This is a genomic window from Janthinobacterium sp. 344 (assembly GCF_900112025.1).
Taxonomy (GTDB): domain Bacteria; phylum Pseudomonadota; class Gammaproteobacteria; order Burkholderiales; family Burkholderiaceae_D; genus Janthinobacterium.
Genome location: NZ_FOKL01000002.1, coordinates 662471 through 718274, shown reverse-complemented (window position 1 = coordinate 718274; position 55804 = coordinate 662471). Strand labels below are relative to the sequence as shown.

56 protein-coding genes, 1 tRNA gene and 1 pseudogene (2 of these 58 cut by a window edge) are annotated in these 55804 nt (G+C 63.4%); 31 read left to right on the top strand and 27 right to left on the bottom strand.

Annotation, left to right across the window (positions count from 1 at the left end; translation table 11 throughout):
• From BM193_RS09410 to BM193_RS09350, 13 genes are all read left to right on the top strand, one after another.
• A protein-coding gene (locus tag BM193_RS09410) for a urate hydroxylase PuuD (protein WP_092798124.1) crosses the window boundary here: on the top strand, nucleotides 1-196 show its 3' portion. 1037 nt of this gene lie to the left of the window's left edge; 196 of the gene's 1233 nt are visible here — the last part of the coding sequence; its start codon lies beyond the left edge, outside the window; the stop codon is at nucleotides 194-196.
• A complete protein-coding gene (locus BM193_RS09405) occupies nucleotides 193-1428 on the top strand; it encodes a M20/M25/M40 family metallo-hydrolase (RefSeq protein ID WP_092798125.1) in 1236 nt (411 codons plus the stop codon). The genes BM193_RS09410 and BM193_RS09405 overlap by 4 nt, the downstream gene beginning before the upstream one ends.
• 74 nt (nucleotides 1429-1502) lie before the next feature.
• Nucleotides 1503-2420 (top strand): LysR family transcriptional regulator, encoded by a 918-nt coding sequence (locus BM193_RS09400; protein ID WP_092798126.1) that lies wholly within the window; start codon nucleotides 1503-1505, stop codon nucleotides 2418-2420.
• Between the two features lie 178 nt (nucleotides 2421-2598).
• Nucleotides 2599-3273 (top strand): DUF4286 family protein, encoded by a 675-nt coding sequence (locus BM193_RS09395; RefSeq protein ID WP_092798127.1) that lies wholly within the window; start codon nucleotides 2599-2601, stop codon nucleotides 3271-3273.
• Nucleotides 3274-3382: 109 nt separating this feature from the next.
• Nucleotides 3383-4729, top strand: coding sequence for an MFS transporter (locus tag BM193_RS09390; protein WP_092798128.1), 1347 nt, complete (start codon nucleotides 3383-3385; stop codon nucleotides 4727-4729).
• 8 nt (nucleotides 4730-4737) lie between these two features.
• Nucleotides 4738-5415: a DUF2848 domain-containing protein gene (locus tag BM193_RS09385; protein ID WP_092798129.1), complete on the top strand. Its 678-nt coding sequence runs from the start codon at nucleotides 4738-4740 to the stop codon at nucleotides 5413-5415.
• A 5-nt stretch (nucleotides 5416-5420) separates the two neighbouring features.
• Complete coding sequence (locus tag BM193_RS09380) at nucleotides 5421-6770, top strand: amidase (protein ID WP_092798130.1); 1350 nt, start codon at nucleotides 5421-5423, stop codon at nucleotides 6768-6770.
• 90 nt (nucleotides 6771-6860) lie between these two features.
• Nucleotides 6861-8192 (top strand): paraquat-inducible protein A, encoded by a 1332-nt coding sequence (locus BM193_RS09375; protein ID WP_254785988.1) that lies wholly within the window; start codon nucleotides 6861-6863, stop codon nucleotides 8190-8192.
• Entirely contained in the window at nucleotides 8185-9813 is a 1629-nt protein-coding gene (locus BM193_RS09370; RefSeq protein ID WP_092798131.1) for a PqiB family protein, read from the top strand. The genes BM193_RS09375 and BM193_RS09370 overlap by 8 nt, the downstream gene beginning before the upstream one ends.
• Nucleotides 9810-10406, top strand: a complete 597-nt coding sequence (locus BM193_RS09365) for a PqiC family protein (protein WP_254785986.1) — start codon at nucleotides 9810-9812, stop codon at nucleotides 10404-10406. Before BM193_RS09370 ends, BM193_RS09365 begins: the two co-directional genes overlap by 4 nt.
• Before the next feature lie 47 nt (nucleotides 10407-10453).
• Complete coding sequence (locus BM193_RS09360) at nucleotides 10454-10861, top strand: DUF2946 domain-containing protein (RefSeq protein WP_254785984.1); 408 nt, start codon at nucleotides 10454-10456, stop codon at nucleotides 10859-10861.
• A gap of 75 nt (nucleotides 10862-10936) precedes the next feature.
• Complete coding sequence (locus BM193_RS09355) at nucleotides 10937-13048, top strand: TonB-dependent receptor family protein (RefSeq protein WP_254785982.1); 2112 nt, start codon at nucleotides 10937-10939, stop codon at nucleotides 13046-13048.
• 8 nt (nucleotides 13049-13056) lie between these two features.
• Nucleotides 13057-14388, top strand: a complete 1332-nt coding sequence (locus BM193_RS09350) for a PepSY-associated TM helix domain-containing protein (RefSeq protein WP_092798133.1) — start codon at nucleotides 13057-13059, stop codon at nucleotides 14386-14388.
• Here BM193_RS09350 and BM193_RS09345 read toward each other — a convergent pair.
• Nucleotides 14372-15772: a hypothetical protein gene (locus tag BM193_RS09345; protein ID WP_092798134.1), complete on the bottom strand. Its 1401-nt coding sequence runs from the start codon at nucleotides 15770-15772 to the stop codon at nucleotides 14372-14374. The two genes, BM193_RS09350 and BM193_RS09345, sit on opposite strands and share 17 nt — an antisense overlap.
• Entirely contained in the window at nucleotides 15769-16197 is a 429-nt protein-coding gene (locus tag BM193_RS09340) for a cupredoxin domain-containing protein (protein WP_092798135.1), read from the bottom strand. The genes BM193_RS09345 and BM193_RS09340 overlap by 4 nt, the downstream gene beginning before the upstream one ends.
• A 150-nt stretch (nucleotides 16198-16347) precedes the next feature.
• Here BM193_RS09340 and BM193_RS09335 point away from each other — a divergent pair, with 150 nt between their 5' ends.
• On the top strand, nucleotides 16348-17526 hold the full coding sequence (locus tag BM193_RS09335) for a YncE family protein (protein WP_092798136.1): 1179 nt from the start codon (nucleotides 16348-16350) through the stop codon (nucleotides 17524-17526).
• Nucleotides 17527-17601: 75 nt separating this feature from the next.
• Nucleotides 17602-17988: a hypothetical protein gene (locus BM193_RS09330; protein ID WP_092798137.1), complete on the top strand. Its 387-nt coding sequence runs from the start codon at nucleotides 17602-17604 to the stop codon at nucleotides 17986-17988.
• A 15-nt stretch (nucleotides 17989-18003) separates the two neighbouring features.
• Here BM193_RS09330 and BM193_RS09325 read toward each other — a convergent pair whose 3' ends face one another.
• Nucleotides 18004-18918 (bottom strand): LysR family transcriptional regulator, encoded by a 915-nt coding sequence (locus tag BM193_RS09325; protein WP_092798537.1) that lies wholly within the window; start codon nucleotides 18916-18918, stop codon nucleotides 18004-18006.
• A 102-nt stretch (nucleotides 18919-19020) separates the two neighbouring features.
• On the opposite strand from BM193_RS09325, the gene BM193_RS09320 reads away from it, so the two are divergent.
• The 4 genes from BM193_RS09320 to BM193_RS09305 all read left to right on the top strand — a co-directional run bounded on the left by BM193_RS09320 (nucleotide 19021) and on the right by BM193_RS09305 (nucleotide 22791).
• Entirely contained in the window at nucleotides 19021-20130 is a 1110-nt protein-coding gene (locus BM193_RS09320) for a muconate/chloromuconate family cycloisomerase (RefSeq protein WP_092798138.1), read from the top strand.
• A gap of 10 nt (nucleotides 20131-20140) precedes the next feature.
• On the top strand, nucleotides 20141-20431 hold the full coding sequence (gene catC, locus BM193_RS09315; RefSeq protein ID WP_092798139.1) for a muconolactone Delta-isomerase: 291 nt from the start codon (nucleotides 20141-20143) through the stop codon (nucleotides 20429-20431).
• Nucleotides 20432-20464: 33 nt separating this feature from the next.
• The gene (gene pcaD / locus BM193_RS09310; RefSeq protein WP_254785980.1) at nucleotides 20465-21256 is read left to right on the top strand and encodes a 3-oxoadipate enol-lactonase; all 792 of its coding nucleotides are present in this window, start codon (nucleotides 20465-20467) and stop codon (nucleotides 21254-21256) included.
• A gap of 131 nt (nucleotides 21257-21387) precedes the next feature.
• A complete protein-coding gene (locus BM193_RS09305) occupies nucleotides 21388-22791 on the top strand; it encodes a sodium:solute symporter family protein (RefSeq protein WP_092798141.1) in 1404 nt (467 codons plus the stop codon).
• 13 nt (nucleotides 22792-22804) lie between these two features.
• On the opposite strand, the gene BM193_RS09300 is transcribed toward BM193_RS09305, so the two are convergent.
• From BM193_RS09300 to BM193_RS09270, 8 genes are all read right to left on the bottom strand, one after another.
• Nucleotides 22805-24199 carry a GntP family permease gene (locus tag BM193_RS09300; RefSeq protein ID WP_092798142.1) on the bottom strand — a complete coding sequence of 465 codons (1395 nt, stop codon included), beginning with the start codon at nucleotides 24197-24199 and terminating at the stop codon, nucleotides 22805-22807.
• Nucleotides 24200-24435: 236 nt separating this feature from the next.
• A complete protein-coding gene (locus BM193_RS28285) occupies nucleotides 24436-24906 on the bottom strand; it encodes a hypothetical protein (RefSeq protein WP_139176133.1) in 471 nt (156 codons plus the stop codon).
• A 91-nt stretch (nucleotides 24907-24997) separates the two neighbouring features.
• A complete protein-coding gene (locus BM193_RS09295) occupies nucleotides 24998-25357 on the bottom strand; it encodes a hypothetical protein (protein WP_092798143.1) in 360 nt (119 codons plus the stop codon).
• 51 nt (nucleotides 25358-25408) lie between these two features.
• Nucleotides 25409-26329, bottom strand: a complete 921-nt coding sequence (locus tag BM193_RS09290; RefSeq protein WP_092798538.1) for a fatty acid desaturase family protein — start codon at nucleotides 26327-26329, stop codon at nucleotides 25409-25411.
• A 10-nt stretch (nucleotides 26330-26339) separates the two neighbouring features.
• Nucleotides 26340-27458 carry a glycosyltransferase family protein gene (locus tag BM193_RS09285; protein WP_092798144.1) on the bottom strand — a complete coding sequence of 373 codons (1119 nt, stop codon included), beginning with the start codon at nucleotides 27456-27458 and terminating at the stop codon, nucleotides 26340-26342.
• Complete coding sequence (locus BM193_RS09280) at nucleotides 27455-28186, bottom strand: hypothetical protein (protein ID WP_092798145.1); 732 nt, start codon at nucleotides 28184-28186, stop codon at nucleotides 27455-27457. The genes BM193_RS09285 and BM193_RS09280 overlap by 4 nt, the downstream gene beginning before the upstream one ends.
• On the bottom strand, nucleotides 28170-29162 hold the full coding sequence (locus tag BM193_RS09275) for a hypothetical protein (RefSeq protein ID WP_092798146.1): 993 nt from the start codon (nucleotides 29160-29162) through the stop codon (nucleotides 28170-28172). Before BM193_RS09275 ends, BM193_RS09280 begins: the two co-directional genes overlap by 17 nt.
• A 17-nt stretch (nucleotides 29163-29179) precedes the next feature.
• A complete protein-coding gene (locus tag BM193_RS09270) occupies nucleotides 29180-30202 on the bottom strand; it encodes a glycosyltransferase family 2 protein (protein ID WP_254785978.1) in 1023 nt (340 codons plus the stop codon).
• Nucleotides 30203-30831: 629 nt separating this feature from the next.
• On the opposite strand from BM193_RS09270, the gene BM193_RS28280 reads away from it, so the two are divergent.
• Nucleotides 30832-31080, top strand: a complete 249-nt coding sequence (locus BM193_RS28280; RefSeq protein WP_139176134.1) for a hypothetical protein — start codon at nucleotides 30832-30834, stop codon at nucleotides 31078-31080.
• 61 nt (nucleotides 31081-31141) lie between these two features.
• Here the strand turns inward: BM193_RS28280 and BM193_RS09265 are convergent.
• Nucleotides 31142-31218: transfer RNA gene (locus BM193_RS09265), tRNA-Pro, on the bottom strand.
• Between the two features lie 62 nt (nucleotides 31219-31280).
• Complete coding sequence (locus BM193_RS09260; RefSeq protein ID WP_092798148.1) at nucleotides 31281-33386, bottom strand: AsmA family protein; 2106 nt, start codon at nucleotides 33384-33386, stop codon at nucleotides 31281-31283.
• 182 nt (nucleotides 33387-33568) lie between these two features.
• On the opposite strand from BM193_RS09260, the gene BM193_RS09255 reads away from it, so the two are divergent.
• The 3 genes from BM193_RS09255 to arsH are packed head-to-tail and all read left to right on the top strand — an operon-like array spanning nucleotide 33569 to nucleotide 35049.
• Nucleotides 33569-33901 (top strand): ArsR/SmtB family transcription factor, encoded by a 333-nt coding sequence (locus BM193_RS09255; RefSeq protein WP_092798539.1) that lies wholly within the window; start codon nucleotides 33569-33571, stop codon nucleotides 33899-33901.
• The gene (gene arsC / locus BM193_RS09250) at nucleotides 33898-34320 is read left to right on the top strand and encodes an arsenate reductase (glutaredoxin) (RefSeq protein WP_092798149.1); all 423 of its coding nucleotides are present in this window, start codon (nucleotides 33898-33900) and stop codon (nucleotides 34318-34320) included. The genes BM193_RS09255 and arsC overlap by 4 nt, the downstream gene beginning before the upstream one ends.
• Entirely contained in the window at nucleotides 34321-35049 is a 729-nt protein-coding gene (arsH, locus tag BM193_RS09245) for an arsenical resistance protein ArsH (protein ID WP_092798150.1), read from the top strand. It abuts the gene before it with no gap.
• Between the two features lie 48 nt (nucleotides 35050-35097).
• Here arsH and ispB read toward each other — a convergent pair whose 3' ends face one another.
• Nucleotides 35098-36087 carry an octaprenyl diphosphate synthase gene (gene ispB / locus BM193_RS09240; protein ID WP_092798151.1) on the bottom strand — a complete coding sequence of 330 codons (990 nt, stop codon included), beginning with the start codon at nucleotides 36085-36087 and terminating at the stop codon, nucleotides 35098-35100.
• A 303-nt stretch (nucleotides 36088-36390) separates the two neighbouring features.
• Here ispB and rplU point away from each other — a divergent pair, with 303 nt between their 5' ends.
• The 5 genes from rplU (at nucleotide 36391) to proB (ending at nucleotide 39811) form a co-directional block, all read left to right on the top strand.
• Nucleotides 36391-36702, top strand: coding sequence for a 50S ribosomal protein L21 (gene rplU / locus BM193_RS09235; protein ID WP_034754730.1), 312 nt, complete (start codon nucleotides 36391-36393; stop codon nucleotides 36700-36702).
• Between the two features lie 40 nt (nucleotides 36703-36742).
• Entirely contained in the window at nucleotides 36743-37015 is a 273-nt protein-coding gene (gene rpmA, locus BM193_RS09230; protein WP_070219281.1) for a 50S ribosomal protein L27, read from the top strand.
• A 114-nt stretch (nucleotides 37016-37129) separates the two neighbouring features.
• On the top strand, nucleotides 37130-38239 hold the full coding sequence (gene obgE, locus BM193_RS09225) for a GTPase ObgE (protein WP_071325171.1): 1110 nt from the start codon (nucleotides 37130-37132) through the stop codon (nucleotides 38237-38239).
• Nucleotides 38211-38663 (top strand): hypothetical protein, encoded by a 453-nt coding sequence (locus BM193_RS09220; protein ID WP_254785974.1) that lies wholly within the window; start codon nucleotides 38211-38213, stop codon nucleotides 38661-38663. Before obgE ends, BM193_RS09220 begins: the two co-directional genes overlap by 29 nt.
• A 29-nt stretch (nucleotides 38664-38692) precedes the next feature.
• Complete coding sequence (gene proB, locus BM193_RS09215; RefSeq protein WP_092798153.1) at nucleotides 38693-39811, top strand: glutamate 5-kinase; 1119 nt, start codon at nucleotides 38693-38695, stop codon at nucleotides 39809-39811.
• Between the two features lie 35 nt (nucleotides 39812-39846).
• Here proB and BM193_RS28730 read toward each other — a convergent pair whose 3' ends face one another.
• From BM193_RS28730 to BM193_RS29060, 9 genes and pseudogenes are all read right to left on the bottom strand, one after another.
• Nucleotides 39847-39987 (bottom strand): hypothetical protein, encoded by a 141-nt coding sequence (locus tag BM193_RS28730; protein ID WP_175533213.1) that lies wholly within the window; start codon nucleotides 39985-39987, stop codon nucleotides 39847-39849.
• 1 nt (nucleotide 39988) lies between these two features.
• Nucleotides 39989-41116: an MBOAT family O-acyltransferase gene (locus BM193_RS09210; protein WP_092798154.1), complete on the bottom strand. Its 1128-nt coding sequence runs from the start codon at nucleotides 41114-41116 to the stop codon at nucleotides 39989-39991.
• A 1-nt stretch (nucleotide 41117) separates the two neighbouring features.
• Entirely contained in the window at nucleotides 41118-42008 is an 891-nt protein-coding gene (locus tag BM193_RS09205) for a hypothetical protein (protein WP_092832285.1), read from the bottom strand.
• A 1-nt stretch (nucleotide 42009) separates the two neighbouring features.
• Nucleotides 42010-43803 (bottom strand): AMP-binding protein, encoded by a 1794-nt coding sequence (locus BM193_RS09200; RefSeq protein WP_092798156.1) that lies wholly within the window; start codon nucleotides 43801-43803, stop codon nucleotides 42010-42012.
• A gap of 14 nt (nucleotides 43804-43817) precedes the next feature.
• A complete protein-coding gene (locus BM193_RS09195) occupies nucleotides 43818-46538 on the bottom strand; it encodes a class I adenylate-forming enzyme family protein (protein ID WP_139176135.1) in 2721 nt (906 codons plus the stop codon).
• A gap of 27 nt (nucleotides 46539-46565) precedes the next feature.
• Nucleotides 46566-46676: pseudogene (locus BM193_RS29345) on the bottom strand (Trm112 family protein); the annotation flags it as partial.
• 27 nt (nucleotides 46677-46703) lie between these two features.
• Nucleotides 46704-47351: an endonuclease III gene (gene nth, locus BM193_RS09190; RefSeq protein ID WP_092798158.1), complete on the bottom strand. Its 648-nt coding sequence runs from the start codon at nucleotides 47349-47351 to the stop codon at nucleotides 46704-46706.
• Nucleotides 47348-48082 carry an electron transport complex subunit RsxB gene (rsxB, locus tag BM193_RS09185; RefSeq protein ID WP_092798159.1) on the bottom strand — a complete coding sequence of 245 codons (735 nt, stop codon included), beginning with the start codon at nucleotides 48080-48082 and terminating at the stop codon, nucleotides 47348-47350. The genes nth and rsxB overlap by 4 nt, the downstream gene beginning before the upstream one ends.
• 114 nt (nucleotides 48083-48196) lie before the next feature.
• Nucleotides 48197-48544 (bottom strand): hypothetical protein, encoded by a 348-nt coding sequence (locus BM193_RS29060; RefSeq protein WP_254785973.1) that lies wholly within the window; start codon nucleotides 48542-48544, stop codon nucleotides 48197-48199.
• Between BM193_RS29060 and BM193_RS09180 the strand changes: the two genes are divergently transcribed.
• From BM193_RS09180 to BM193_RS09170, 3 genes are all read left to right on the top strand, one after another.
• Entirely contained in the window at nucleotides 48543-49178 is a 636-nt protein-coding gene (locus BM193_RS09180; RefSeq protein WP_254785972.1) for a substrate-binding periplasmic protein, read from the top strand. The two genes, BM193_RS29060 and BM193_RS09180, sit on opposite strands and share 2 nt — an antisense overlap.
• A 126-nt stretch (nucleotides 49179-49304) precedes the next feature.
• Nucleotides 49305-51869, top strand: a complete 2565-nt coding sequence (locus BM193_RS09175; protein ID WP_092798161.1) for a TonB-dependent receptor plug domain-containing protein — start codon at nucleotides 49305-49307, stop codon at nucleotides 51867-51869.
• A 42-nt stretch (nucleotides 51870-51911) separates the two neighbouring features.
• A complete protein-coding gene (locus BM193_RS09170; RefSeq protein ID WP_092798162.1) occupies nucleotides 51912-52589 on the top strand; it encodes a DOPA 4,5-dioxygenase family protein in 678 nt (225 codons plus the stop codon).
• A gap of 66 nt (nucleotides 52590-52655) precedes the next feature.
• On the opposite strand, the gene BM193_RS09165 is transcribed toward BM193_RS09170, so the two are convergent.
• The 4 genes from BM193_RS09165 to BM193_RS09150 form a co-directional block, all read right to left on the bottom strand.
• The gene (locus tag BM193_RS09165) at nucleotides 52656-53876 is read right to left on the bottom strand and encodes a polyhydroxyalkanoate depolymerase (RefSeq protein WP_092798163.1); all 1221 of its coding nucleotides are present in this window, start codon (nucleotides 53874-53876) and stop codon (nucleotides 52656-52658) included.
• A gap of 226 nt (nucleotides 53877-54102) precedes the next feature.
• Nucleotides 54103-54426, bottom strand: coding sequence for a ferredoxin FdxA (gene fdxA, locus BM193_RS09160; RefSeq protein WP_010395176.1), 324 nt, complete (start codon nucleotides 54424-54426; stop codon nucleotides 54103-54105).
• Between the two features lie 319 nt (nucleotides 54427-54745).
• Complete coding sequence (locus BM193_RS09155; protein ID WP_092798164.1) at nucleotides 54746-55033, bottom strand: protealysin inhibitor emfourin; 288 nt, start codon at nucleotides 55031-55033, stop codon at nucleotides 54746-54748.
• A 102-nt stretch (nucleotides 55034-55135) separates the two neighbouring features.
• Nucleotides 55136-55804 carry the final stretch of a gluzincin family metallopeptidase gene (locus BM193_RS09150; RefSeq protein ID WP_092798540.1) on the bottom strand. It continues 729 nt past the right edge of the window, so the window shows 669 of its 1398 coding nt (coding positions 730-1398); the start codon falls outside the window, past its right edge — the gene reads right to left on this strand; its stop codon occupies nucleotides 55136-55138.

Here is a 55804-nt window from a genome sequence, read left to right as displayed (position 1 = left end):
GCAAGCGGGCTTCGCCACGGCGCCGGCCGGCATGATGCTGGATAATGAAGCGGAAATCCGCCAGCACGTGGCGCAAATCTACAAGCAGGCCATCGAGCTGAAGGCCATGCCGATCGGGAACCTGACCAACATGACGGAGGCCGAGCGCAGTGAGCTGGGCGTCTGGCTGCAACAGACCATGCAAGGAAAAAAATGACAACGCACGCAGAGCAGATCACGGACTGGATCGACAGCCATTTCGACGAGGAAGTCGCCTTTTTACAGAAGGTGGTGCAGCAGCCGACGGATACGCCGCCCGGCAATAACGCGCCGCACGCGGAACTGGTGGCGCAGCTGCTGCAGGCGTATGGCTGGCACGCGGAAAAACACGCGGTGCCGGCCGACCAGGTGGAAGCCTACGGCATGCAAAGCATCACCAACCTGATCGTGCGGCGCCCATATGCGGCGGGCGGCCCGACGCTGGCGCTGAACGCGCATGGCGACGTGGTGCCGCCCGGCGACAACTGGACCTATCCGCCGTATGGCGGGCAGATCGACGGCGGCTATATCTACGGCCGCGCGACGGCCGTCTCGAAGGGCGACTTCGCCACCTATGTGTTTGCCGCGCGCGCGTTGGAGGCACTGGGCATTCCCTTGAAAGGCCAGCTGGAACTGCATTTCACCTACGACGAGGAATTCGGCGGCTTGCTGGGGCCAGGCTGGCTGCTGGAGCAGCAGTTGACGAAGCCCGATTTCGTCATCGCCGCCGGCTTCAGCTACGGCATCGTCACGGCGCACAACGCCTGCCTGCAGCTGGAAATCACCGTGCATGGCAAGTCGGGCCACGGCTCCATGCCGGAGACGGGCCATGACGCGCTGCAGGCGGCCAACAAGATCCTCAACGCCATCTATGGCCAGCTGCCGGAACTGAAAAAGATCAAATCGAAAGTAGCCGGCATCGACTCGCCTACCATGCTGGTGGGGCGCATCGACGGTGGCACGAATACCAATGTGGTGCCGGGAAAAGTCGTCATGAAGATGGACCGCCGCATGATCCCGGAAGAAGATCCGGTGGCGGTGGAAGCGCAGGTGCGCGCGCTGATCGAGGACGCCGTGCGGGGCGAGCCGGGCATCCGCATCGAGATCCGCCGCCTGCTGCTGTCGCATGCGCTGCGCCCCTTGCCTGGCTCCGAGCAGCTGGTCGGCAGCCTGCAAAAGAATGCGCAAGCGATCCTCGGCGAAAGCATCCCCGCCGTCGGCACGCCGCTGTATGCGGACGCGCGCCTGTATGGCGAGCGGGGCATCCCGGCCGTGCTGTATGGCGCCGGCCCGCGCACGGTGCCCGAGTCGAATGCGAAGAAGGCCGACGAGCGCCTGGCGCTGGACGACTTGCGCAAGGCCAGCAAGATCGTCGCGCTGACCTTGCTGGACTTCCTGGTGCAGAAATAGGCCAGGGCGCTTTGGCTTACAATGGGTTGAGCACACATTCTGTGAAGAAGAGTCCCATTGATTGAAGAGCCAAATTGAATACCCGTTTTCTCGAAGCGTTTGTCTGGGCCGCGCGGCTGGGCAGTTTCCGCACGGCCGCCGACAAGCTGCACATCACGCAGGCGGCCATCTCGAACCGCATCGCCTCGCTGGAGCAGGACTTCGGCACGCGCCTGTTCGACCGCGACGCGCGTGAAATCCGCCTGACCTTCGCCGGGCGCAACCTGCTCGTGTACGCCGAGCGCATGCTGGAGTTATGCCGCGACATGTACGCGGCCAATTCCTCGCCCGCGCACATCACGGGTGAGGTACGCATCGGCGTCATCGAAACCATCGTGCATACCTGGCTGATCCCCTTCCTGCAGCGGGTACAGGAACGCTATCCGGGCATTGAAATCCAGCTGACCTCCGAATCGACGCGCCGCCTGCATGAACAGCTGCAGCAGGGCGAACTCGATATCGCGCTGCAGACGGACATGCTGACGGGCGACCATATCCGCAGCACGGGCAGTGGCGCCATCGCCATGGGCTGGGCTGGCAGGGCCGCCGACTGGCCCGACACGGGCACGCCATACACCGTGGCGCAACTGGCGCAGCACCCGATCATCACCATGAACCGCGGCTCGCAGCCGCATTCCGCGCTGAAAGCGCTGTGCCAGGACGAGGGCGTGCAGCTGGGCAGGGTGCATTGCGTCAGCTCGATTTCTGCCATCGTGCGCCTGGTGAAGGCGGGCTTCGGCATCGCCGTGCTGCCGCTGGCGCCCCTGCGCGAGGAAATCGAGCAGGGCAGCATCGCCCTGATTCCGTGCGCCAGCCGCCTGGCGCCGCAGCGCATCGTCATCAGCTACAGCGAAGACCTCACCACGGAAGCGATTCAATTGGTGGCCATGCTGGCCTGCGAGGAGGCGGCCAGGTTCACGCTGGCACTGGGCGAGGAATATGGCGCCGGGTGAGGTCGCGGCGCAGGTCGGATGAGCGCCCAGGCGCGTCATCCGACAACATTCTTGGCGCCAGCGTTCCCGACCCACAAGAAAAACTTATCAGTCGCGTTCAGAATAACCCGTTTGCCAAGTGATGGCGTGCCACCTATTCTGGGTTGGCACACCACTTATAACGCAGAACGGAACCATCATGACGACGTCCACCACCACCTTGCCCGGCATCCTGTTCGTCTGGACCAGCGCCGACCCGGATCACGAGCTTGATTTCAACCGCTGGTACGACCGCGAGCACGTGGAAGAGCGCGTGCGCATTCCCGGCTTCGTCAGCGGCACGCGCTACCAGAGCGTGCGCGGCCCCCGCAAATACCTGGGCCTGTATCGCACCGTGTCGCTCGACGCGTTCCAGACGCCCGATTATTTCAAGGCCTTCGGCCAGCAGACGCCATGGTCGCTGACGAATCTGCAGCGCATGGTGGACCCGATGCGCCGCGTTTGCGCCATCGAGGCGGAAACGGGCAGGGGCACGGGCGCCTGGCTGGCCGTGCTGCGCCTGGGCGCCTCCGCCATGGGCCAGGATGCCGAAGCGGTGGCCGGCATGGCGGCGCTGGGCGAAAAACTGCTGCGTATCGATGGCGTGATTGCCACGCGCCTGCTGACGCCCGATGCGAAGCTGTCCGGCCCCCTGCCGGTGGAGCAGCAGGAAGGCCGCGTGCTCGACCCGATCTTCCTGATCGATGCCTCGTCGGAAGGCGCCGCCGTGACGGCCGCCAACGAAGCCAGCGCGGCGCTGGGCCTCGATGGCGCCGAAGCGGCCATCCTGCAGCTGTCCTGGCAATTGCGCGAGGCCGATCTGCAGGCTGCCTGACGCGGCAGCGCGCATCTTGCCGGCACGGATAACACGAGACACGGGCGACGGCGCAGGGCCATGCATCCTGCGCCGCGCCTGCAATAAAAACTGACGAGAGAGGTAGGCCATGACCACACACACCACCGCGCACACCAGCGCGCAAGCACGCACTGCCCCCAGCGCGCATGCGGCCGCGCCGGGCGCCAAGCCCAATACAGGCCGCCTGGCCACGGCCAGCATGGTCGGCACGACCCTGGAATGGTATGACTTCACCGTCTACAACACCATGGCCGCGCTGATCTTCAACCATCTGTTCTTCCCTTCCTTCGATCCGCTGACAGGTACCATCCTGGCCTTTTCCACGTATGCGGTGGGGTATATCTCGCGTCCGATCGGCGGCGTGATCTTCGGCCATCTGGGCGACAAGCTGGGTCGCCGCTGGGTGCTGGTGGTGACCCTGATGCTGATGGGCGTGACGACGGGCCTGATGGGCCTCTTGCCCACCTACGCCACGGCCGGCATCTGGAGCCCGATCCTGCTGGTGGCGCTGCGCTTCGTGCAGGGCATCGCGCTCGGCGGCGAATGGGCGGGCGCCGTGCTGATCTCCGTCGAGCACGGGGCAGCGGACAAGCGTGGCCGCAACGCTTCGTGGACCCAGGTGGGGCCGTCGTTCGGCACCTTGCTGGCGACGGGCTGCATCGCCCTGATCACCTATCTGCTGCCGCATGAAGCGTTCATGGACTGGGGCTGGCGCATGCCGTTCATCGCCAGCCTGCTGCTGGTGGCGTTTGGCATGTGGATACGCAGCGGCATCGATGAAACCCCGCTGTTCAAGGAACTCGACAAGAAAGACGCGAAGGCGGAAGCGCCCATCGGCGACGTGCTGCGCCTCTACTGGCGCCGCTTGCTGATCGCCGGCGGCGTGCGCATCGGTTCGGACGTGCTGTATGCGCTGGTGGTGGTGTTTACCCTGACGTACGTGACGACGGTGCTGCACCTGTCGTCGACCCTGGCCCTGACCGCCATCATGATCGGCACGGCCTGCAATGCGCTGGCGGTGCCCGTCTTTGGCGCGCTGTCGGATAGAATCGGCCGCCGTCCCGTGTATGCGCTGGGCGCCGTGCTGGGCCTCGTGTGGGCGTTTGCCTTCTTCACCCTGCTCGACACGGCCAGCCCGGCCGCCATCGTCATCGCCGTCGTCGTGGGCCTGGTCATCCACGCCATCATGTATGGCCCGCAGGCGGCGTTCGTCATCGAGCAGTTCCCCACCAAGGTGCGCTATGCGGGTTCCTCGCTGGCCTACACCCTGGCCGGCGTCATCGGCGGCGGTTTCGCGCCGCTCGTCATCGCCAGCCTGTACCGCTCGTACAACAGCACCATGGCCGTCTCGCTGTACGTGGCGGCGGCCCTCTTGATCACCGCCGCCGCCGTTTTCGCGGCCAGAGAAACGGGCCGCGGCCCATTGGAAGAGTAAGAAAAATCATGACGACCCATACCTTCAACCTGGCCGGCCACGGCCCCGTCACCTTCGACATCGACAAGCTGATCATCGCCGGCTGGACGGGCCGCGACATGGCGATGGTCGAGCACCATATCGCCGAGCTGGAAGCCATCGGCGTGGCGCGCCCGAAGAGCGTGCCGACCTTTTACCGCGTGGCGGCGGCCTTGCTGTCGAGCGATGCGGCCATCGAAGTACCGGGCGGCGATTCGTCCGGCGAGGCGGAATTCGTGCTGTTCTCCACCGAATACGGCCTGCTGGTGGGCATCGGCTCCGACCATACGGACCGCAAGGTGGAAAGCTATGGCGTGACGGTGTCGAAGCAGATGTGCGGCAAGCCCGTGGGCGATACGCTATGGCGCCATGCCGACGTGGCCGGCCACTGGGACCAGCTGCAGATGCGCTCCTGGCGTGAACGGGCCGGCGTGCCTGCCTTGTACCAGGAGGGCCCCGTGACGCGCATGCTGTCGCCGGAAGACCTGATCCTGCGCTACACGGGGCAGGCGACCCTGCCGGTGGGCAGCGCCATGTTCTGCGGCACGCAGCCCATCATCGGCGAGATGGGGCATGGCGACGCGTTTGAGCTGGAGCTGTATGATCCAGCCTTGCAGCGTCGCCTGCAGCACCGCTATGCCGTGCAAACCCTGCCCGTGGAAGGATAAAGAGAATGACCCAACTGACCAAGACCATCCGCGAACTGGCGTCCGACCTGGCCGCCGGCCGCATCACCAGCGTGGCACTGACGCAGCAGATGCTGGCGCGCGCCGAGGCGCATCGGTCGCAGGGCGGCCATGCGTACGTCAGCCTCGATGGCGAACAGGCGCTGGCCGAGGCGCGCGCCAGCGATGCGGCGCGCGCCGCCGGTATCGTTGCCTCGCCGCTGGCGGGCATCCCCGTGTCCATCAAGGACCTGTTTGACGTCAAGGGACAAACCAGTAGCGCCGCCTCGCTGGCGCTGGCCGATGCGCCGCCCGCCGAGACGGATGCGCCGGCCGTGGCGCGCCTGCGCGCGGCTGGCGCCGTCCTGCTGGGACGCACCAACATGAGCGAATTCGCCTTTTCCGGCCTGGGCCTGAATCCCCATTACGGCACGCCGCGCAATCCGCTGGACCGCGAACGGGTGGCGGGCGGCTCCACCTCGGGCGGCGCCGTGACGGTGGCGCTGGACATGGCGGCCGGCGCGCTGGGCACGGACACGGGCGGCTCGATCCGCATCCCGTCCGCCTTTTGCGGCTTGACGGGTTTCAAGCCGACGGCGGCCAGCGTCTCGCTGCATGGCACCGTGCCGCTGTCGCGCTCCCTCGATTCGGCCGGGCCCATCGCCCGTAGCGTCGATTGCTGCGCGGTGCTGTACGCGGCGCTGTCGGACCAGGAAATCGCCGGCGACGCGCCCGCATTAAAGGGCCTGCGCTTCGGTTTTACCGCGGATTACGTGGGCGCGAACGTCGATGCGCAGGTGCGGCAGGCGTTCGACCGCGCGCTGGACCAGCTGCGCGCCGCCGGCGCATTGGTGGAGCAGTTCGACTTCCCCGAGTTGCTGGAGCTGCCGACGATCAATGGCGGCGGCGGCCTGGTGGCGGCCGAAGCGTGGCACTGGCACCGCGCACTGCTGGAAGAGAAGGGCGCGCAGTACGACCAGCGCGTGGCGGCGCGCATCCGCCGCGGCCAGCAGCAGGGCGCAGCCGACTACATCGACCTGCTCGATGCGCGCGCGCGCCTGATCGCCATCGCGCAGCAGCGCCTGGCGCCGTTCGACGCGTGGCTGATGCCCAGCGTGGCGATCCTGGCGCCGCAGGTCGCCGCGCTTGAAGCGGACGACGCCACCTTCTTCGCCACGAATGGCCTGGTGCTGCGCAACGCCAGCGTGATCAATTTCCTCGACGGTTGCGCCTTGTCGCTGCCTTGCCACGCCGACGGCGAACTGCCCGTGGGACTGGGCATTTGCGCGCTGGCGGGCGAGGATGCGCGGGTGCTGCGGATAGGCCGCGCGGTGGAGGCCTTATTGGGCGCACAATAGTGTTGCAGTGCAGGAAAATGCCAACTCTGTCATGATGGCTGGCATTGACACGAGATCGGCGCGCTTTGCCGCGCCGGCAAACTTCATACTGTGCACCGATACGACCTGATTAGCTGTCATGACTGCGGCGTGCTGTACCGCAAACGTCCGCTGCGTCCACGCGAAAAGGCGCGCTGCATCCGTTGCCGCTCGGTGCTGTATCGCGCCGCGTCAGGACGGGGGGCGCCGGCCGGCCTGGACAAGGTGGTGGCCCTGACCCTGGGCGCCGCCCTGGTTTTCCTGATCGCCCAGTTTTTCCCCATCGTCGAACTCGACGTCAACGGCCTGACGTCCAGCGCCACCCTGCTTGGCTCCATCCGCGTGCTGTGGTCCGAACAGATGCAGGTGGTGGCGACGATGGTCTTCCTGTTTACCATCCTCTTTCCCGCCATCGAACTGGGCTCCCTGCTGTACGTGGCGCTGGGCCTGCGCGGCGGCGTCAAGGTGCCCGGCTTTCACCGCGTGCTGCGCGCCGTGCAGACCTCGCGCGAGTGGGGCATGACGGAGGTGCTGATGATCGGCATCCTGATCACCGTCGTCAAGATGACCAGCCTGGCCACGGTGGTGCCGCAACCGGGGCTGTTCGCGTTTGGCGCCTTGACGCTATTGCTGGCGATCGTCGTCTCGTTCGATCCGAAGGCGCTGTGGAACCTGGGCGACGACCTGACCAGTCAAGCGCTGCCGGGCATGCGCTACAAGGCGTTTGCGCCTGGCGAGAAGGTCGTGCCCTGCCACGCCTGCGGCCTGGTGGCGCCGCCGCTGGGCAAGGGCAAGCACCTGGCGTGCGTGCGCTGCGGCTCGACCCTGCACGTGCGTAAACCGAACAGCATCAGCCGCACCTGGGCCTTGCTGATCGCCGCCATGATCCTCTACATTCCCGCCAACCTGCTGCCCGTGATGGTCACGTACACCTTGTTTGGCGCGCAGAACGACACCATCATGAGCGGCGTGGTGCTGTTCTGGACCAGCGGCTCGAAGGGCCTGGCCATCATCATCTTCATCGCCAGCGTGGTCGTGCCCATGCTGAAGCTGGGCGTGCTGGCGCTGCTGGCCTGGACGGCGCAGCGGCGTTCGCGCTGGCGGCCGCGCCAGCGCACCATCCTGTACCGCATGGTCGAATTCATCGGCCGCTGGTCCATGCTCGATATCTTTGTCGTCACCCTGACGGTGGCGCTGGTGCGCTTCAAGTCGCTGGCGGTGATCACGGCAGGCCCCGGCGCGCTGGCCTTTGGCGCCGTGGTGGTGCTGACCATGCTGGCGGCGATGCAGTTCGACCCGCGCCTGATCTGGGACCCCGTCGACGAACAGGCGCCCGGCGAGGAAGAACCCGTGGTGGTGGCAAATACCGGAAACAATACAGTGATTGGAGAACAGCATGTCTGACAAAGAAGCGGGCGATCTTGCAGAAACGGGCGGACGGCTATTGCCGGAGCCCGAGGTGGAACAGGGCAGCCGCTGGCTGCCATCGCTGGTGTGGCTCATTCCGCTGCTGGCCGCGCTGATCGGCGCCGGCCTGGCCGCCAAGTCCATCCTCGACCAGGGTCCCACCTTGACCGTCAGCTTCAAGAGCGCCGAGGGCCTGGAGCCAGGCAAGACCAAGGTCAAGTACAAGGATGTCGATATCGGCCAGGTGCGCGCGATTTCCCTCGATGACGACCTGACCAGGGTGCTGGTGACGATCGACATGAGCAAGGATGCGCGCCGCTTCGCCACCAAGGATACCCGCTTCTGGGTGGTGCGCCCGCAGATCGGCGCCAGCGGCGTGACGGGCCTGGGCACCTTGCTGTCGGGCGCGTATATCGGCGTCGACACGGGCAAGTCGGAAGAAAAGAAGGAGAGCTTCGTCGGCATGGAGGAGCCGCCCGCCGTGGCCGGTGACCAGAAGGGCAAGCTGTACACCCTGCATGCGGAAAGCCTCGGGTCCGTCGACGTCGGCTCGCCGCTGTTCTTCCACCGCCTGCGCGTGGGCAAGGTGGTCAGTTTCGCGCTGGACAAGGATGGCCACGGCATCACCATGTCGGTCTTCGTGAACGCGCCGTATGACCAGTTCGTCGGCAAGAACGCGCGCTGGTGGCATGCCAGCGGCGTCGACGTGCGCCTCGATTCCAACGGCTTCAAGCTCAATACCCAATCCCTGGCCGCCATGCTGGTGGGCGGCATCGCCTTCGAGGCGGAAAACGGCCGCAAGCCGGAGGAGCCGGCGCCGGCCGGCACCGTCTACCGCCTGGCCGCCGATGAGGCGAGCGCCATGCGCGAGCCCGATGGCGAAGCCATCACCACCGTGTTCTATTTCGACCAGTCGCTGCGCGGCCTGCAGCCCGGCGCCACGGTGGATTTCCGCGGCATCGTGCTGGGCGAGGTGCGCTCGGTGGGCATCGAGTTCGACCCCGTGAAAAAGAATTTCCGCATGCCCGTCACCGTCAACCTGTATCCGGCGCGCCTGGGCATGCGCTTCAAGACGGCCGTCGACGATGCGGAAGGCTCGGTAGGCCACCAGCTGCTCGAACGCATGGTCAGCCGCGGCTTGCGCGCGCAGCTGCGCACGGGCAACCTGCTGACCAGCCAGCTGTATATCGCGCTGGACTTCTTCCCGAAAGCGCCGAAGGTGACGCTGGAACTGAACAAGTATCCGCTGGAAGTGCCGACCGTGCCGAACACGCTGGATGAATTGCAGACGCAGATCGCCAGCATCGCCAGGAAGCTCGACCAGGTGCCGTACGCGGAGATCGGCAACAACCTGAACGCCACCATCAAGCAGGCCAATACCCTGTTCAAGCAGCTCGATGGCCAGGTGGTGCCGGAAATGCGCGACACCCTGACGGCGGCGAAGCAGACCTTCGGCACGGCCGAACAAGTGCTGCAAAAGGATTCGCCGCTGCAGTCGGACGTGCGCCAGGCCTTGCAGCAGCTGACGCAAACCCTGCAATCGCTGAACGCCTTGTCGGACTACCTGGAACGCCACCCCGAGTCCCTGATCCGCGGCAAAAAAGGAGATGAAAAATGATGAAGTCCATCCTCGCGGCATGCACGGCGGCCGTCCTGCTGGGCGCCTGTTCCACGCCGCAGCCCGAGCATTTTTATACGCTCAGCGGCGGCGCCGACGTGCAGCCGGCCAAGCCCGTCAAATACTATGTCGAGATGCTGGCCGTCAGCGTGCCGCAGCAGGTGAGCCGCAACCAGTTCGTGGTGACGGCGCCGTCGGGCCGCATCGAGCTGCTGGAGCAGCAGCGCTGGGCGGGACCGCTGGCCGGCGAGATCGGCCAGGCCCTGTCCACGGCCGTGACGAACGACCTGGGCGCCATCGATGTGTTCCGCACGCCGCATCCCGACAACCTGCCCGTGTACCGCATCAGCACCAATGTGCAGCGCTTCGAATCCGTGATGGGCCAGTACGCGCTGATCGACGCCGTCTGGAGCGTGCGCCAGCTGTCCAGCAGCAAGGTGGTGACGTGCCGCACGGTGGCCAATGAAAAGGTGGGCGCCGGCTACGATGAACTGGTGACGGGCCACCGCCGCGCCGTGGCCCGCATCGCCACCGACATGGCCGCTGTCGTGCGTGGTTTTGACAACGGCGGCGCCGCCTGTCCGGCCGCCTGAGGCGCCTTCCGCTACCCACTCCCCGCGGCCGCTGGTAAAATGCGGCCATGGGAATGACCTTGTTCACGCGCCGCTTCGCCGCCTGGATCGCCTGCTTCGCGATCCTGCTGGCGGCGCTCGCGCCATCGATTTCCCAGGCCGTCGCCAACGCCAAGCAGCAATCCGGCTCCGGCTGGGCGGAAATCTGCTCGGTGGCCGGCATCCGTTTTGTGCAGCTTGATCCAGCCGATGACGGCGCCGCCGATGGCAAGTCCGCCGGCAAGGCCATGCAGATGGAGCATTGCGCCTTCTGCTCCACGCATGCGGGTTCCGTCGGCTTGCCGCCCGCCAGCCCCGTGCTGCCGCTGCCCGTCGCCATGGGCACGGCCATTTTCCCCGCGCTGTACTACCAGTCTCCCGCACCGCTGTTCATCTGGAACACCGCGCAGTCGCGCGCGCCGCCTGTTTTCGTCTGAGTTTTGCATTGTCCAGTCCGACCTGTCCGCCCACCGGCGTGACGGGTCGCATCCGCATACTTCAACGAGAATCACATGAACAAAAAACTGTTGGTGTCGGCCGTGGCCATCACCGTGGCCTATTCCTGCGCGCAGGCGCAGTCCGATCACGCCATCGACACCGTCGTCGTTTCCGGCTCGCGCGCGCAAGCGTGGCTGTCCGAGACGCCGCAGGCGATCGGCGTCGTCAATGCGCAGACGCTGGAACGCGACAAGCCCAAGACCATGGGCGATATCCTCAACCGCATCGCCGGCGTGTACTGGAACGACCTGGGCAACGAGCAGCACAGCATGAGCATCCGCCAGCCGATCGGCACGAATGCCGTCTACCAGTACCTGGAAGACGGCATTCCCATCCGCCCGCTGGGCGTCTTCAACCACAATTCGCTCAACGAGATGAACATGGCGGGCGCCGGCGGCGTGGAAGTGGTGAAGGGCGCCGCCTCCTCGCTGTATGGCAGCAATGCCGTGGGCGGCGCCGTCAATTTCCTCACGGCCGGCGCCAGCGCGACACCCACGGCCAGCGTCGGCGTGCGGCGCGATAATGTGGGCGGCTTCACCCGCTACGACACGTCCGCCAGCGATACCTGGGGTCCGCTGGGACTGCGCTTTTCCCACTACAGTTCGCGCCGTTCGCGCGACAACTGGCAAGAGTACAGCTATGGCGACAAGGATTCGTTTTCGCTGCGCGCCGACTATGCGCTCAGCCCCACCTCGCAGCTGCGCGCCACCCTCGTCCACACGGATCTCGACGCCGCGATGACGGGCAGCCTGTTCGAGAACGACTACCGCGCCAATCCGGGCAAGAGCCTGAACACGTTTACCTATCGCAAGGACAAGACCACGCGCATGAACCTGGCGTGGGAGGGCGCGACGACGGCCAATGGCACGAGCACCGTCACCGTTTTTACGCGCAAGAACGACCATGGACAGCTACCCGCGTATTCCATCGGCAGCTGCGCCGGCATGCTGTGCAAGGGCGTCATCAACAACAATCATGTCGATTCGCTGGGGCTGGACGTGAAGCACCAGCAGGAATTCGCGTGGCTGCGTTCGCGCCTGGTCGCCGGCGTGTACGTGGACAAGAGCGACAATCCCTTTGTCAGCGACAACCTGTCCATCGTGCGCGATGCGGCCACGGGCCGCTATCTGCGCTATGCCCTGGCCAATGCGTCCAATCCGCAGGGCGTGCGCGACTACCGGACGGACATTCTCAACACGGCCGTCTTCGCGCAGTGGGAATGGTCCCCGCTGGCCGGCACGCGCGTGGTGCTGGGCGGCCGTTCGGACGCCATCCGCTACGACTACCATAACCACTTGGCGCCCGGCGGCAGTGCCGATTACGGCGCGCCGGACGAGTCGCGCAGCTTTTCGCACTTCAGCCCGAAGCTGGGCGCCACCTACGCCATCGGCCATGCGGGCAGCGCGTATGCGAACGTCAGCCAGGGTTTTACGCCGCCCGAGGTGAGCCAGCTGTATGGCAAGACGGGCATCGCCGACCTGCGGCCGTCGGTCTACAACAACTATGAGCTGGGCCTGCGCTGGGCCTTCCTGCAAGGCCGCCTGAAACTCGACACGGCGCTGTACCGGCTCGACGGGCGCGACACCATCGTCAGCTATACGCTCTCGCCGGGGAACAGCGAAAACCGCAATGCGGGACGCACGCGCAGCGAAGGGTTGGAGCTGGGCCTGCACTACGCCAGCGGCCCGTTCGACGCGCGCTTCGCCACGGCGATCGCGCGCCACCGCTACCTGCGCTACCAGCTCTCCAGCACCCTCGATTACAGCGGGCGCAGCATGCCGCAGGCGCCGCGCGACATCACCTCGTTCGAGATCGGCTACCAGCCCGTGACGGGCGCGCGTATCGCCCTCGAAGCCGTGCATCAGGGCCGCTACTGGATGAACAACGCCAACACGGTGGAGTATGGCGGCCACGCGCTGCTGAACCTGCGCGCCAGCTACCGGCTCGCGCGCGGACTGGAGGCGTGGGCGCAGGTGCGCAATCTGATGGACAAGCGCTATGCCGATTCGGCCAGCAGCAGCTACTCGGGCGTGGGCAGCTACGTGGCCAATACGCAGAACCAGTACACGCCTGGCGCGCCGCGCAGCGTGATGCTGGGCCTGTCCTATACCTACGGCGCACTGTGAGACTCAGCATGGACGATCACACCTTTCTCATCGCGCGCCGTAAAAGCCTGTACTGGCGCATCCACTTCTGGGCCGCGCTGATCGCCTCGCCGTTTGCCCTGATTGCCACCCTGACGGGCATTTTGTATGTGTTTACGCCGCAGATCGAGGCCAGGCTGTACCAGCATCTCGACCATGTGGCGCCGCAGGCATCCATGCTGCCGCTGGACGCCGCCGTGGCGGCGGCGGAACGGGCGGCACCGCGTGGCTGGCAAGTGCAGCACGTGGTGCCGCCGTTTCAGCACGATGACGCGGTGCAGGTGGCGTTCGCGCCGCCCGGCGGCGGCGTGGACGAGCATGCTGGCCATGGCGGACATGCTGTCGCCGTCAAGCCGGTCTTTGGCCTGCCCGCGCAAGCCATCATCGTGTACGTGAATCCGCATGACGCGCGCGTGCTGGGCACGCTGGCCAGCGGCGAACGCTTCGGCAACTGGGCGAAAAAGCTGCATTCGCGCCTGCTGCAAAGCGATGGCTGGCGCTGGATGATCGAACTGGCGGCCAGCTGGCTGATGGTGATGCTGGTGACGGGCGTGCTCCTGTGGTGGCCGCGCGGCGCGCAAGCGGGCGTGCCGAAGCGCGGCGCGCGGGGCCGCAATGGCTGGCGCCAGTGGCATGCGTTCCTGGGCGTGGCGCTGGGACTGGTGAGTTTTGTGATCCTGGCCACGGGGCTGACGTGGAGCCAGCAGGCGGGCGGGCGCATCCGCGCGCTGCGCGACGTCAGCGGCCAGGCGCCGCCGCCCGCGCCGCGCGGCCTGCATTCGCGCGAGGAGGGCGCTCCGCTCGACTGGCAGGATGCGTGGCAGGTGGCGCGCAGCCATGCGCCCGCCATCGCCGTGCAGCTGACGGCGCCGGCCAGCCAGGACGATGTGTGGCGCGCCACCATGGCCGACCGCAGCCGGCCCACCCTGCGCTTCGACCTGCAGTTCGACGCCTACAGCGGCAAGCCCCTGTACTACGCGGGGTGGGAGGCGCAGACGGCGTTCGGCAAGGCCACGGCCATCGGCATCCCGTTCCACCGGGGTGAATTCGGCTGGTGGAACCAGGCCTTGCTGCTGCTGTTCGGCGCCAGCGTGCTGTTCTCGCTGGTGTCGGGCTGGGTGATGTTCTTCAAGCGGCGCCTGCCAGGCTCGCTGGGCCTGCCCAAGCTGCTGCCCGGCGCCTGGACTTCACCCTCCGCGCCGGCCTGGCTGCTGGCGGCGGGCATGTGCGCGCTGATGCCGCTGCTGCTTGTTTCCGGCAGCTTGCTGATGCTGCTGGAACTGGCCCTGGCGCGGCGACAGCGGCTTAGCCGCCGACGATAGGCTGGGCGATGATCCACAGGCTGAGCAAGGTGTAGGCGATCATCAGGGCCAGCATCGGATACTGGCTGCGCAGGGCGGCGCGGCGGCTGGCGTACAGGCGCAGCGCGCAGACGTGGGCCAGCCAGACTGCCGCCACGTGGCCGGCGATGATGGCGAACAGCGACACATACCACACCACCTTGGCGTCGACGATGCCCAGGCGGATAAAGTACAGCTGCGTGCCGAACAAGTCCCAGCCCAGGCCCAGCGGGTCCGACGCCAGCGGAATCAGGTACTGGCCCGCCATCGCCAGGAAAGAGAGGTAATGGGCGAAATGGTAGGCGATGGCGATCGGCACCAGGGTCAGCACGAAGTGCCCGGCCACGCGCGGCAGGGGCAGGGCAGGCTGGCCATCGCTGGCGCCGCAACGGGCGATCAGCGCGCAAAACAGCAGGAACACCAGCAGAAACAGGGCCGGCATCAATAGCAGGGCGGCCGTGGTGATCCAGCCAAGTGTGCCCGGCGCCACGGCAAGGACGGCGTCGACGACGTCGTACCACGTCTGCGTTTCCATCATGCCGTCGAAGCTGACGGAAGCGAGCATCAGGATCACCAGCACCAGGCAGGCGGGGCGCACGGGCTGCGTCGTCAGCAATCCCGCCGCATAGGGGCGCACGTACAAGGCGCCGTCGCGGACGGTGAAGGGGGCGAAGCGCGCCAGCAAGCCGAAGACGACGTGGAACACCTCCGCGTGGCGCAGCCAGGCGGCGCGGCCGAACAGCGCCATGCCTGCCCACGTGCAGGCGGAATACAGCAGCATGCTCCAGGCCAGGCTGGCCGGCTGTTCGCTGCCTTCCCAGTTCAGCTCCATCCAGATAAAGCAGAAAAACAGCATGGTGGCCGGCCAGCCGTCGAGCCAGGAGGGCCAGGCCAGCGGCGCGCGCCAGCGGGGCGCCAGATGCGCCGCCGCGCGCGCCACGCTGTCGAGCGGATTGACCAGCGCCCACAGGTCGCCCAGCAGCGCCGACACGTACGCCATGCCCACCCACCAGATGGCCCAGACCATGGCGGGCGCGATATTCTTTACGGGATTCTGCACGCCCACGAGGCCCGCCACGATCACCAGCAGATACAGCGCCAGCACCAGCAGGCGCAGCGCGAAGGCGATGGCGCGCGCGCCAGGAATATGGCGCAGGAGCGGGCGCGCGTAGTCGCCTCGGTCAGGCGGACCGGCATCGTCGCGGCGCCACAGGGCCAGGAAGGCGAATGACAGCGCCACCGTCAGTCCCGCGCCCAGCAAGTACAGCCAGAGCGGCAGGGGCAGGTCGTAGCGCTGGCCAAAACCGTGGGCGTGCCCAAGACATGGCGCGGCCAGCAGGCCGAGAGCGGCGGCGCGCCGCGTCATCGCGGCAGCACTTCCAGGTAGATCAGCGGCGCCTCGCGGTGGTGCTTGTGCTGCTTGCCCGCGTGCGCCGTCTGCGCGCCATAGCCATGCGCGGAGACGGGGAAGCGTCCTGGCACGCTGGCGTCGATGCGCATGGCTGTCTTCTCGCCCGGCTTGAGCGTCAGCAGCTGGTCGTAGCCGTGCAAGTGGATACTGACTATTTCGTCGGTAGTCCAATCCAGCGTGATTGTGTCGTGCTGTTGGACGCGTAGCGTCGGCGGTTTGGGCGCGATTTTGCGCTGCGCGATGGCCAGCGCCACATGCTGTTCCGCTTGCTGCTGCCTGGCCGCCGGGCCGCTCTGCGACTGGCTTTGCGCCGATGCGCACAGCAGGAAAATGGCCAGCCCCAGGCTGGAAACGGATGGAAGGTGTGATGGTTTTTTCATCCTTAAATTCTAGGAAAGATTTTCAGCATTGGCCATCCGAAAAAAAACGCCAGTTTGAAAAAGTGCCGCCGTAGAATGAGCGGCGTGGGCCGGCGCCGGGCGCCGTCCGTCTGACAATTCCAATGACACTCGAATGGGGCAGGGGAGACGATGAAGAATAAAAAGATACTGTTTGCACTGGCAGCGGCGTGCCTGGCCGCGCTGCCCGCGTCGGCTGAAATCCTGGCCATGGTCAATTACGAAAGCAAGTCGCCCGAATCATTGAAGTCGCTGAAAAGCCCTGTCGCGCCACCGTCGCGCAAGGAAGGCATCGCCATCATCGACGTCGATCCCGAATCGACCAACTTCGGCAAGATCGTGCGCGACATTCCCCTGCCGCCGGACCTGGTGGCGCACCATATTTTTTACAACCACGACATGAGCAAGGCCTACATCACGGCGCTGGGCAAGACGCAACTGCGCGTGATGGACATGCGCCACAAGGACTTGCCCATCAAGGTCATCGAGGTGCCCACTTGCCAGGTGGGCGAGGACATCGTTTTTTCCGATGACCACAAGCGCTGGTACCTGAGCTGCATGGGATCGCAGGCCATGCTGGAAGGCGACGCCGTGCACGACAAGCCGGGGCGCACCGTCAAGCTGCCGGCGCCGTATCCGCACGGACTGGCCGTCCACGACGGCATCGACCGCACCCTGCTGACGAGCACCATCCGTCCCACAGACCTGGGCGATGCGGGGGAAGTGATCAGCGTGGTGGAAACGAGCACGGGCAAGGTGCTGGGCACGCACAAACTGTCGAAGAAGCCGTCGCCGTCGGGCGAGGCGCCCGTGGAAGTGCTGTTTGTCCCCGGCAGCAATCCGCCCGTGGCGTATGTCGCCAATATGTACGGCGGCACCGTATGGACGGCCACGTGGAATCCGGCCACCAAGGATTTCGACACGGCGCAGGTGCATGACTTTGCCGCGCAAAAGGCGGGCGTGCCGCTGGAGTTGTATTTCAACAAGGGCGCCACGCGCATGTACCTGACGACGGCCAAGCCGGGGCATCTGCATCTCTTTGATTTGACGGGCGGCATCGGCAAGCCGCGGCTGGTGAAATCCATACCGGCCGCCGAAGGCGCGCACCACGTGGCGTTCACCAGGGACGGCCGCTATGCCTTCGTGCAGAATGCGCTGCTCAATTTGCCGGGCATGAGCGATGGCAGCATCACCGTCATCGACCTGAAAAAGGAGGCGGTGGTGCGCAGCGTCGATACCTTGAAAAACATGGGGTTCAACCCGAACAGCATCGTGCTGCTGCCGAAGTGGAATGACTTCATGGGTCATTGACAGACGCATTCCGCTAGAATGCAAAGGCGCGGCCAGGCTCGTTGCCAAAGGCCGCACCTTTGCAATGGCTGAACCATGGTATTCATCGATTTTCCCGCCTTGTCCACGCTGGCCGCCGCGTCGGCGCTGGTGACCAGGAAATGCAGCTGCTGCGCCGTCCCGCTCGATGCCTGGCAGCGTCTTCCCACCTCGCTGGCGCTGGACCGGTTTGAGGAAGTCGGCACCCTGCGCGAAGACCCGTACGAGGAACCGACCTTCGCCGAATACCACCCGCAGGGGACGCGCTACGACAGCGTGGACGCGCCCATCGCGCCGCGCTTTTATCCCGCCAACCTGAGCCAGGTGGTCCGCTGCCTGGACTGCGGCCGTCACTACCTGCGCTACAACGAGGCGGGCGGCTACTTCACGGAATTGCGCATCCGCGCGCTGCGCCCCGAACTGCTGGCCGACGCGCAGTCGTAGCGGTGCGCAGCACGGTTACAGGCTCTCCTTGGCGTGCGCGATGCCGTGTTCATCGTAGATCGAATACACGGCGGCGAGGATGTTTTCCAGCTCGGGCGAGCGGTCCATGTGCCGCACGCTGAAGAAGATGGGGGAAAACGCGTGCTGGTCGTCGAGCTTGCGGTAGATGACGTTACGGTGGTGCATGGCTTGCACGCTTTCGGGCACGATGGAAATCCCCTGGCCGGCCGCCACCAGGCCCATGGAAATCTGCAGCTCGCGCACCTCGGTGACGAGGCCGGGCGTGACATTGCCGTCGCTGAACATGGCCAGCACCTGGTCGGCAAAGCTGGGCCGGGGCGCCTTCGGGTACACCAGCAGGGTTTCATGCGTCAGGTCCGTCAGGCGCAGGCCGCCTTCGCCATGCGCCAGCCGGTGCCCGGGCGGCAGGGCCACCACCAGGCGCTCTTCGCGCAGCAGGATGCGGCGGATGCTGGGGGCCTCGCTTTTCAGGCGCCCGAAACCCACGTCGATGCGGCCTTCCTTGAGCGCCTTGATCTGCTCCACCGTCGTCATCTCGTGCAAGGTCACGTCCACCTCGGGGTGGCGTTCGCAATAGCGGTGCACGACATCGGGCAATTCCCCATACAGGGTCGAGGCGACGAAGCCGATCGACAGGGTGCGATCGAGCTTGCCGATGCGCTGCGTCATGGCCTTCAGGTCGCGTACCTGGTCGAGCAGCGGGCGCGCGTGGGCGAGGAAAAACTCGCCCGCCTCCGTCAGCCGCAAGGGCCGCGTCCCCTTTTCGATCAGCGCCACGCCCAGCGTTTCCTCCAGCTGCTGCATCTGCCGGCTGAGCGGCGGCTGCGCGATGTGCAGCCGCTCGGCGGCCCGCGTGAAGTTCCTTTCCTCGGCGACCGCGACGAAGTAGCGCAGGTGGCGTAATTCCATCTTCATACCTTTCAGGTATAGATTCGATACCAACTCGGTGTTGGACGTGGGGACTTTGGGGGCATATCGTGTCACCACTCTACAGAATTATACGGAATAAATATGATTCAACATATCGAGACCTTCCTGGTCGATGTGCCGACCATTCGTCCGCACAAGCTCTCCGTCGCCACCATGAATACGCAAACCCTGGTGCTGGTGCGCCTGCGCTGCGCCGACGGCATCGTTGGCTGGGGCGAGGCCACCACCATCGGCGGCTTGAGCTACGGCGGCGAAAGCCCGGAAAGCATCAAGACGAATATCGATACCTATATCGCGCCCCTGCTGCTCGGCATGCAGGCGAGCGAAGTCGCCAAGGCCATGGCGCGGGTGCGCAAGGTCATCCAGGGCAACCGCTTCGCCAAGTGCGCGATTGAAACGGCGCTGCTCGATGCGCAGGCGCGCCGCCTGGGCGTGCCGCTGTCGGAGCTGCTGGGCGGGCGCGTGCGCGACGCGCTGCCCGTGGCCTGGGTACTGGCCAGCGGCGACACCGTGCGCGATATCGCCGAGGGCGAAAAAATGCTGGAACTGCGCCGCCACCGCATCTTCAAGCTGAAGATCGGCTTGCGCGAGGTGATGGACGATGTGGCCCACGTGCTGGAAATCAAGCGGGCGCTGGGCGACCGGGCCAGCGTGCGCGTCGACGTCAACCAGGCCTGGAGCGAGACGGACGCCGTGCGCGGCATCGCCGCGCTGGAAGCGGGCGGCATCGACCTGATCGAACAGCCCGTCAAGGCGGGCAACCGCGCCGCGCTGGCCCGCCTGAAGCAGCGCTTCGACGTGGCCATCATGGCCGACGAAGCCTTGCACGGCCCCGCAGATGCGCTGGCGCTGGCCCAGGCCGACGCGGCCGACGTGTTCGCGGTGAAGATCACCCAGTCGGGCGGCTTGCTGCCCGCGCTGGAAGTGGCCACCGTGGCGCGCCTGGCCGGCGTGGGCCTGTACGGCGGCACCATGCTCGAAGGCGGCGTCGGCACGGCCGCCACGGCCCATGTCTGTTCCACGTTCGCGGAGCTGGCCTGGGGCACGGAACTGTTCGGGCCACTGCTGCTGACGCAGGAAGTCCTGCGCGAGCCGCTCGTGTACCGCGACTTCATGCTGCAGGTGCCGACGGGCCCCGGCCTGGGCGTCGAGATCGATATGGACAAGCTGCATGCGTTGCAGCGTCAATAAGGGAGACACCATGTTATTCCATGTACGCATGAACGTGAACCTGCCTGTCAGCATGCCGGCCGAACAGGCGGCGCAGCTGAAGCAGACGGAAAAGGAACTGGCGCAGCGCCTGCAGCAGGAGGGCAAGTGGCGCCACCTGTGGCGCATCGCGGGGCAATACGCCAACATCAGCGTCTTCGATGTCGGCAGCATCGACGAGCTGCACAATGTGCTGACCTCCTTGCCGCTGTTTCCCTACATGCAAATCGAGGTGATGCCGCTGTGCCGCCATCCATCCTCGGTCCGCGACGACGATTCCTGACATGGACCTCGGCAAGATCAAAGGAGGCATTCTATGAAACACACTGTCGCGCACATGTTCAGCGTGGACGATACCGAGCTGCATTACCGCACCGATGGGGCGCGCGGCAAACCGTGCCTGGTGCTGTCGAATTCCCTGGGCACGGACCTGTCCATGTGGGATGCCCAGGCGGCTGCGCTGGCCGGCGATTATTTTGTCGTGCGCTGCGATACGCGCGGCCATGGCCAGTCCGCCGGCGGCGGCGCGCCGTTCGGCATCGACCGGCTGGGCCTGGACGTGGTGGCGCTGCTGGACCACCTGGATGTGGCACAAGCGGCGTTCTGCGGCATCTCCATGGGCGGCTTGACGGGCCAGTGGCTGGGCATCCACCAGCCGCAGCGCCTGACGCGCCTGGTGCTGGCCAACACGGCGGCGCGCATCGGCGCGGCCGACGCGTGGCTGGCGCGGGCCGACCAGGTGCGCCGTGCAGGCATGGACGGCGTGGCCGATGGCGCCGCCGCGCGCTGGTTCACGCCAGCCTTCATCGCGCGCGAAGCGGCCACGGTGGCGCGCATGATCGCCACCTTGCGCGGGCAGGATGCCGAAGGCTATGCGGCTTGCTGCGCAGCGCTGGCGCAGGCGGACATGCGCGCCGCCGTGGGCAGCATCAGCGTACCCACCTTGATTATTGCTGGCGAGTACGATCCCGTGACCACCGTGGAAGACGGTCGCTGGCTGCAGCAGCGGATCGCGGGCGCCCGCCTGGCGAGCCTGCCCGCATCGCACCTGTCGAACGTCGAGGCGGGTGCGCTGTTTTCGGCACAGCTGCGGACATTTTTATCGTAAGGCTTGCCGTACCTGGAGGGTATGGCAATATTTTGCTTTGCCCCTGAGCACCGCCACCGGCTGAGCCGGCATGCGGCAGGGGAAGCTTTCTTGAAAAATAATAATAAGAAAAGCAGACTTGGAGTAGACGCATGGAAAACAGATTGATCATCATTGCGGCAGTCACGGTGGGTTATTTCGCCCTCATGTCGTACATTACGTACAGCGTGCGCAAGCATGCCAACAGCAGCGAAGGCATGACGGCGGGCGGGCGCAATTATCCCGCCTTCTTGATCGGCGCCTTGCTGCTGTCCGAATTCATCGGCAGTTCCGTCAGCATCGGCACGGCGCAAAAAGGTTATGAGCTGGGCATTTCCGCCGCCTGGAACCTGGTGGCGCTGTCGCTGGGCTTTTTGCTGCTGGCCATCGTGCTGGTAAAAAAATACAAGGAAAGCGGGCAGTCGACAATTTCCGGCATCCTGGCGCAGACGTATGGCGAACCCGTGCGTTATGCGGCGTCCATCCTCACCATCGTCGCGCTGGGCATCGTCGCCGTCGCCCTGTACGCGAGCGGCGGCGCCGTGCTGGCCGCCGTGCTGCACATCAACAAGACGGTGGCCATCCTGCTGGTGGGCGCCATCACCGTGATCTATGTCAGCCTGGGCGGCATGCGCTCGGTGGTGTACACCAACTTCGCCCACTCCATCGTCAAATACCTGGGCGTGATCCTGGCGCTGGCGTATGCGCTGGAAGCGACGGGCGGCATCGGCGCGCTGCAGGCGCAGCTGCCGGCCAAGATGTTCAACTGGATCGAAATCGGCTGGGGCCAGATCATCGCCTGGATGATCGGCGGCATCGGCTCCATCTTCGCCACGCAGTATGTGATCCAGGCACTGGTCAGCACGGACAACCCGGCTGTCGCCAAGCGCGCCTGTTATTACGTGTCGTCGCTGATGATTCCGTTTGGCCTGATGGCGGCCCTGATCGGCATGTGCAGCGCCGTGTTGTATCCGGGCATGAAGTCGATCGACGCATTTCCCACCCTGATCGCCCACATGCCCGCGTTTTCCGCCAGCATCATGATCGTCGGCCTGGCCGGCGCCCTGTTCGGCGGCATTTCCGCCACCACGCTGGCATCGGCCACCCTGGCGATGAAGGATTTCTATGACCCGTGGTACAACAAGGCGAAAAACGATGCGAAGTCGATGGTCTTCCTGCGCATCGCCATCGTCGTGGCGGGCCTGCTGCCGCTGGTGCTGGCGCTGTATGCGGAAAAACTGCTAATGATCGCCTTCCTCGGCAAGGCCCTGCGCGCCACCCTGGCCGTGCTGGTGCTGATGGCTTTCTATGCGCCGAAATTCGGCACGCCGCGCGGCGCCTTTGTCGGCGTGATCGTCTCCGTGATCGCCACCATCGGCTGGTTCCTGGCTGGCAATCCATATGGCGTGGACAGCTCCTACCTGGCGCTGGCCGGTCCGCTGCTGACCATGGGCATCAGCCACCTGTTCAAGCCGGCCCAGGCCGCGGTGAAGCCGGCGGCGTCGTCGCGGCCATAGCGCATACCAACCCTTACACCAGCCCCGTCAGGTAGTAAATGCCGATCACGAAAAACACCACCACGGTCTTGATGATGGTGATGCCGAAGATGTCGCGGTAGGACTGGCGGTGCGTCAGGCCCGTGACGGCCAGCAGGGTGATCACGGCGCCATTGTGCGGCAGGGTATCCATGCCGCCGCTGGCCATGGCTACCACGCGGTGCATGACTTCCAGCGGAATGTGCGTCTGCTGCGCGGCTTGAATAAAACTGTCGGACATGGCGGCCAGCGCGATGCTCATGCCGCCCGAGGCGGAACCGGTGATGCCGGCCAGCGTCGTCACGGACACGGCCGCGTTGACGAGCGGATCGGGCACGCTGCGCAAGGTATTGCTGACGGCCAGGAAGCCGGGCAGTGCCGCGATGACGCCGCCAAAGCCGTATTCGGACGCCGTGTTCATGGCCGCCAGCAGGGCGCCGCCCACGGCCGCCTTGGTGCCTTCGGCAAAGGCGGCGCGGATGCGCCCGAACGCCGTCAGGCAGACGAGCAAAATGCCCAGCAGCAAGGCGCCTTCCACGGCCCAGATGCCGGTGACGGAAGCGATCGATGTCGATACGGGCGCATGCAGGCCCGGCAGGGCGTCGGCGGACAGCACATAGCTGTCGCCGTACCAGTGGGGAATCAGCCTGGTCAGCGCAAAGTTGGCCACGCCCACCAGCACCAGGGGCGCCACCGACAGCAGCGGATGGGGCAGGTCGCCGCCGCCCGCCGTGGCCTTTTCGGCCTCGGCCCCGTAGCCTTCGCCCGTGGCCATGACGGCACGGCGGCGCCATTCCAGGAAGGCCAGTCCCATCACGACCGTCAGCACGGCACCGATGGTGCCCAGCCACGGCGCGGCCCAGCCGGTGGTATTGAAGAAGGTGGTGGGGATGATGTTCTGGATCTGCGGCGTGCCTGGCAAGGTATCCATGGTGAACGAGAACGCGCCCAGGGCGATGGCGCCCGGCATCAGGCGCTTGGGGATATTACTCTGGCGATACAGCTCGGCCGCGAATGGATACACGGCGAACACCACGACGAAGAGCGACACGCCGCCGTAGGTCAGCGCGCCGCACACGGCGACGATCACGGCATTCGCGCGCGCGCTGCCGATGTAGCGGATGGCCGCCACGACGATGGACTGTGAAAACCCGGATAGTTCAATCAGCTTGCCGAACACGGCGCCGAGCAGGAAGACGGGGAAATACAGCTTGATGAAGCCGACCATCTTTTCCATGAAGATGCCGCTGAAGACGGCCGGCACGGCCGACGGATCGGTCAGCAGCACGGCGCCCAGCGCGGCAACGGGCGCAAACAGGATCACGCTGTAGCCGCGGTAGGCGGCCAGCATGAGGAAGGCCAGAGCGGCCAGCACTATGAGGAAAGACATCGGTCTGGCCCTTGCGTGATGAAAGTGTTTAATTAATCAATTGTTCAATTAATATCACATTTACCGGGTACGCGCCAACACGCAAGGTCAAGGATTGCGCGTAGATATAGATTCCAACGGTCAACTATTCCACTGTCGCGTTGACTTTGCCGATCACCGACCATCCGCACGCCGTCTTGCAGCCATGGACGGCCACGGGAATACCTCCGGCGCTCAATCAGCGGGGCGATTGCTTCCTATTTGGACCAAACTGGGTGTCTATCTTCCGGGATATCCGGTTGAAAGAATGATTCAAGCATACGCAAGGTATCGATGTCATATAAGGATTGGGTTCCTGCAAAATGTCGACCACCACAATCGATGGCGACCTGTTTGCCTTGCATCCAAAACCAATAATCTCGTATGAATGGCTCACACTTTATATGTCGAAGCTGACCGTCTCGATAAATTGCAAGCTGGCTGGTTCCTGGTTCGGTATCTCCTTCCGCAATCCATGCATTTAGTACTCGCCAGGCAGCGCTACGCTTATCGGGTGACAAGGTTGCGTCTGCCGCATCGCCGCTCTTGCTTATTTTTTCATCTCGGCCTTCTGCAGAGATGATATGAACATTTTTTTCGTTATCAATATAAACGTTTTTTAAGTAACTATGGATTGCATGACAGTTTGTTGTTGATAGCATTAGAAATATGGATATGATTTTCTTCATCTGTCATTTCCCAAATACATCGTCTCGATTTTATCCATGCCTTGCCGCTGTGTCTGGGGTAACTTTGACCGGTTCAGCTCCTTCGCAGTTATTACCACCCGAGGCCTCTCAATTCTTGCCCCAGTTCATGCAGGAAAATCAAGAACCGCACCACGACAATGAGTGTTGCAATAAAAACTAATCCATACTGCTCGCCCATTGTGATTTGGCCTGATTTTTGCAGCTTGAACGATGCCCAAAGAAACAGGCACAGTGCGATGCCCGCAAGCGGGATTTTCAGTGGCCTGTCGTTGAAATCAGGCACGCTGATGCCTGTGAATATCCCAATCAACTCAGTCGGGTGATCGATCAGGAGCAGGAAAAAGGCGAGAATCGGGAGAAATCCGATGAGCAGCCCAAGCAGATATGCTTTCTTCTTATTTGCTGCTTGCTCTGGCAAATGATTCATCATGGCATTGACGCTTTCTCCGCAATTGATCGTGTACGAACGCAAAGCATGCGGTCAGTGTTCAGCAGTTTGCTTGAGTTGGCTGACGTCTCTCAGCACCTGTCCATACGATCGATACAAGTTGGCCGCCGGCAGGCGGCCTTGTTGCGCCATTAGCGCATGCACTTGTTGCAGGTGATAGAAGGGGACGCGTGGATATTCATGATGCTCGATATGGTAATGGATTCGATGTGGTCCGACGAAAAAAGTTTGCCAGCTGCGCCGTACGACGGTACGCGCACTGAATCGCTGGTCTTCCGACGCCCGGTAGCCGGCATGCTCGGTGATCGCGCGTATGCGCCCGAACAGCGGTAGCAAGGTCAGCGCTGGCAAGATCCAAAGCCCGAAATACAGCGCTGCATGTCCTGCTGCCGCGAGCAGGCCGATCATCACGCCCTGCACCGCAACGATGCTGGCGATTGCGTAGAACCCCTTGCTGTGGCCGGCAGCCTTGTGCGGATTGCGGCCACGCTGCCTGGTGCGTACCAGGTTGCGCGCGCTGAGGAAGTAACCGATACCGGTGGCATCTTTGAACAAACGCCACACCAATTCTCTACGCGTCACGGGGTAGTCGTTGATGCCGAATATGGTGGCGACCGGATCGTCGGCCACCATCGGCGCGCGGTGATGCTGCAAGTGCCCGCTGCGATAGAAATCCATCACCAGCAGCAGTGGCGCTGCCGCGAACAGCTGGCCTGCGATGTCGTTCAGGCGCCGATACGACAGCAGGGTCCCGTGAGCGCTTTCATGCATCAGCACGGCTAGTGCGAGCTGAGTGCGGGCGATCAGGATCGCGCTCAGCAGGAACACCAGCGGATGGGGAAATCGGATAGCTACGATGAAGCAGGCAGCAATCAGCGCCCAGTCAAGTGCTATGGCGAGTAATGCGCGCGGATTGCTGATCGTTGTGAGATGCGCCGGTAATGGAGGCCTCATGATGTACATCTCATCGGTGGACAGACCGCGCGGCCAGCTCGTACAGCACCGCTACCCAGCTCTGCAGGCGTGCGCCGGCTACCGCGCGGCCGTCTGGCGCAGGCAAGGTAGGGGCGCTTTGTAGCAGATCGGCGCACGCGCTGCACAGATCTTGGGCGAACGTTGCCGCGTCGCCGCGCCAGACGACGATGCGATGTGCCAGTCCCAGCGCCGCCGCGCGCGCTGCGTTGATTTTCTGCTCCGGCTGCTCGGTTAGCAACAGTACGATGGGTCGACCGTAGACCAGCGCCACCGACAACGCCGCCATGCCGGGTGCCGAGACGATCAGGTTGCTGGCGGCAGCTTCCCGCACCCAGCCGGTGTCCTGCGCCTCCCATCGCGCGCGGCCGGCATAACCCTCGCCGACCAGCGTTGCGTGCATGCCGGCGATACCCAAGCCGGTTTCGACACCATCGGCCAGGCAGGGGTCGCGAAAATGTGGATTGAGGTAGACAGCTGCGCGCGCCTGCGCACGCGGCATTGCGGTGTCAAACAACGCGGCCACAACGACCGGAGTCGGCAGGCGGAATGTGGCGCCGTCACAAGTTGCCTCGTAGCTGAAGTCGTGCTCAATGCGCGCTAAGCTGGCGTTGATCTGCCATCCGACGATGCGATGGAACAGGCGTGACAGGATAGCTGGTATTCGCCCGGAAAAATTGTTTTGGACCGCCTGCCGCAAGCTGGCGCCGTAGACGTGTACCACCTTGCCCCGCCATGCCGGCATGCAGCCCATGAACAGCAATGCCGGGTGAAAGGAGTCGTTGATGATTAAGTCCGCGCTGCGCAGAGCGACGCGTAGTTGCATAATGTCGCGGCACATCCGCGACGGTCGGAACAGATAGTTGGCGATATTTGCGTCCGTTTCTGCGGGCAGCATATTTTGCCGGGTGTCGAACTGAACTGCGTAGTGGTGCGACAGCACGTGCGCAGTGATGCCAAAGCCGGCCAGGAAAGCGACCCCTTCGTCCGATGTGGTCAGTACATCGACATCGGCGCCGTATTCGCGCAACGCATGCGTGAGTAGTTGCGCGCGCATCAGGTGGCCGCGGGCGTCGGCTGTTGCCAGATAGGTCACCTTGATGGTGTTCATTGGCGTGCGGGCCACAGCCGCAACGCGACGCCGGCCAGATACATGATGAGCGCGCTGGAGACGCCCCAGGCACGGTCGATGGCGCGAATCTCATCGAGCAGCGATGCGAGGTTCCCGTGTTCGGACGGCTGCACCAGACGCGCCAACGTATGCTGGCACAAGCGAACGTGGCGGTCTTCATCGTTCAGCACGCCAACCAACAGGGGATATAGCGGATGAACTGTGCCAATCAGCGCGCAATGGCGCCGCAGAACGCGGGTGAACGTCTGTTCGGCGCACAAGCCGATAGCGAACGCCGGGATGAGGTGGCCTGCTGAAAAGCTGGTGCCGTAGCGATGCGCGAGTGTGCGCCATTGCGCGATCTTGCGCAGGGTGAGCGCATCGGGCCGCGCGGATAAAGGCATCGGCGCTATCCCTCCCCGCGCCGTTAGTGCAGCCGCAAACAGTGAAGCATGACGCCGTTCGTCCGCCAGGTGCTTTTCCATTTGTCGCACCAGCCAGGCCGGCGGCTGGCCCAGCAGGTCAGACTGCAGCGCGATTTCGCTGGACTCCTCGCCGATCAGGTAGATACGCAACAGCAGCCGTTCACCGGCCACGCTGGCATGCAGTTGGCGCAGGGCGGCACGCTTGATGCCATCGACCCAGCGCGCCTGCATGGCCGGCAAGCCGCGTAGTGGCGGCGCTGTCAAGCGGGCCGGCAGCGGCCATCCATCAGCGTGCAAGCGCATCGCCCGCCGCCAGCTGATTGCCCAGCACGAGCCCGATAAAGCTTTGCTGCAGGAAAGCCGCTGCCGCATCGCCAGCCCCGGCAAAGGCCTGACGCTGGTCGCCGTAACGCAGGTAGCCCTGGCCGTGCACGGCGCCGATGGTCAGCTTGTCGTGCGCGGCGAAGCCACGCTTCATCAGCGGCTTGAGCAGCGGCTGGTCGCTCAGGCCGTACAGGAACAGTTCGCGCTGGACCACGTGGTCGGGGATTTTGCCGGTCAGCGCTTCCAGTTCGAATGACCAAGTGCCGTGCGCTAGCAGGCTGCCGGCGTTGCCGGCGCTAGGCGGATCACTGTGCAGCCGTGCGCGCATCACCGGCTTGGCTACCTTACCTGCACCGAGCGAGATGGTAATGTCGGGATCGCCCGTGTTCGCGCCGCGGTTGTCACGTACCTGCACCAGGTGGCTGGACAGGCGCGCTGCCAGGGCAGGATCGGACACCAGTTTTGTGGCTTGCTCGAACGACATCAGCACACGTCGGCCACTTGCTGCCGGCACGTCCACCAGATATGGGTCGATGCGTACCGCGCTGAACGCCCCCTTGACCGGTGCATGCGCATGGCCGCTGACTGACCAGCCGTCTCCGGATTTGCTCAGTATCAGGTGGACGCTGACCGGTACGCGGCGGCCCGTTCCGTCCAGTGCCGATCCTTGCAACAGAACGTCGCCGACGATGGTCTTTTTGTCATAGCTGCGGGCGTTGTTGAAGTGGATCTGGTGTGAATTGGTGTCGATTGCTGCCGTCGTGTCCTGGTCGTCGAGGCCGATGCGGTTGCACATCTCGGCGCGCATGTTCACCTCGGGAAACGGGCAGCCGCTGGTTGATGCAAAATAGTGAACGCCACGCCCCTCCAGGTCAGTGGCGCGGGCGCTACCGGACAGTGCCAGCGCGCTCAGGGCTGCCCATTGCAAAGTGGTGTAGGAACGGTGCAAGTTCATGGTAGGGTTTCCCGTGGTTAGCGTTCATGGTAGGACAGCGATTGTGCGTCGGCGCCCTCGGCGGCAGCGCTGCGGATACCCAGCCCCCGGCACAGTGCGCCGAGCATGTCCAGCCCGGAAAAAATCCCGATCAGGGCGACGGCCGACACCCAGCGCAGGCCGCGCACCGGCGCGGCATCCTGATGGTTGAGTGCGCGCAGGCTGTACCACAGCCGCGCCGTGAGCACGCAGAGCGGTCCGACAGGGCCGCTATGACCCAGCCATTGCATGGATCTTGGCAGATAGGTGCGCACCAGGTGGGGCGTCAGGCCGACCGTGTCCTGTCCGCGTAGCCAGCGTAATGTGAGGAGCTCGAAGCGGGTATCTGGCAGCTTGTGCTCGGTGTGCGCCTGCGCCGCGTAGTGCAGAGCCACACCTGCGGCTTGGAGGCGCAGGCCCAGCACCTGACAGTGCGCGCGGTACACGCCGTCGAGTGGCTGATAGCGGTACTTCGCGAACACCTCGCGCAAGAACACCACGTTGTTGGCGTAGAAGTTGCGCGTCGCGCGAGCTTGCAGCCGGCTGGGGAAGTACATGAAGTCAATCGTGGTTAGGGCGGTGCCTGCCACAGTGGCAGCGTAGCTGGTGCGGCCGGCCACCACTGCCGGTGGCGCTGCCTCCGTCAGCGGCGCGATCAGCTGTTCAAGCCAGTCTTGTTCGGGCTTGCAGTCGGCGTCCGCGAAGCAGACGTAGTCGCAGCGGTCTGCATGGACGGCGTCGAAACCGTCGTTCTTGGCCTGGTAGTAACCGGTGCTGGCATTGATCCGCACGAAATCGATGCCGCAGCCTGCCAGGCGCTCCGCGCTTGTGCGAATGTGCTCGCACAAGCCGTCGTGCGTGACGACCACTTGCGCGAGTGCGCTCAGTGCTACGCTCTGTTGCGCCAGCAGGCCGATCACATGCAGCAGACTGGCGCCGGCCGCCTCCAGACCGGCGCCGCCGCGCAGGTTATTCGTCTCCAATACCAGAGCGGTACGCGCGGCGATGTGTTCATGCGACATATTGCTTTCCATTGCCCAAACGAGACGAGGGCTGTTAATTGGTCAAATGGCGCACGGTTGCACGGCCAGCCCGTCCACTCTATCCGAATGAGGGCGCTAACCAAGCCAAGCTGCAGGCGTACGGATTGTCTATTCCGAGATGCCATTTTGCTTTGTTAGTTTCGAACCCATCTTGTTTTTGGACAATATCATCATGAGTTTTCCCCGTGGTATTTATGGGATCTGCTTACTTCCATCATGCTGGCGAACCGCAGGCCACGCACGGTGAGCCATGGAACACCTGTCCTCACAACCGTATTCTGGTTAGAGCAGGCTGATGCAGTGCTGTTGACTTGGCATATTTGCTTCTATGCTATCAGCCGAAGCCGGCCGATTGGTGCTGGGGGCGATTCCGGCCACCCGCAAGCCAGAGAAGTTCAGTTGAGATTGTTTCTGCGTTGTGTCGCGCTGCTGACTACCCTTTTGGGCTCGCCCGAGTGGATGGTCGGAGCTCTGTGTCAAACTACTGCAAAACAACTTCATCAGGCCAATTCAGGACATTGCACGTAAGCGCGCTACTTACTCCCATTTCTCATTGCTGATTAGTGGGCATCCAGAATTGGGCTTGATTAAGTCACGGAGTCAGAACCATGCAAGAAGACGAAACGAGTCTTGTGGTCGACGCGACTATGCGAATATGCCGCCTCGGGCCAGTCCATCCGGTCATGGTGCGCATTTCATTGAGTGACCGAGGCGTTTTCATTACTGGCGCAGCGGCTGATGGCGCCGCCGATACCTGCCACGCAGGTGAGCCGCTGCCGTTTGTCGGCGGCTACTGCGAACCGATACTAGAAGTGGAAACACCGAATAGCTACGTTAATTTGCCACTAACGTGCTAAAAATGACCAAGCCCAGTAGCTGTAGCTTTTCTCACTTCTTGATTTGCAAAAAAAAGAAATCTGGTCGGGGTGAGAGGATTCGAACCTCCGGCCTCTGCGTCCCGAACGCAGCGCTCTACCAGGCTGAGCCACACCCCGCCTACTGCACTTGCATTACAGCAGATGGCGGGGCGGCTTTCAAGCGGCTGCGTCAAGGCGGCTTATTTTTTCTCTTGCTGCGCCTTCTTGATGTCCGCTTCGTTGACTTTTTTCGCTGGTGCATGCGTGGCCGGCGACGTGGGGTTGTTGCGCGTGGCCTTGGCTTGCGCCATGACGGCGGCGCAATCCGTGTCGGGTGCCTTGTCGACGTTGACCAGCGGCAGCAGGGCGGCCAGCGGGGTGACGATGGTGGCCAGGGCCACGGCGGCGCCCGCTTTCAGCGCCAGCGGGCCTTTTTGCGGTCCCACGTCCGGATTCTTGAACGTGCCTTTCGCGTACAGCGGCGTGCGCAGGGTGATGATGCGCGCGCCCTTGGTACGCGGGCGCACGTCGAGGTCCAGCGTTTCATTCGCCAGGTTGACGTTGCCCGTGACATTCACCACGGCGCTGTCCGTGTCGAGCACGAAGCGGCGCACGTCGGCGCGGCCATTCGTCACGGCGAAATCGCTGGCCAGGCAGTTCAGCTGCACCTGCTTGTCGCCAAAGATTTTCACGAAGACGGCGTTGGCCAGATTCAGGCCAGCCAGTTCCAGCACGAACTGGCTGACGGAGCCTTCGCTGACGGTGGCCGCCAGTTCGCCGTTCGCGCTGGCCAGCATGGCCGAGACGGAATTGCCGTGGCCCGTCAGCGCCGCGTCGCCGTACACTTCGCCGAAGCTGGCCTGCATCGATTGCAGCTTGGGAAACAGTTCGCGTATCTTGAGGTGGCGCGCCGCCACCTTGGCTTGCGCGGCAATGGTTTTCTGGCGGCCATCGAGCGTGATGTTCGAGGTGATGTCGCCGCCAGCCATGCCGAAGTTGAGCGGCGTCAAGCTCAGCACCTTGTCCTTCAAGCGGATGTTGGCGACGATATCGTTGAACGGGATGTCGTGCGTGCGCACGAGTTTCTTGCCCGTGAATTTCACGTCGGCGTCGAGCGCATCCCACTTGGCCGTATTGAACTGTTCCACAGGCAAGGCCTTGCCGTCCGGCTGCACGGGCGCCTTGCCGCGCGCCTGTTTCTGCGCGTTGCTGTCGGCGCCGATGGTGGGGCCGAGGTCTTCCAGGCGCAATTGCTGCGACGTCACTTCGCCGCGCAGCAGGGGACGCGGCTGGCGCGGCAGGTATTGCAAGGTGCCGGCCAGGTCGCTCTGGCCCACCGTGCCCTTGAAGTTCTGGTAGGTCCAGTTCCAGATGTCGCCGTCCTTCTTGCCCAGCAAGCGGCCCTTGGTGGCGTAGTCCGGCGTTTCCGGCAGCAGCACGCCCGTCAGCGGATACAGGTCGGCCATGCTGGCGCCGGCCAGGCTCAGCTGCAAGTCGATGCCCGACAGCGAGCGCGGGTCCGTCAACGTGCCGTCGATGCTCGCCTTGTTCTTGCCCAGCACGGCATGCGCCTGCACGGGATACACGGTCTTGTCGTCGGTCAGGGACAGCACGGCGCCCGCCTTGCCGCCGCCCGTCACGGGCGCCTTGCGGTAGCTGCCGCCCAGGGTGAATGCGATGCCGTATTTTTGCACGGGCGCGCCGCCGGGCCCATTGCCTGGCGCGTCGCCCGGCGTGGCATCCGGCGCCGTCGAGCTGACCTTGGCGCGCACGTCCAGCGCGATGCCTTCGTCGAGGTAGCGGATGGTGCCGTCGGCAAACGCCATGCGCTGGATTTCCACCTCCCATGGCGACGGGCCATTGTCCTTGAAGGTCCAGCTATTGCTGCCATCGGCGCGCCGCTGCAGGGCGATCTGCGGCGCGTCCAGCGCCAGGTCCGTCAGCACCACCTTGTGCTGCAGCAGGGGCAAGGGGTGGATGGCCACGTCGATGCGCCTGGCGCTGGCCAGTTGCGGGCCGGCCGTGGCCCAGTCCGGATTGCTCATGCGCACATCCTGTGCGCTGATGAAGGGCCGTGGCACGTAGCGGCGCCAGCCCGGCTCCGTTTTGAGTCCTTGCTTCCATTTCACCCGCAGGTCGCCGGCGATGACGAAGGTACGGCCCGTGCTCTCCGACACCTTGTCGTTGATGTAGGGGCGGGCGCGGTTCCAGTCGAACGTCAGCACGAGGATGATCAGGAGGACCAGCAGGGCGGCCAGGGCGGCCAGGCTCCAGCCGAGAATTTTGAGCGGGGTTGAGCGTGTCATGGGAAGCCAATCGCAGTGATTTTTCATCAAGGTAGGCCGATTGTCCATGCCGGTCGGTGCGCTAGGTTACGTACATGGGCGGTATAGGTGCCATATAGGCGCGATGATTGACATCGATTCCATAATTCGACTATTATTGAAATATGGAAAATGCAAACTCAATCGCCACGCAGGCGGCACCCTTGACGAGCACGGCTGCCATTGCGGCGCTGGCCGCGCTGGCGCAGGAATCGCGGCTGGCCGTGTTCCGCCTGCTGGTGCAGGCGGGGCCGCAAGGCATGGCCGCCACAAAAATCGCCGAGGCGCTGGGCATCGCGCCCTCGTCCCTGTCGTTTCACTTGAAGGAGCTGGCGCATGCCAGGCTGGTGACGGCCAGCAAGGCAGGGCGCTCCATCATCTACGCGGCCAATTATGCGGGCATGAATGGCTTGCTGGCCTTTTTGACCGAAAACTGCTGCGCCGGCGCGCCTTGCTGCGTCACTGAATCCCATGTACAAAAGGACCTCACATCATGACGATCACCATTTATCACAACACGGCCTGCGGCACCTCGCGCAATACCCTGGCCCTGATCCGCAACACGGGCGTCGAGCCCGTCATCATCGATTACGTCAAGCACCCGCCATCGCGTGCGGAACTGGTCGACCTGATCCAGCGCGCGGGGCTGTCCGTGCGTGGCGCCATGCGCGACAAGGGCGCCCTGTATGACGAGCTGGGCCTGGCCAATCCTGAACTGGGCGATGCGGCCCTGCTCGATGCCATGCAAGCCCATCCGATCCTGATCAACCGCCCCATCGTCGTCACGGAACTGGGCGTGCGCCTGTGCCGGCCGTCGGAAAAGGTGCTGGAGATCCTGCCGCTGCCGCAGCAGGGCGCGTTTGCCAAGGAAGATGGCCAGGCCGTGGTGGGCGCCGACGGCAAGCCGGTGGCCTGAATGAACGACTTACCGAATATCAGCGCCGCGCACCTGGATGTGCCCGACCTGGACAAGCTGGCGCCGGTCAACGTGTCCACGCATGCGCCGCGCATCCTGCTGCTGTACGGTTCCTTGCGCGAACGCTCGTACAGCAAGTTGCTGACGCTGGAGGCGGAGCGCATCCTGCGCCATTTTGGCGCCGACACGCGCGTGTTTGATCCGCACGGCCTGCCGATGGTCGACAGCGTGTCGCCCGAGCATGCGAAAGTGCAAGAGTTGCGTGAATTATCGCTATGGTCGGAAGGGCAGGTCTGGTGCAGCCCCGAGCGGCATGGGGCCATGACGGGCGTTTTCAAATCGCAGATCGACTGGTTGCCGCTGGAAACGGGCAGCGTGCGGCCCACGCAGGGACGCACCTTGGCCGTGATGCAAGTGTCGGGCGGTTCGCAATCGTTCAATGCCGTCAATGGCTTGCGCGTGCTGGGGCGCTGGATGCGCATGGTGACTATCCCCAACCAATCGTCGGTGGCCAAGGCCTACCAGGAATTCGACGATGACGGCCGCATGAAGCCGTCGCCGTACTATGAGCGCCTGGTCGACGTGATGGAGGAATTGTACAAATTCACCCTGCTGGTGCGCGACCGGCGCGACTATCTGGGCAGCCGCTACAGCGAACGGCTGGAAGCGGAGCCGGCCAGCGTGCAGGCATTGGCGAATGCGGCCATGGAGCACGAAAGGCAGTCATAAAAACGGCGCCAGTGGCGCCGTTTTGTCTTACATATAAGTACAACGCGATCAGTGATTGCGGTCCACGGCGAACGAGCACAGTTGCAGCATGGATTGCTTGTAGACACTGTCGGGCCAGCCGGCGATGGCGTCGGCGGCGCGCTGGCCGGCGATTTCCGCTTGCTGGCGCGTGTAGTCGAGGGCGCCACTATTGGTAATGGCGGCCAGGATGGCGTCGAAATGCTGTTCGTCGCCCTGTTCGATGCAGCTGCGCACCAGTTCGCGTTGCTCTGGGGTACCATTTTCCATCAGCCAGATCAGCGGCATGGTCGGCTTACCCTCGCGCAAATCGTCGCCCACGTTCTTGCCGATTTCGGCGGCGTCGCCGGCATAGTCGAGCACGTCGTCGATCAGCTGGAAGGCCGTGCCCAGCGAGCGGCCGTATTCGGCTGCCGCTTCGATATCGGCTTCGCTGGCGCCGGCGATCAGGGCACCCAGTTGCGCCGACGCTTCGAACAGCTTGGCCGTCTTCGAGCGGATGACATTCAGGTAGCTCTCTTGCGTCACGTCGGGATCGTGCATGTTCAGCAACTGCAGCACTTCGCCTTCGGCGATCACGTTGGTGGCGTCGGACAGGATTTGCATGACGCGCATATTGTTCAGCGAGACCATCAGCTGGAACGAGCGCGAGTGCAGGAAGTCGCCCACCAGCACGGAGGCGGCATTGCCGAACAGGGCATTGGCAGTCTGGCGTCCACGGCGCATCGACGATTCATCGACGACGTCGTCGTGCAGCAAGGTGGCCGTGTGGATGAACTCGACGACGGCCGCCAGTTCATGGTGCGCCGTGCCGCGATAGGCGTGGGCGTTCGCCACCAGCAAGATCAGCACAGGGCGGATGCGTTTGCCGCCGGCGCTGATGATGTATTCGGCGATCTGGTTGATCAGAATCACATCGGAATGCAGTTTTTGGCGGATCACCGTGTTGACTGCGTCCATATCGGCGGCAATCGTTTGCACGATGGTGTTTTGGTTAACGTGTTTGTTAGCGTCAGACAAGGCGAACCTGCAATAGATTGTGGGTGCCGCGATTATACGACATGGCTTGCGTGCGCGTGATGTTTGCTATGACTGTAGAGCAATTGATTGTTCTTATTGTCATGGGCGCGCGTTTTCGTGTCTGCCCCGAGCAAGCCTGACATCGTGTCCAGGTTGTCGACATACCACGATCGCCAAGCTTTGTGAATAGTTTTTGACGCAATTTCTCAGTCCGTGTATAATCGCTGGTTCCCCCTGTTGTGTACGGCTTGCTTTGCACGGCAATGGGACAAATTCTTTCAACATTTGATGAGGTTTCAAATCATGTACGCGGTCATAAAAACCGGTGGCAAACAATACAAAGTTGTCGCTGGCGAAAAACTTAAAGTAGAACAGATACCGGCAGACATTGGTTCCGAAATCACCATCGATCAAGTGCTCGCAGTAGGCGCGGGCGACAGCATCAAGTTTGGTGCTCCATTGGTCGAAGGTGCAACGGTACTGGTTACGGTTGTGGCGCATGGTCGCCATGATAAGGTCAAAATTTTCAAGATGCGTCGTCGTAAGCACTACCAAAAGCATCAAGGCCATCGCCAGAATTTTACCGAAATCCAAATCGTTTCGATCAACGGCTAATCGCCGCTGTTTGAATTAATCAGCTATCAAGGAGTCTTAAATGGCACATAAAAAAGGCGGCGGCACAACGCGAAACGGCCGTGATTCAGAATCAAAACGTCTGGGCGTTAAAGTCTACGGCGGCCAAGCTATCAATGCTGGCGGCATCATCATTCGTCAACGCGGCACCCCAGTGCGCGCCGGCGAAGGCGTAGGCATGGGCAAGGACCACACTCTGTTCGCGTTGATCGCTGGCAAAGTGAAGTTCGTTGTCAAAGGTGCTGGCTCGAAGCAATTCGTGACCGTTGTACCAAACGAAGCAGTACCAGCGTAATTCATTCGCGGAGCGCCAGTTCGCTTCGCAATGATCGCATGATGTAAGGCGCAAGCCTTCAATCGAAAGGCTCTGCCCAAGGTAGAGCCTTTTTAGTTTTATGGCGGCAAAATTATGAAGTTTATCGACGAAGCAAAAATCGAAGTCATCGCGGGCGATGGCGGCAACGGCTGCGCATCTTTCTGCCGTGAAAAATTCCGGCCTTTCGGCGGCCCCGATGGCGGCGATGGCGGCAAGGGCGGGTCCATCTGGGCCGTGGCCGACCGCAATATCAACACGCTCGTCGATTTCCGCTTTTCCAAAATGCACAAGGCTCGCAATGGCGAGCCTGGCCGTGGCGCGGATTGCTATGGCAAGGGCGCGGATGACATCCACCTGCGCATGCCCGTGGGCACCTTGATCATCGACAACGCGAGCGGCGAAATCCTGGCCGACCTGACCGAACATGGCCAGATCGAACTGCTGGCCAAGGGCGGCGAAGGCGGCTGGGGCAATATTCACTTCAAGTCCTCGACCAACCGCGCACCGCGCCAAAAAGGCGAAGGCAAGGAAGGCGAACGCCGCGAACTGCGCCTGGAACTGAAGGTGCTGGCCGACGTGGGCCTGCTGGGCATGCCGAACGCCGGCAAGTCGACCTTCATTTCGGCCGTCTCGAACGCGCGCCCGAAAATCGCCGACTACCCATTTACCACCTTGCACCCGAACCTGGGCGTGGTGCGCGTGTCGCACGAGAAGAGCTTTGTGATCGCCGATATTCCCGGCTTGATCGAAGGCGCTTCCGAAGGCGCGGGCCTGGGTCATCAATTCCTGCGCCACTTGCAGCGCACGGGTCTGCTGTTGCACATCGTCGACCTGGCACCGTTTGAAACCAACGTCGATCCTGTCAAGGAAGCCAAGGCGCTGGTCAAGGAATTGAAAAAGTACGACGAGTCGCTGGTCGACAAGCCGCGCTGGCTGGTGTTGAACAAGCTCGACATGGTGCCGGAAGAAGAACGCAAGAAGATCGTCAAGGACTTCCTCAAGCGTTTCGCCTGGAAAGGTCCCGTGTTCGAGATTTCCGCGCTGAACCACCAGGGTTGCCCGGAACTGGTGAATGCGATTTACCAGCATCTGGAAGAGAAGAAACACAGCGAAAGCCGTGCCGAAGAAACGCAGATGACCGAAGAAGCACGCGGTATCTCGTCGATCGACCCGGATGATCCACGTTTCAAGATTCTCGACTAAGCGTTCTATCCTGATGCCGGTACAAGAGGTCGCTGTCGCGCCCGCGCGCAAGCAAGCGTGGCAGCGCCGTGTATTGCATCTGATCGCGTATGCTTACGGGCTGAGCGCGGTCGCCTGCCTGCTGTTCGCCGATGAGATGGCGGCCGGCATGGGCATCTTCCTCAATGGCGTGGACGGCTACAGCCAGTTCTACGCCAGTCATGTCGGCCTCTGGGGCGCCACCGCGCTCCTGGCGCTGTTCGCGGCACGGCAGGGCGAACCGCCCGTCTACAGCGATATCACTGCAATGTTGGTCCTGGCGCAGCCCGCCGGCCGCTTGTTCGCGGCCATCAGCTTCGGCTTGCCTCAGGGTATAGTGTTGTTCATGTGCGTGATGGAACTGCTGGCGGGGCTGATGTTGCTGCTGCTGCGTCCTGCGCGCTGACGTTTATCAAAAGTGAAGAGCGCCGCCCCATGGATTCCGTGATTCAAAAAGCTACCCGTATCATCATCAAAGTCGGCTCCTCGCTGGTCACCAACGACGGCCGCGGCCTCGACCATGCCGCCATCGCGCGCTGGGCCGCGCAGATCGCCGGCTTGCGCGCCCTCGGCAAGGAAGTCGTGCTGGTCAGTTCCGGCGCCATCGCCGAAGGCATGCTGCGCCTCGGTTTCGAGCAGCGCCCCACCGATATCCACGAATTGCAGGCCTGCGCCGCCGTGGGCCAGATGGGCCTGGCGCAAATCTATGAAAGCAGCTTCCGCGCCCACAGTCTGGGCACGGCGCAAGTGCTGCTGACGCACGCCGACCTGGCCGACCGCGAGCGCTACCTGAACGCCCGCTCCACCCTGACGACCTTGCTGCGCCTGGGTGTGGTGCCGATCATCAATGAAAACGACACCGTCGTCACCGATGAAATCAAGTTCGGCGACAACGATACCCTGGGCGCCCTGGTCGCCAACCTGATCGAGGCCGATGCGCTCGTCATCCTGACGGACCAGCACGGCCTGTTCTCGGCCGACCCGCGCAAGGACCCGAATGCCTGTCTGATCACGCAAGGCATCGCCGGCGATCCGGCCCTGGAAGCGATGGCCGGCGGCGCCGGCAGCAGCCTGGGCCGCGGCGGCATGCTGACGAAAATCCTTGCCGCCAAGCGCGCCGCCAAGTCCGGCGCCCACACCATCATCGCCTGGGGCCGCGACAGCGACGTGCTCAGCCGCCTCGCCCAGGGCGAAGCGATCGGCACGGAACTGCGGGCGCAAACGGGGCAATTGACGGCGCGTAAGCAGTGGATGGCCGATCATCTGCATACGGCCGGCGCCGTCGTGCTGGACGCGGGCGCCGTGCAAAAGCTGCGCCAGGAAGGCAAATCCCTGCTGCCGATCGGCGTGACGGGCGTGAACGGCGAGTTCGGCCGTGGCGCCGTCATCACCTGCGTCGACCAGCATGGCGTGCCCGTGGCGCGCGGCCTGTCGAACTACACGAGCGGCGAAGCGCGCCGCATCATGCGCAAGCCGTCCACCGAGATCGAGTCCATCCTCGGCTACATGGAAGGTCATGAGCTGATCCATCGCGACAATATGGTCTTGCTGTAAGCGGCAACGGGGCCGATGCCTGCATCGGTCCCCGCTTACAGTTGTCCATAACGAAAGCCCACGCCCAAGGCCAGCGGCCATTTCAGCCACAGCAGCAGCAGCAGTCCCCCATACCATAGCGTGAAGAGACCGTGCACGAGCGGTGCGGGCAGGTAGCGCAAGAGAAATTGGTACACCTTAACTCCCGGGTAACAGTGGTGCGAACAGGACCGCCAGGCAGGACCAGGCCGCCTGCAAGTCGCTGGTCGATGTCAGCGCGAAGCTGAGTATGACAAATTGCAAGGTCAAGAACCAGCTGAAAACACGCCACAGGGCGTAGCGGCGCAATTGCTCCGCCCATGGCATGTGCTTGCCCCACAGGTGGACGATGGCCAGGCCGGCGCCGTGGAACAGGCCCCAGGCCAGGTAGCGCGGCGACAATTCATGCCACAGGCCCAGCACGATCATGCTGCCCAGGCTGGCGAACAGGTATTGCCGCGTGCGCGAGAGGATGGGCCGGAAGACGAAATCGCGGCACCATTCCGACACTGTGATGTGCCAGCGGCGCCAGAAGTCGGACAGGTTGCGGGCTGCAAAGGGAAAATGGAAGTTTTCCGGCACGCGCATGCCCAGCAGCGCGGCAAAGCCGATGGCGATATCGCAATAACCCGAGAATTGCCAGTACAGGTTCAAGCCATACCCCACCAGCGGCAGGTAGGCATCGAACCAGACGTTGCCAGTGGACAGCTCCAGGCCTTGGAGTTTGAAGTTGATCAAATATCCGGCCAGTAAGACCACCTTGCAGTAGCCGTACAGCATGCGCTGCAAGGCTTGCGAGGCGAGTTGCCTGTCCCACCGGGCGCGCAGCAATTCCATGCGGAAGGCGTCGTAACGCTGGACGGGACCGACGGCCAGGGTCGGTGGAAATAACAGATAACCCAGAGTCGTGGCGGCGCGGCCATCGCGGGCGACGTTGCCGCCATGCTCGGCGATCAGGTGCCAGGCTTTCAGCGAGACGAAGGCGTAGCCCAGGTAAGCGGCCAGGCCATGGCTGGCTTTGGCATACTGGTAAGCGATAAAGGCGAGCAGCACACCGGCCAGCCCCAGGGTCTGCATCATGGCCGGGCGGCGCCACTGCGGGCCGCAAATGAAGGCCAGCCAGGCCAGCAAGGCGCTCCAGGCCGCTACGCTGCTCCAGCCATCATGCGCCAGCAAGATGGCGCCGCCCAGCGCAAGCAGCCAGGGCCGCCATGCGGGCGGCAGGCGCCAGTACAGCGCGACCAGCACAGGCATGCACAGCATGCCGAAAGTTGTCAGCCACACCATGTCAGCGCCCGTCCCGCAACTGCTGTAACTGGGATTGCCACCAGGGAGCGAACAGACGCGCACCCTGTTTATTCAGATGGCTGGCGTCGCAATAAAGGTCTTGCTGAGTGAATGCAGGCGAGGAAATATAGATGATGTTGTGGCTTGCAGGCAGTAATGCGTGCAAGTGCCGCTGCCAGTCTGTCTTTTGTTGCGCTGTCTGTTGCTCAATCAGCAATGATCGCCTTACATCGAGCAGGACTACCCGCACGCCCCGCTGCGCCAATGTAGCAATGTTGTTGATCAGTGCAGCATCGAAGGTGCCCTGCCGATACAGATTTTGTAATTCGGTAGCATGCTGTCGAATTTGTGACGCACTTAATTTCCTCTGCTCCGGATTGCAGGTAAATGCAAGCTCTTGATCATTGTGCTCCCAGTATGGCGGTGGCGAGGCAAGTTTACCGGCGCTGAGAAATGAAACAGCTTGTTTGGCCCAATGCCAGACATCTTCGCGTAGTTGATCCATTATGGCGTTGTTATTATCTGGCAAGAACAGGTTCTGTTCAAGGACCAGCATCTCCGGTGGGCGGCTGCCGAGGGTGGCGAGGCTCGGTTGCAAATAGCCGATACCTCCGCCGCCCTTCGTCATGCGCATCCAGGCGATGTCTGGCAGGTCGGCCCGCTGCACGCTGGCCGTTTGCGGGGTGGCGGCCCGCAGCAGGGAAGAACCCAGCGCTAGCACGCGCCATTGTCCCTCTGGCCTGGGCGCGTCGAGAAACGTTTTCGTCTGGCCTGCAATCGTGTTGTCGTAGCGGGGGCCGGGCACATGGCGTAGCAGCATGCATAGCCCGACCATACCAACTGCCAGCGCCGCGCTGTACAGCCAGATGCGTAGAGGAGGTGCGCTTGCCATCTCAGCGCGTCAGCCGTTTGATCAGTTGCACGGTGGCGTCCATCGTTTCCATGTGCACCACATCCGATGGACTCAGGCGGACCTTGAACAGGGTTTCCAGGCCGATCACGAAGTTGATATGTGCCAGCGAATCCCAGCCTGGCGTATTCGCGGGACCTGAGTCCCCCGTCAGGACGCCTGCCGGGAGATTGAAGAGTTCCGTTGCCAGCGCGAAGATGTCTTCCTGCTGATTGCCGTGTGCGCTGGCCTCCACCGGACTTTGCGAGAGCGCGTGCTGCAACTGCGCCGTGATGACCTTGCCGGACGGCGTGCGCGGCAACTGGCCCGTGAAACTGATGCGTTTAGGCAATTCATGAGTTCCCAGGTGCTGGGCGCAATGCTGGAGCAGTTGTTGCTGATCCGCCTCCATGCCGGGGCGTAATACGACGCAGGCGACGGGGATGTCGCCCCAGGTCGGGTCGGGCAAGGCGACGGTGGCCGCTTCCAGCACGGCCGGATGCTGCATCAGCACGCCATTGATGGCTACCGGCGACAGATTGTAGCCGCCGCAAATGATCACCTCCTTGAGGCGCCCCGTGATCCAGTACACGCCATCGCTGTCGCGCCGCGCCAGGTCGCCCGTATGCAGCCAGCCGTCGCGCAGCACGGCGGCGGTGGCTTGCGGATTGTCAAGGTAGCCATGCATCAGGTTGGCGCCTTGCAGGCACAGTTCTCCTGCTTCATCGCAGCCGGCCGCGCTGCCATCGTCGCGCACGATTTTGGCCAGCATGTCGCGCGGCACCCCCACGCTGCCGATCTTGTGGCTGGCCGCATCCGGTCCCGCATACAGGCCGCAAGCCCCCGTTTCGCTCAAGCCATAGGTATTGATGAGTTTTACATTGAAACACTGGCTGAAGCTGGTCCAGGTGGCTGTGCTCAGGGGCGCGCTGCAGGAAATGGCAAAACGGAAATGACCATTGTCGAAATTTTCCGCCAGGGGGGCGCCATATTGCTGGAGCAGGGCCAGCGCCGTCGGCGCGGCGATCAAATGGCTCACCTGTTCGCGGTAGACGGCAATCAGGATGGCTTCGATGGCCACGATGCTGAATGGGGCAGGACGCACCAGGGTACAGCCCCGTTGGTAAGCCAATAGCACGCCTTGCACCAGGCCATCGGCGTGCGACAGCGGCATCAGGTTCAGCAGGCGCGAAGCGGGCGTCAGTGCGTAGTGTTCGCCAATGGTATGCAGGTGGGCGAGCAGCGCGGGCCAGTGCATTTCCACGCCTTTTGGCCGGGCCGTGCTGCCGGAGGTGAACACGACATAGGCGGGACCCTCCTGCCGCGCGGGCGGCAAGAGGGCCGGTGCCGGCGCTGCCAGCAGGCCGGGCCAGTTGTCCAGGTCGGCGGGCGCGCGCCTTCCCAGCAATTTGCTCAGCAGCGCTCCCTTGGCCTGGACGGTGCCGACGCGGATCTGCTGCGCCGGCAACGGTACATGCTCGGTGCGCCACAGGTCGATGATGTCCGCATCGGCAATGACGCCATCGATACGGGTATGTTGCAACAGATCCTTGACTTGCCGCACGGCGGTGCCTGGATCGAGCAGCAGGGGGATCGCGCCGGCGCGCATGCAGCCGAGCAGCATCGGGGCAAATGCCAGATCGTCGCGCACCATCAGCAGCACGCGCTTGTTTTGCAGGTCGTTTGCGATCAGTTTGGCCGCCACTTGCAGCAGTTGTGCTTCCAGGTCGACATGCGACAAAGATTTGGGGCCGATCAGGAAGGGCGTATTCGCAGGCGTGGGGCGAGTCTGAAACATGGTATGCGGGTCGGTTATGGTGTGATTGAATGAGCCAGCGCGCGGCGGTCGAGTTTTCCTGCTGCCGTGTAAGGCAAGGCTGTCTGCAGGCGCAATTCGCGGGGAAAGGCTTCGATGTGCGCGTGTTGGCGGCAAAAGGCGACAAAAGCGGGCAAGTCGAAGCCATCGTCGACCACCAGCAGGCCGATCAAGCCCTGCGGCCCGGCGGTGACGGCCGCGTGCCGTACCCGCGGATAGCTGCACATGGCGTGTTCGAGCGGGGCAGGATGGACGATGTCGCCATATTCGTTCTTGAGCTGATCGTCGTGCCGGCCCAGCAGGGTGATGTTGCCAAGGCCATCGTGGCTGGCGATATCGCCCGTGTAGATCCAGCCGTCACGGGCGATGGCTGCCGTTTGCGACGGATCTCCCCAGTAGGCGCTCATCAGCTGGTTGCTGTGCACGCGCAGTTCCCCTGCCTGCCCCGGCCCCAGCGGCTGGCCATTGCCATCGCAAATTTGCACCACGGCGCCTGCGGGGCGGCCGCAAGCCTGCGCGGCGCCAGGAGCATGCTGGAACAGCATGCACAGGCCGCCCGTTTCCGTCAGTCCGTAATAATCGATGATGGCGAGCCCCATGCGCTCGCACAAGGCCGTGTGCAGCGCCGATGGCAGGGGCGCGCCCGTGGAGATGATTTGCCGCAAACCGGCCGGGTGCAGGGTCAGGTGCTCCGGCAGCCGCTGCAGCATGGCCAGCCAGGCGGGGCCTGTCGCCAGCACGCTCACGCCATGGCGCTGGACCGCCTGCAAGGTCTTGCCGACGTTGCCTCGTTCGCTTTCGTCGGCCAGGTACACGCTGGCGCCGGCAAACAGGGCGGCGACCATGGGATTGCGCAAGCCGCTCATGGTGTGGCAGTCGCCCAGCGACAGCAGGACGTCGCCGTCATGCCAGCCAAATTCCGTGGCCGCCAGCTGGCCGCTTTGCAGCAGCGAACGCTGGCTGTGCACGACGCCCTTGGGCGTGCCGGTGCTGCCTGAGGTAAACAGAATCACGGCAGGATCGTCGGGATGGACGGCATGTCCGGATAGGGCTGGCGTCGATGGCAGGTCCATCCAGTCTTCCAGCAAGGTTGACAGTTCGGGCAGCGCACAGTCGGGCGGCAAGAATGCTGGCGTTTCCTGGCCGATAGCGTCGAGCAGCAGTGCCGGGCATGTTGCCAGGGCGGCGGCGCCGTGACGGGGATGATCCAGCACCAGCAAGGCGGGTTCAATGCGTTCAAGCAAAGGCTGCAGCAAGGTGGGCGTGTCCGCGAGTTCCTTGCGCAGGGGAACCACGACAGCGCCGATGCGCCAGCTGGCCCAGCTGAGGAGCATGGCTTCAGGATGTTGCGCGCACAGCATGACGATGCGGTCGCCTGCCCGGATACCCATTGCCAGCAGACCCTGTTGCAAGGCCGGCACGAGCAACTCGACTTCCGCCCAGCCAAACGCGCTGTCGTCCATGCCACACAGCAATAGCGGGCGCTGCTGGTACAGGGTCGGTAGCAATTGCCACAGATATTCGAAGGTTTCTTCCTGGGGCAGCGGACGCACGATCTGGCTGGCGTAGTAGGACTGCAAACGGGCCATGGCGCCGCTGATGGGGGCCATCTGCAGCAGTTCCGTATCGACCAGATTCCTGGCCTGCTGGCAAACGTATTCCACTGGCAGCTGCAGACGCTGCGCCACTTGCTCCAGGGTACGCAGCTGGCCCAGCTGGAACAGGATCTGCAACTGCTCGGCGCTCAGCTTTTGCGGGCCCAGGCGTGCCAGGCGTTCCGCATAGCATGGGTGGCGCAGCAGCAAGTCGTCCATCAAGCCGCCCAGTGCGTTCGCGTCGGGGATGGCGCAGCCATTCAGGCCGTCGAAGCGCAGCAGGGCATTGACGACGGCGCGCGATGCGGGCAAGGCGAGGTCGAGATCGGCCGGGCGCAGCGGCGCCCCTTCCCATGCGGGCGGCACCAGCGCCACCAGGCCGTTGTAGTGTGCCGTGTCCGGTTCGCCATGCAGCGGTCCGCTGGCGTCGAACAGGGTCGCTTCCGACATCACCAGCGTCTTGCGGTCACCGCGTGCTTGCGCTGCATCAAAACGCTGCTGATAGCGTCGGCCATGAACGATGTTGCCGCCGCGCTCGAAGTACGGTACGGGCTGGCTATTGGCCATGTGTACGTGCGGGAAGATGAGCGGTGCATTGCTGCGGGCGATGCGCAGCATCTCGCCGGCAAAGGTCAGCGGCGCATAGCGATGCAGCGAATCGAGACCGTGAATCAGCGCGAAGGTGCCGTCGAGAAAAGGCATGGGACTGCCAGGTGGCAAGAAAATGATGTCATGGTTGGGCGCGCGTTGTCCCGTGGGCAGCCAGTGCGCGTACCCCATGTAACCGAGCACATCGAAATTGCCTTCCCATACAGAAATAACATGCTGCTGGGGAAATGCCGCTGCCAGCATTTCGCCACTCCAGCCCGTGCGGCCCCAGGTGTCGAGGATGAGGTCGCCAGCTTGCAGTTGCTCTCTGGCCAGGTCCAGCAAGGGATAAAAGGCGCGCGTGGATTCATTGAAGGGCTGAAAGGCGGCGTAGCGGTCGGGAATGCGGCGCACATGGCGGCGATGCATGAAGGACAGATAGTCGGCGCTGGGCGTCAACTGGGCACGCAGCGCCGACAGCATCTGCTGATCGCAGCCTTGCCGCGCTTCCGTAAACAGCGCAAAGCCTAGCACAACGGGAATCTCGATCGCGCACGCAGGACAGCTTAATATTGCTTCCAGTACATGTGCCGACGTCCCGGCTGGCGTGTTGCCGTGCAGGGGCTGTCGGCAGGCGGGGCAACTCAGGATGTCTAGCGTCGTTTGCAACATGGTGTCATCGTTCGTGAAAGTGGGTTGTCAGACAACGGCCGGCATGGGCGACTTGTCCTTGTAGTCGCACAGGTCGGCGATCATGCAGTTCCAGCATTGCGGCTTGCGGGCCGTGCAGGTGTAGCGGCCGTGCAAAATGAGCCAGTGGTGGGCGTCGTGCAGGAATTCCTTGGGCACGAATTTGAGCAGTTTTTGTTCGACGATATCGACATTTTTTCCCGGCGCGAGGCCGGTGCGGTTCGACACGCGGAAGATATGCGTGTCGACGGCCATGGTGGGTTCGCCAAACGCCGTGTTCATGACCACGTTGGCCGTCTTGCGGCCCACGCCGGGCAAGGCTTCCAGCGAGGCACGGTCGCGCGGCACTTCGCCGCCGTGGTGATCGAGCAGGATCTGGCAGGTGGCGATGACATTCTTCGCCTTGGTGCGGAACAGGCCGATGGTGCGGATGTAGCTGGCCAGTTCGTCGACGCCCAGCGCCAGCATCTGGGCCGGCGTATTGGCGACCGGATACAGCAAGCGGGTGGCCTTGTTGACGGACACGTCCGTCGCCTGCGCCGACAGCAGCACGGCGATCAGCAGCTCGAACGGCGTTGTGTATTCGAGCTCGGTTTTTGGCGAAGGATTGGCGGCGCGGAAGCGCTTAAAGATTTCCAGGCGTTTGGCGGCGTTCATGCGTTTTTTTTCGGGGCGTTGGGAGAAGGTGGTTCGGCTTTGGCGTCGGCGCTGGCGGCCGCCTTGGCGCGTGCGCGCTCCATGGCGGCGGCGATGATGGCGCGCTTGCGTTCCTTTTCCGCCAGTTCGTCGGGCGTGGCGGGCACTTCCTGCGTCACTTCCTGCATCTTGGCGACGGCCTTGGCGGCCAGGCGCGCTTCGTTTTCCTCTGTTTCGCGGCGCAGGCGCTGCGTGCGGAAATCGTGGCGCGCGCGCGCGTCGTCCGCTTCCGCCTGGCTCCAGGCATCCCAGCCCGTGGCGTCGCCGCTGACGGGATACATGACGATGCAGTCGACGGGGCAGGGCGCCACGCACAGGTCGCAGCCCGTGCACAGCCCGGTCACCACCGTATGCATCTGCTTGGCGGCGCCGACGATGGCGTCCACGGGACAGGCCTGGATGCACAGGGTACAGCCGATACACAGCGATTCGTCGATGTAGGCGACCGATCGCGGACGTTCAAGGCCGTTGACGGGATTGAGCGGAATGACTTTCTTGCCCAGTAAATTGGCCAGGCGCACGATGCCCTGCGCGCCGCCGGGCGGGCACTGGTTGATGTCGGCGCTGCCGGCGGCGATCGCTTCCGCATACGGGCGGCAGCCGTTGTAGCCGCATTTGGTGCACTGCGTTTGCGGCAGCACGTCTTCGATCTGGTCGGCAAGTGAGGGAGGGACGGGAAGCGGCACGGTCATCTTCAATACGGTAAAACGTCATTATCGGCCATCTGGCGCACGCACAAGTAAAAACCTGCCAGGCGCAAGGGAATTGCCCAGCCATCGGGCCTGGCACGAGGGCGCAGGCACTGTCTATTTTATTTCCATGAAGAATTTCAAAGTGCAAATAAACAACTTTGAAAATTCTTTTTTTTGTGGGAGCATGATTTTAATCAAGAACAATTTTAGTAAGCCGACCGCCAGTCCTGTCGCCGCGCCCGCATGAAGGCGCGCCAGGCCAAAGGAGCAAAGCATGCGTTTCCTCCGGACAGTTGGTTTGCCCCTCTGTTTGTTGCTCTCTTCCACGCCAGCCCTTGCGCACGGCCAGGCGGATGCCGTCACGTCGGCACCGGCCTCCTCACGCATCGTGCGCCTGGCGGCCGAGGATTGGCCACCATTCATTTCCCGCAGCTTGCCTGCCGACGGCTTGTCTGGCGCCATGGTCAGCTCCATCTTCGCGCGCCTGGGCTATGTGGCCCAATATGACTATTTTCCCTGGAAGCGGGCCATGCAGTTCGGCTTGACCAGTCCTCGCTACGCCGGCTTCCTGGCCGTATGGCGCACGCCGGAACGCGAAAAACTCTGCCATTTCTCTGTTCCCGTTGGCAATACTCAAAGTGTGCTGGCCTACCTGAAGGAGGATGGCCCGCCTGGCGCCAGCCTGGGCGAGATGCGCGGGCTGCGCATTGGCACCGTGGCCGGCTACGCCAACGGCGAGCAGTTCGATGCCATGGCGGCACGCGGCGAGCTGAAGACGGAAGAGGGGTTGAACGATGCCACCAACCTGAAGAAATTGCTGATCAAGCGCTACCGGGTCATCGTCATCGAGCGCCATGTCGCGCAGCACTTGCTGATGAGCCGGGACTTCAGCAAGGCGGACCGCGAGCGCATCGGCCTCATCGATACCGTGTTCAAGGAGCGTCCCGTGCATGTCTGCTTCCAGCGCACTGCGGAAGGGGCGGCGCAGCAAAAACGCTTCAACGAGGCCGCGCGCGACGTCGATACGGCCAGGCTGGAGCGTGATTACTGGAAGCGGCTCGACCAGAGCCTGGCAAGCGCCCCCGCGATTCCCTGAAGCACGGCCACCTGTTGTTCGTTGCCAAAACGAAATATCCAAATACGAAACCATTCGTTCTTGTTTGTTTGTCCATCCTTTAGTCTGCAGCCACTGTGGTGACGACTTTTGAAAGGATGTTTTCGTATGTTGCAACTGATTCACAAGCCAGGTCCTGCTCCGCGCTTGCAGCGCCTGTCGCAAGCCGTCTCCTTGGCCGTGCTCGTGCTGGCGGCGCCCGGGGCGGCCCATGCACAGGCGGTGCCGGGGGGCGACGGCGTGCCGGGCGCCAGCCCGCTGGACACCATCATCGTCACGGGCGCGCGCGGCGCGGGCCGCACGGTGGCCAACAGCGCCGCGCCAATCGACGTGCTTAGCGCCCAGCAGCTGCTGGCGACGGGGAAACTGAACTTGCTCGACGCGCTCGATACGGCCTTGCCGTCGTTTAACCTGCCTGCACGCGTGCAGCCCGACCTGGGCAGCATCGTGCGCGCCGGCCAGCTGCGCAACCTCGATCCCTCGCATACCCTGGTGCTGGTCAATGGCAAGCGCCGCCATACGACGGCCATCGTCAACGAGGACGGCTTTCCCGGCTCCGTCGCCACCGACCTGGCCCTGATCCCCACGGGCGCCATTGCCCGCGTGGAAATCCTGCGCGACGGCGCCTCCGCCATTTATGGTTCCGACGCCATCGCCGGCGTCATCAACATCATCCTGAAGGCCGATGACAAGGGCAGCTTCAGCACGCAGCTCGGTTCCACTTACGATGGCGACGGCAGCAACGGTTCCGCGCGCATCGACGGTGGCACGCGCCTGGGCGAACACGGCTTTGCCCATTTCGGCGCCGAAGTCCAGCGCCAGGGCATCGCCGTGCGCAACTTCGGCTTGAACCCCGCCTACCTGTCGTATCCGGCCGTGCGCAACAGCGACGGCCAGCTGGTGAAATTGGGACCGAATAACAGCCTGCCGGCCGGCGCTTCGCCGAACCCGGCCGAGGCGACGCGCAACGGCAATCCGTGGCGCAATACGGGCGTGCCGCAAAGCACGACGACGTCGCTCAGCGCCAACCTTGGCTATGACTTGTCGTCCGACGTGCAACTGTACGGTTTCGGCACCTACGCCCACCGCGACGCCCGCTCGGCACAGAATTTCCGCCTGCCCAACACCATCTTCAATAACAACCGCGGCTTGCTGGCCGTGTATCCCGACGGCTTCACGCCATATGAAACGACGAGCGAAAACGATTTTTCGCTGACGGGTGGCGTCAAGGGCGAAGCGGCGGGCTGGAGCTGGGATATCAGCAGCACCTATGGCCGCGACGACATCGATGTGGGTGTGGAGAACTCGGCCAATTACTCGCTCACTTATCCTGGCGGCAAGACGGATTTTTATATCGGCAATCAGCGCTACAGCCGCTCGACCACCAATGCCGATGCGCGCCGTCCCGTGCCGCTGGGCCTGGGCGAGCCGGCCGACCTGAGCATCGGCCTCGAGTACTCGCATGAAACGCAGCGGCGCAGCCCGGGCGAGCCCGCCTCCTGGCAGGGCAGCGGCTCGTCCGCGCTGGCCGGCTACCTGCCTGTCGATGCGTCCGACACGGCGCGCCACAGCTATGCCGCGTACATCGGCCTGGGCGTGAAACTGGCGCCGCAATGGCTGCTCGACACGGCCCTGCGCGCCGAAAAGTATTCGGATTTCGGCAGCAAGACGACGGGCCGCTTGTCCGCCCGCCATGACCTTACGTCCGCCGTGGCCGTGCGCGGCACCATCAGCAACGGTTTCCATGCGCCGAGCCTGGTGACGCAATCATATTCGAACACCTCCGACCATGCGGGCGTGCCCTACACCCTGGCGCAGCCGAACTCCGCCGCCGCGCGGGCCCTGGGGGCGCAAGCGTTAAAACCGGAAAAATCGACGAACCTGTCGGCCGGCCTGACGTTCAATCCCACGGCCACCCTGCGCCTGGCCGTCGATGCATACCAGATCAAGGTCAGCGACCGGCTGGGCGTGTCGTCGAATATCGGCATCGACCGCAGCTCGGGCGTGGCGCTCGACGGCAGCGGCCGGCCCCTGACGGCGGCGCAAGCCAAGGTGATCGAGAACCTGCTGCGTTCGGCGGGGCTGACGGTGGGCAATGGCCTGGTGGCGCATTACTTTGCCAACGTAGGCGACACGCGCACACGCGGCATCGATTTCACGGCCGAGGATGTCCTGCGCGTGGCCGAGGGCAAGCTGCGCTGGACGGCGGCGGCGAATTTCAACCATACGAGCCTGGTGGGCAAGGCAGCGCTGCCGGCCGTACTGCAAGGCTTGCCGAACATCGGCACCCTGAGCAAAGCGGCCGAATACGACTTGCTGTACCGCGCGCCGCGCGACAAGGAAATTGTCACCGTGGCGTATGAAAAAGGGGGCTGGACGTTCAACTTGCGCGAGACGCGCTACGGCAAGCTCAAGCGCCTGAACGCCATCACGGGCGGCGATTACCAGTTGAAGGCGGCCTTCGTGACGGACCTCAGCGTCGGCTATGCCATCAGCCAGCGCATCAACGTGACGGTGGGCGCCAATAACGTTTTCGACCAGAAGCCCAGCCAGGTGCCGCGCGAGGCGCGCAGTGCCGCGAATCTGGCGCAGTACACGGGGGCTTACGACAACTCTGGCCCGCTGGGCGTGCTCGGCGGCTATTACTACGCCCGCGCCACCGTTTCGTTCTGATTTTCCCCATCCCTCTACCGATCATCAAGAACAGGAAATCCTATGTCTGAACACAATCAACACGCCGCCATCGATCTGGAATGGGCCAATCTCCTTTCGCCGCAGCGCCGCACGGTCTTGCGCGGCGGCGGCCTGGTGGCGGCGCTGGCCGCCTCGGGGCTGGCGGGCACGGCGCTGGCGCAGGACGGCGGCGTCAAGCGCGCGAAACCGGCGCCCGGGAAAAGCCCGTGGGGCGAGCATACGGACACGGCGCCCACGCCGCGCCCCGTCAGCGTGCGGCCCGGCGAGGAAACCTTGCCGTCGGCGCCGCGCGCCTACACGGATATCGAGAGCTATCACGCGCATATCTATTTTGACGAAGACAGCTACCAGAAGGCGGCGCTGATACGCAAGTGGGCGGCCGAGCGCTTCCGGATCGAGCTGGGCGACTGGAACCTGGAGCCGCGCGGCCCGCACGTGACGCCGTCGTTTTATTTCGGCTTTACCAATGAGCTGTTACCGGTGATCGTGCCATGGCTGCAGCTCAACAGCCTGGGCCTGACCATCTTGATCCACCCGAACACGGAAGATCCGCGTGCCGACCACCTGTATTACGCGCTGTGGGTGAACCGTTCGCAGCCCGTGAATGGCTATGCGATGAAGAAGCCGGGGCCGGGCGAGCCGAGAGTGGAGCAGATCTTCGTCAATACACGGCCCACGGTGAAGATCGAGCGCGCATGATCCGGGCATGAAAAAACGCCACGCCAGTGTCAACTGGCGTGGCGTCTTGGGGGGGGGCAATCCGGATCAGGAATGCTTCTGGATGAATTCACCGATTTTCGGGCAAATGATCTCGCGCCAGCGGCGGCCCGAGAAAATGCCGTAGTGGCCGCATTTCGGCGCCACGAAGTCTTGCTGCATCTCGGCGGGAATGCCGGAGCACAGGTCGTGTGCCGCCTGCGTCTGGCCGGCGCCGGAAATGTCGTCCAGCTCGCCTTCGACCGTGAACAGCGCCACGTTGGTGATGTCTTGCGGACGCACCAGCTGGCCGCCCACTTTCCAAGTGCCCATCGGCAGGCTGAATTCCTGGAAAACCGTTTTAATGGTTTCCAGGTAGTACTCGGCCGGCATGTCCAGCACGGCGTTGTACTCGTTGTAGAACTGGCGATGGCCTTCCGCCGGCTCGTCGTCGCCCGTCACCAGGTGCATGTAGAACTCGCGGTGGCTTTGCGCGTGGCGGCCCGGGTTCATGGCGATGAAGCCCGCGTGCTGCAGGAAGCCCGGATACACCTTGCGGCCAAAGCCCGGGTAGTTCGGCGGCACCGCGTAGATCACGGTGTTTTCAAACCACGAGAATTTCTTTTCCGTCGCCAGGTTGTTCACTTGCGTGGGCGAGCGGCGCGGGTCGATCGGGCCGCCCATCATGGTCATGGTTTTCGGCATGTGCGGATCTTTGGCCGTCGCCATCAGCGAGATGGCGGCCAGCACGGGCACGGTCGGTTGACAGACGGAAATGACGTGCAGGTCCGGTGCCAGCAGGCGGATGAATTCCTGTACATAATAAATGTAGTCGTCCAGGTGGAACGGGCCTTCCGTCAGCGGTACCATGCGCGCGTCCGTCCAGTCGGTGATGTAGACATCGTGCTCGGCCAGCAAGCCGCGCACGGTATCGCGCAGCAGGGTCGAGTGGTGACCGGACAGGGGGGCAACCAGCAAAACTTTGGGCTGTTGCAAGCCAGTGGCTTCTTTTTTGAAGTGGATCAGGCGGCAGAACGGTTTTGTCACGACAACGTGTTCAAGGATGTCGACGCTCTCGCCTTGGACGAGAACGGATTTGATGTCGAATTGTGGTTTTTCGTAGTCTTTGCCAAGGCGGTACATCAACTCGTAGCCGGCTGCGATGCGTTGCGAAAACGGGGTGTGGGCCAGTGGAGAAACCGGGTTGGTAAATAACTTGGAGGACATGTCTGCCCATTGCATCACCGGAGTGAGGAAAGAGCGTTGCAGTTCGTGCAGTTGGTAAAGCATATAGAGTCCTTGTTTGATTCCAAGCGCCAATATCGGCTCAAATATCATAATCCAATTTTACGATGTTTGTTGAGGACAAAATGTGCTTTACCGCGCATAGATCCACAGTTTGCGCAACTGTGCACATTCGCGCCACAGTTGCGTAGACAGACCTGCAAACATGCTTTAAAAGTAAAAAAGCAGCGTTTCCGCTGCTTTTTATTGCTGGCTTGCCGGGGATCGCGTCTTAGCGCACCAGCATGTCCAGCTTGTCCTTGACGTCCTTGTATTGCTCGGCTTCCGGCAAGGCAGCCTTCGTCTTGGTGATCGACGGCCAGTTACGCGCCAGGTCAACGTTGATCTTGATGAAGGCTTGCTGGTCGCCCGGCACGTCTTCTTCCGCGAAAATCGCGTTCACCGGGCACTCTGCCACGCAGACTGCGCAGTCAATACATTCGTCCGGGTCGATTGCCAGGAAGTTTGGGCCTTCCCGGAAACAATCTACCGGGCAGACATCGACGCAGTCGGTATAGCGACAGGCGATGCAGGATTCGGTGACAACGTGGGTCATAACAGTCCTATCAATTTGGGGGAGGTGCTGTAGCGCCTGCAGGAACCTCGGCGGCGCATACTAAAGCAAAGCATTGTATTTTAAGGCAATTCGCTATTTCTCACAAATCCCGCTTATATACAATACATATAAGCAAATTCATTTTTTGCCACCTGCGTTGCGGCGCAGAGCGTGCAATTCAGCGACTTTCCGGGACGTTGCCAGGAAGAACGCGACAAGAAAGCGACAGTCCCCCGATGTCGCCTGTCGCGATGCCGGCACCACAGTGGGCTGGGCTGTGGTGCTTTTGTTTTGCGCAAATCAATCCATGGCTGAAAAATCAGGCACTGGCGCGGATTTTTGCCACCAGCTGTTGCCAACGCGCATTTTCAGCGCTGCCATCCTCGGCAAACGTCAGCGTGCGGCGGGCGGCGGGGGCATCGACCGTGATTTGCCAATGCGGTATGTCGGCACCCGCGTGTTCGTTCGTGGCCTGGTCGTGTGTGAAAAAGCCGCTGCTGGCCAGGGCCGCCTCCAGGCTGGGTCCGGCCGGATGGGCTTGCGTATCGATGTCATACTGTTCGCTCAGGCCGGCAAAGCCGCCGCTGCTGCGGGCTGAAATTTTCATGGTGCTCCCTGCTGTGGGTGGTGGTGGTGGTGGTGGTGGTGGTGGTGGGCGTCATGCAGCCTGCCGCGGGTGGCGGCTGCAGTCGCGTGGGCGCGCTGGCGCCTAGCGGGCGCCGTAACTGCGGCACCAGGCCGCCAGCGCTTCGCGCTCCGCTTCGAGCAATTGATCCGATTCGCTGTATTCCGCATGATTCATGGTACCGCAGCAGGCGCGCCGGTCTTGCACGGCGCCTTCTTCGTCGACGACATCGGCGGCAAACGTCTGCTGCCCATCTTCCGTCATGGCATTGGCCTTGAACACCTCGCGTACGGTAAAACTGTTGCGGATGAAATCCAGGTAGGCGCTGTTGCCGTCGGCCTCGGCGATGCTCAGCATGTGGCTGGCCACGTCCGCATATGTGGCGGCCTGGTCGGGCGATGCCACCAGCGCGCGCAGGACCAGGCTGCGCAGGTAGTCGCCGCAGCGGTGCAGCACGGCCGCGTCGTCTTCCAGCTGGGGCTGGCGTTCGTGGGCGAAGATGTCGGCCAGGATATCGTAGATGGCGCCCGTAAATACCTGCGAGATGGCATGCACTTCCGTGCCCGCTTCGGACAATTTGATGTCGTTGTCGGCATTGCGCAAGCCGTTGGGGCGGCCCAGGGCCAGGCCGAACTGCTCCGCCAGGTCGGCCAGGAAGGTTTTGTCGTGCAGGTCGGACTTGGTCTGGGCGATCACGGCTTCCACCTGGTCCAGTTGCGACAGGGCGAGAAAAATGGCGGTCAGGTCGCCGAA

What these genes read in the sequence shown, in the direction of transcription:
- BM193_RS09405 (WP_092798125.1), top strand. Translation starts at nt 193, where the DNA reads ATGACAACGCACGCAGAGCAGATCACGGACTGGATCGACAGCCATTTC.
- BM193_RS09395 (WP_092798127.1), top strand. Translation starts at nt 2,599, where the DNA reads ATGACGACGTCCACCACCACCTTGCCCGGCATCCTGTTCGTCTGGACC.
- BM193_RS09390 (WP_092798128.1), top strand. Translation starts at nt 3,383, where the DNA reads ATGACCACACACACCACCGCGCACACCAGCGCGCAAGCACGCACTGCC.
- BM193_RS09385 (WP_092798129.1), top strand. Translation starts at nt 4,738, where the DNA reads ATGACGACCCATACCTTCAACCTGGCCGGCCACGGCCCCGTCACCTTC.
- BM193_RS09380 (WP_092798130.1), top strand. Translation starts at nt 5,421, where the DNA reads ATGACCCAACTGACCAAGACCATCCGCGAACTGGCGTCCGACCTGGCC.
- BM193_RS09370 (WP_092798131.1), top strand. Translation starts at nt 8,185, where the DNA reads ATGTCTGACAAAGAAGCGGGCGATCTTGCAGAAACGGGCGGACGGCTA.
- BM193_RS09365 (WP_254785986.1), top strand. Translation starts at nt 9,810, where the DNA reads ATGATGAAGTCCATCCTCGCGGCATGCACGGCGGCCGTCCTGCTGGGC.
- BM193_RS09360 (WP_254785984.1), top strand. Translation starts at nt 10,454, where the DNA reads ATGGGAATGACCTTGTTCACGCGCCGCTTCGCCGCCTGGATCGCCTGC.
- BM193_RS09355 (WP_254785982.1), top strand. Translation starts at nt 10,937, where the DNA reads ATGAACAAAAAACTGTTGGTGTCGGCCGTGGCCATCACCGTGGCCTAT.
- BM193_RS09350 (WP_092798133.1), top strand. Translation starts at nt 13,057, where the DNA reads ATGGACGATCACACCTTTCTCATCGCGCGCCGTAAAAGCCTGTACTGG.
- BM193_RS09345 (WP_092798134.1), bottom strand. Translation starts at nt 15,772, where the DNA reads ATGACGCGGCGCGCCGCCGCTCTCGGCCTGCTGGCCGCGCCATGTCTT.
- BM193_RS09340 (WP_092798135.1), bottom strand. Translation starts at nt 16,197, where the DNA reads ATGAAAAAACCATCACACCTTCCATCCGTTTCCAGCCTGGGGCTGGCC.
- BM193_RS09335 (WP_092798136.1), top strand. Translation starts at nt 16,348, where the DNA reads ATGAAGAATAAAAAGATACTGTTTGCACTGGCAGCGGCGTGCCTGGCC.
- BM193_RS09330 (WP_092798137.1), top strand. Translation starts at nt 17,602, where the DNA reads ATGGTATTCATCGATTTTCCCGCCTTGTCCACGCTGGCCGCCGCGTCG.
- BM193_RS09325 (WP_092798537.1), bottom strand. Translation starts at nt 18,918, where the DNA reads ATGGAATTACGCCACCTGCGCTACTTCGTCGCGGTCGCCGAGGAAAGG.
- BM193_RS09320 (WP_092798138.1), top strand. Translation starts at nt 19,021, where the DNA reads ATGATTCAACATATCGAGACCTTCCTGGTCGATGTGCCGACCATTCGT.
- catC (WP_092798139.1), top strand. Translation starts at nt 20,141, where the DNA reads ATGTTATTCCATGTACGCATGAACGTGAACCTGCCTGTCAGCATGCCG.
- pcaD (WP_254785980.1), top strand. Translation starts at nt 20,465, where the DNA reads ATGAAACACACTGTCGCGCACATGTTCAGCGTGGACGATACCGAGCTG.
- BM193_RS09305 (WP_092798141.1), top strand. Translation starts at nt 21,388, where the DNA reads ATGGAAAACAGATTGATCATCATTGCGGCAGTCACGGTGGGTTATTTC.
- BM193_RS09300 (WP_092798142.1), bottom strand. Translation starts at nt 24,199, where the DNA reads ATGTCTTTCCTCATAGTGCTGGCCGCTCTGGCCTTCCTCATGCTGGCC.
- BM193_RS28285 (WP_139176133.1), bottom strand. Translation starts at nt 24,906, where the DNA reads ATGAAGAAAATCATATCCATATTTCTAATGCTATCAACAACAAACTGT.
- BM193_RS09295 (WP_092798143.1), bottom strand. Translation starts at nt 25,357, where the DNA reads ATGATGAATCATTTGCCAGAGCAAGCAGCAAATAAGAAGAAAGCATAT.
- BM193_RS09290 (WP_092798538.1), bottom strand. Translation starts at nt 26,329, where the DNA reads ATGAGGCCTCCATTACCGGCGCATCTCACAACGATCAGCAATCCGCGC.
- BM193_RS09285 (WP_092798144.1), bottom strand. Translation starts at nt 27,458, where the DNA reads ATGAACACCATCAAGGTGACCTATCTGGCAACAGCCGACGCCCGCGGC.
- BM193_RS09280 (WP_092798145.1), bottom strand. Translation starts at nt 28,186, where the DNA reads ATGCGCTTGCACGCTGATGGATGGCCGCTGCCGGCCCGCTTGACAGCG.
- BM193_RS09275 (WP_092798146.1), bottom strand. Translation starts at nt 29,162, where the DNA reads ATGAACTTGCACCGTTCCTACACCACTTTGCAATGGGCAGCCCTGAGC.
- BM193_RS09270 (WP_254785978.1), bottom strand. Translation starts at nt 30,202, where the DNA reads ATGTCGCATGAACACATCGCCGCGCGTACCGCTCTGGTATTGGAGACG.
- BM193_RS28280 (WP_139176134.1), top strand. Translation starts at nt 30,832, where the DNA reads ATGCAAGAAGACGAAACGAGTCTTGTGGTCGACGCGACTATGCGAATA.
- BM193_RS09260 (WP_092798148.1), bottom strand. Translation starts at nt 33,386, where the DNA reads ATGACACGCTCAACCCCGCTCAAAATTCTCGGCTGGAGCCTGGCCGCC.
- arsC (WP_092798149.1), top strand. Translation starts at nt 33,898, where the DNA reads ATGACGATCACCATTTATCACAACACGGCCTGCGGCACCTCGCGCAAT.
- arsH (WP_092798150.1), top strand. Translation starts at nt 34,321, where the DNA reads ATGAACGACTTACCGAATATCAGCGCCGCGCACCTGGATGTGCCCGAC.
- rplU (WP_034754730.1), top strand. Translation starts at nt 36,391, where the DNA reads ATGTACGCGGTCATAAAAACCGGTGGCAAACAATACAAAGTTGTCGCT.
- rpmA (WP_070219281.1), top strand. Translation starts at nt 36,743, where the DNA reads ATGGCACATAAAAAAGGCGGCGGCACAACGCGAAACGGCCGTGATTCA.
- obgE (WP_071325171.1), top strand. Translation starts at nt 37,130, where the DNA reads ATGAAGTTTATCGACGAAGCAAAAATCGAAGTCATCGCGGGCGATGGC.
- BM193_RS09220 (WP_254785974.1), top strand. Translation starts at nt 38,211, where the DNA reads ATGATCCACGTTTCAAGATTCTCGACTAAGCGTTCTATCCTGATGCCG.
- proB (WP_092798153.1), top strand. Translation starts at nt 38,693, where the DNA reads ATGGATTCCGTGATTCAAAAAGCTACCCGTATCATCATCAAAGTCGGC.
- BM193_RS09210 (WP_092798154.1), bottom strand. Translation starts at nt 41,116, where the DNA reads ATGGTGTGGCTGACAACTTTCGGCATGCTGTGCATGCCTGTGCTGGTC.
- BM193_RS09205 (WP_092832285.1), bottom strand. Translation starts at nt 42,008, where the DNA reads ATGGCAAGCGCACCTCCTCTACGCATCTGGCTGTACAGCGCGGCGCTG.
- BM193_RS09200 (WP_092798156.1), bottom strand. Translation starts at nt 43,803, where the DNA reads ATGTTTCAGACTCGCCCCACGCCTGCGAATACGCCCTTCCTGATCGGC.
- nth (WP_092798158.1), bottom strand. Translation starts at nt 47,351, where the DNA reads ATGAACGCCGCCAAACGCCTGGAAATCTTTAAGCGCTTCCGCGCCGCC.
- rsxB (WP_092798159.1), bottom strand. Translation starts at nt 48,082, where the DNA reads ATGACCGTGCCGCTTCCCGTCCCTCCCTCACTTGCCGACCAGATCGAA.
- BM193_RS09180 (WP_254785972.1), top strand. Translation starts at nt 48,543, where the DNA reads ATGGTCAGCTCCATCTTCGCGCGCCTGGGCTATGTGGCCCAATATGAC.
- BM193_RS29060 (WP_254785973.1), bottom strand. Translation starts at nt 48,544, where the DNA reads ATGGCGCCAGACAAGCCGTCGGCAGGCAAGCTGCGGGAAATGAATGGT.
- BM193_RS09175 (WP_092798161.1), top strand. Translation starts at nt 49,305, where the DNA reads ATGTTGCAACTGATTCACAAGCCAGGTCCTGCTCCGCGCTTGCAGCGC.
- BM193_RS09170 (WP_092798162.1), top strand. Translation starts at nt 51,912, where the DNA reads ATGTCTGAACACAATCAACACGCCGCCATCGATCTGGAATGGGCCAAT.
- BM193_RS09165 (WP_092798163.1), bottom strand. Translation starts at nt 53,876, where the DNA reads ATGCTTTACCAACTGCACGAACTGCAACGCTCTTTCCTCACTCCGGTG.
- fdxA (WP_010395176.1), bottom strand. Translation starts at nt 54,426, where the DNA reads ATGACCCACGTTGTCACCGAATCCTGCATCGCCTGTCGCTATACCGAC.
- BM193_RS09155 (WP_092798164.1), bottom strand. Translation starts at nt 55,033, where the DNA reads ATGAAAATTTCAGCCCGCAGCAGCGGCGGCTTTGCCGGCCTGAGCGAA.